This is a genomic window from Brevundimonas sp. DS20 (genome assembly GCF_001310255.1).
Classification (GTDB): Bacteria; Pseudomonadota; Alphaproteobacteria; order Caulobacterales; family Caulobacteraceae; genus Brevundimonas; species Brevundimonas aurantiaca.
Genome location: NZ_CP012897.1, coordinates 1,215,001 through 1,270,155 on the forward strand (window position 1 = coordinate 1,215,001; position 55,155 = coordinate 1,270,155).

Consider the following 55,155-nt stretch of genomic DNA (forward strand, 5'->3'; position numbering starts at 1 on the left):
ACCGGTGAATGTTGAAAAATTCTCGGATGACTTGTGGATAGGGGTGAAAGGCCAATCAAACTTGGACATAGCTGGTTCTCCGCGAAATCTATTTAGGTAGAGCGTCCGACGAATTCCTTAGGGGGTAGAGCACTGGATGGTTGCGGGCTGCGCGAGCGGTACCAATACTAACCAAACTCCGAATACCTAAGAGAACTATCGGGCAGACACACGGCGGGTGCTAACGTCCGTCGTGAAAAGGGAAACAACCCTAACCATCATCTAAGGCCCCCAAGTACTGGCTAAGTGGGAAACGATGTGGGATTGCTTTGACAATCAGGAGGTTGGCTTAGAAGCAGCCATCCTTTAAAGAAAGCGTAACAGCTCACTGATCAAGCGATCCTGCGCGGAAAATGTAACGGGGCTCAAGCCAGTCGCCGAAGATATGGGTTTGCACTTTGTGCAAGCGGTAGCGGAGCGTTCCGTAAGCCGGTGAAGGTCAGGCGTGAGCCTGGCTGGAGGTATCGGAAGTGAGAATGCTGACATGAGTAACGATAAGAGTGTGAGAGACACTCTCGCCGAAAGACCAAGGGTTCCTGCGTAAAGCTAATCTGCGCAGGGTTAGTCGGCCCCTAAGGCGAGGCTGAAAAGCGTAGTCGATGGGAAGCAGGTAAATATTCCTGCACCAGCTGGAAGTGACGGATGGCATAACTTGTACGGGCTTATTGGATTGTCCGTGCAGGGGCGTCGTCCCAGGAAATAACTCCAGCAGAGACCGTACCCGAAACCGACACAGGTGGTCAGGTAGAGCATACCAAGGCGTTTGAGAGAACTGTGCTGAAGGAACTCGGCAAATTGCACGCGTAACTTCGGAATAAGCGTGACTCACCCTGGGCAACCAGGACTGAGTGGCACAAGCCAGGGGGTAGCGACTGTTTAGCAAAAACACAGGGCTCTGCGAAGCAGCAATGCGACGTATAGGGTCTGACGCCTGCCCGGTGCCTGAAGGTTAAAGGGAGGAGTGAAAGCTCCGAACTGAAGCCCAGGTAAACGGCGGCCGTAACTATAACGGTCCTAAGGTAGCGAAATTCCTTGTCGGGTAAGTTCCGACCTGCACGAATGGCGTAACGACTTCCCCACTGTCTCCAGCACAGGCTCAGTGAAATTGAATTCCCCGTGAAGATGCGGGGTTCCCGCGGTCAGACGGAAAGACCCTATGAACCTTTACTATAGCTTCGCCTTGGCGTTAGCGACCGTATGTGTAGGATAGGTGGGAGACTATGAAACCGGGGCGCCAGCTCTGGTGGAGTCGTCCTTGAAATACCACCCTTACTGTCGTTGACGTCTAACCGAGGACCGTTATCCGGTCCCGGGACATGGCGTGGTGGGTAGTTTGACTGGGGCGGTCGCCTCCCAAAGTGTAACGGAGGCGCGCGATGGTGAGCTCAGAGCGGTCGGAAATCGCTCGTCGAGTGCAATGGCATAAGCTCGCCTGACTGCGAGACTGACAAGTCGAGCAGAGACGAAAGTCGGCCATAGTGATCCGGTGGTCCCGAGTGGAAGGGCCATCGCTCAACGGATAAAAGGTACTCTAGGGATAACAGGCTGATTTTGCCCAAGAGTCCATATCGACGGCAAAGTTTGGCACCTCGATGTCGGCTCATCACATCCTGGGGCTGGAGCAGGTCCCAAGGGTATGGCTGTTCGCCATTTAAAGTGGTACGTGAGCTGGGTTCAGAACGTCGTGAGACAGTTTGGTCCCTATCTGCCGTGGGTGTTCGAAGCTTGAGAGGATCTGTCCCTAGTACGAGAGGACCGGGATGGACATACCTCTGGTGTACCTGTCATGGCGCCAGCTGTGCAGCAGGGTAGCTAAGTATGGAATAGATAACCGCTGAAAGCATCTAAGCGGGAAACTAACCTCAAAACAAGGCTTCGCTGAGGATCGTGGAAGACTACCACGTTGATAGGCCAGGTGTGGAAGCGCGGCGACGCGTGAAGCTTACTGGTACTAATAATCCGATCGGTTTGATCGTTTCTCAGCAAAACTCATTCGATGATCATCAATGACCCGATGATCGTCACGACAATGTCTTCTCATCATCCGCTGTCCGCCTCGTTGACCTGGTGGCTATGTCGGAGGTTCCCCACCCGATCCCATTCCGAACTCGGTCGTTAAGCCCTCCAGAGCCAATGGTACTTCGTCTCAAGGCGCGGGAGAGTAGGTCGCCGCCGGGTCTACCAGGCGGACAGCCGATGATGAAAAATCCTTGTCGAACCCCTTCTTCCTCCACAAACCACCCCTGCCGCGGGATGGAGCAGCCCGGTAGCTCGTCAGGCTCATAACCTGAAGGTCGCAGGTTCAAATCCTGCTCCCGCACCCAAGTTTTAAACCGTTAGATCAACGATCTAGCGGCTTTTTGCTGTCTGAACCTACAGGCCCGCGCCGCCCCAGCCCGGACGCCCACGATCGGCGTCGGCGCTCAAGGGGTGAACTGGATCGTATGTTCGAACGGGCGGTCGATCGGGCGGCCGCCGTCGCGCGAGGGGGGCGTCGCGGTTCCGTTCATCAGGGCCACAGCCGCCTCGCCGAATCCATAGCCCGGCCGGCTCTCCGACAGCACCACGCAATCCGAAACCCGGCCGTCGGCACGCCCGATGCATCGCAGTCGAACCCTGACGTCGTCCAAGACGGGCGCTGAGGATTGGGCCGCCGTCTTGATCCCGCCAGACGTCTTGGGCTGCGCCTTCGCCAGATCGGGGGCGGGCGTCGGCGTCGAACTCAGGGCGGCAAGAGCGAACAGCAGGGCGAGGGGCATGGGCGAGTTCCTTCTCACCTATAAGGCCCTGAACGCGGCCGTGTTCCCTTCGTCGATACAAAGGTCGCCGAACAGGTCTTCGCGGCCCGCGCCGCAGCCCTGGATCAAGACTCGCCGCGCCACAGACGCCACCAGGGCCGCCAGGGGGTCAGATGGTGTTCGTGGTGGCGGCCGAAGTGGAAGCAGGTGAGCAGGGAAAGAACGGGGCCGTAGCCGCTGCTGCGGGCGTGGTGGGCGTCGGCGAACGGCTGGTCGGTGTGGCGGTGCGGCAGCCAGGTGCCGAAGGTGAAGAGCTGAAGCGCTGAAAGCAGGGCCGGCGCGGCCCAGAAGGTCAGGAGATTGGCCGGCCGCGCCCCCAGGCCGAAGAGGGCGATCAGGACCAGGGCGGTCAGGACCGCCATCTCGCGCCAGCCGAAATAGGTGCCAAAGAAGTTCAGGAACCAGGGAAGGAAGGCGGGGGGCGCTGGGGCGTGAAAGTCCGGGTCGTCGGCCGTGCCGGGCGCGGCGTGGTGGGCGTGGTGCGCCGTCTTCAGCCGATCGAAGCGGAAGCCCGCATAGAGCCCCAGGGTCAGCCGGCCGACTGCGGCGTTCAGCCGCGGCCGTCCCGGCGCCAGGGAGCCGTGCATGGCGTCATGGGCGACGATGAAAAGGCCGACCGACAACCAGGTCTGGACCGCCACGATCGCCGGGGCGATCACCAGGGTCAACGGCCCCCATCGGTGAAAATAGACGCCGTAGACATGCAGAACCGCCCATCCCGCCACGATCATTCCCGCCAGGGTCAGACCGATCCAGGTCTGGCGCGGGACGATGCGTGGCTCGGCGACGGCGGCGGTCATGGACTTCAATCTAGCCTATGCCGGCGTCGGAGGCATCCAGGCGGCTTGCCCGTCACGTCCGCCCGTGCCACCTGTCGCGGATGCAGGCCGCCGCCCCCGACAGTTCCGCGCCGGACCTTTTGCTGCTGGGGGGCGGTCTGGCCAACGGCCTTCTGGCCCTGCGCCTGTCCCAGGTCCGGCCCGAACTGGACGTGCGGATCGTGGAGGCGGCCGACCGGCTGGGCGGGGTTCACACCTGGTCCTTCTTCGAACCCGATCTGACGCCGAGGCAGCGGGCGTGGATCGCGCCGCTGATCGCCCATAGCTGGCCCGGCTATTCCGTGCGGTTTCCGGCGTTCGAACGGCGTCTGGCGACCGGATATTCCAGCGTGACGGCGGCGCGGTTCGCCCAAGCCGTGGACCGCGCCCTGCCGGGACGGATCCTGACGGGCGTCTCGGTGGCATCGGCCGGGCCGACCGAGGCGGTTCTGGCCGACGGTCGCCGGCTGACGGCGCGGGCGGTCATCGACGGCCGGGGGCCGACCGCTGCGCCGGACCTTGCCCTGGGGTTTCAGAAATTCGTCGGCCTGGAGGTGCGGCTGACCGCGCCCCACGGGCTGAAGGAACCGATCGTCATGGACGCCTGCGTCGATCAGGCCGGGGGCTATCGCTTCCTCTATGTCCTGCCCTTCGACGACCGGACCCTGCTGATCGAGGACACCCGCTATACCGACGGCGCGGACCTGGATCGCGACGTGTTTCGGCAAGGCGTCAGGGACTACGCCGCCCAGAAGGGGTGGGTCATAGAGGCGGTCCTGCGCGAGGAGGAGGGGGTGCTGCCCGTCGCCCTGGACGGCGACATCGCCGCCCATCTGCGGCGCATGGGGCCGACGGCGGTCAGCGGTCTTCGCGCCGGCCTGTTCCACCCCACCACGGGCTATTCCCTGCCGGATGCGGTGCGGCTGGCGGACCATCTGGTGGAACGGATCACGGCGGCGCGGGACGGTTCGGACCTGTCTCAGGTCATCCGCCGCCAGGCTTGCGACGTATGGTCCAATCGAGGCTTCTATCGGCTGCTGAACCGCATGCTGTTTCGGGCCGCGCGGCCGGATCAGAGGTACAGGGTGCTGGAGCGGTTTTACCGCCTGCCCCAGCCGCTGATCGAACGCTTCTATGCGGGGGAGACGACCTTGGGCGACAAGGCGCGGATCCTCAGCGGCAAACCCCCGGTGCCGATCGGCGCCGCCCTGACCTGTCTGGTCGAAAGAGGACGTGCGTAATGCGAGCAGCAGTGATCGGGTCGGGGTTCGGGGGGCTGTCGCTGGCCATCCGCCTGCAGACGGCGGGGATTCAGACCACGGTCTTCGAGGCGCGCGACCTGCCGGGCGGCCGGGCCTATGTCTATAAGGACAAGGGCTACACCTTCGACGCCGGGCCGACCGTCATTACCGATCCTTCGGCGCTGGAGGAGCTGTTCGAGGGCGCGGGGCGCAAGCTGTCGGACTATGTCGAACTGCTGCCGGTGGCGCCCTTCTATCGGCTGTGCTGGGAAGACGGCGACGTCTTCGACTACGTCAACGACCAGGACGAGCTGGACCGCCAGATCGTCGCCCGCAACCCGGCGGACAAGGAGGGGTATCGCAAATTCCTGGCCTATTCCCAGGACCTGCTGAAGGAAGGCTATCTGAAGCTGGGGGCCGTGCCCTTCCTGGACTTCGCCAGCATGGTCAAGGCGGCGCCGGAGTTGATGCGGCTCCAGGCCTGGCGGTCGGTCTATGACAAGGTCGCCGGCTATATCCAGGACGAGCACCTGCGTCAGGCCTTCAGCTTCCACTCCCTGCTGGTGGGCGGCAATCCGTTCGCCACCTCATCGATCTACGCCCTGATCCACGCGCTGGAGCGGCGCTGGGGCGTCTGGTTCCCACGCGGCGGCACCGGCGCCCTGATCCAGGCCATGGTACGTCTGTTTCAGGACCTGGGCGGCGAGATCCGGCTGAACAGTCCGGTCGAGCGGATCACCCTGGCGAACGGGCGCGCCGACGGGGTGGTGGTCGGCGGCCAGACCCTGGCCTTCGACATGGTGGCCTCCAACGCCGACGTGGTCCACACCTATCAACGCCTGCTGGGCCAGGAGCCGCGCGGCCGCAAGGAGGGGGCGCGTCTGGCCGCCAAGCGGCATTCCATGTCGCTGTTCGTCATCTATTTCGGCCTGAAGCGCGTCCACCCGGAGGTGCGCCACCACACGGTGCTGTTCGGGCCGCGCTACCGCGAGCTGATCGGCGAAATCTTCAAGGGGCCGGACCTGCCGGAGGACTTTTCCCTCTATCTGCACGCCCCGACCCGCACCGATCCGTCCCTGGCGCCCGAGGGATGCGACGCCTTCTATGTGCTGGCGCCGGTGCCGCACCTGGCCTCGGCCGACATCGACTGGGCGGTCGAGGGGCCGCGCTATCGCGACCGGGTCCTGGCCTATCTGGAGCAGCACTACATTCCCGGCCTGACCGCCGATCTGGACACCTGCCGCATCTTCACGCCCGTGGATTTCCGCGACCAGCTGAACGCCCACCAGGGCTCGGCCTTCTCGCTGGAGCCGATCCTGACCCAGAGCGCCTATTTCCGCGTCCATAATCGCGACGACCAGATCCCCAACCTCTATTTCGTCGGCGCCGGGACCCATCCGGGCGCGGGCGTGCCGGGGGTGGTGGGCTCGGCCAAGGCCACCGCCGGCCTGATGATCGAAGACGCGGGGCGGACCGCATGAGCGACGCCGTCCTCGACCACAGCCGCCAGTCGATGGAGCAGGGCTCCAAGAGCTTTGCCGCCGCCGCCCGGCTGTTTCCGGCGGCCATCCGGGACGACGCCTGGATGTTCTACGCCTGGTGCCGCCATTGCGACGACGAGATCGACGGCCAGGTCCTGGGCCATGGGGCGGTCGGCATCGACCCGGTCCTGGCGGGGCGCAAACTGGTCGAACTGCGTGAACGCACGGCCGCCGCCCTGGCCGGAGAGCCGCAGACGGACCCGGTCTTCACCGCCTTTCAGCGCGTCGCCGCCCGCCACGCCATTCCGGCAGAGGAGGCGATGGACCTGTTGCAGGGGTTCGAGATGGACGTGGAGGGCCGCCGCTACGACACCCTGGAGGACACGCTGGACTACGCCTATCACGTCGCCGGCGTGGTCGGGGTGATGATGGCCCGGATCATGGGGGTTCAGGACGCGCCGACCCTGCGCCGCGCCCAGGACCTGGGCCTGGCCTTTCAACTGACCAACATCGCCCGAGACGTGGTCGAGGACGCCCGGGGCGGACGGGTCTATCTGCCCGGTCAGTGGCTGGACGAGGCGGGCGTGCCGCGCGATCAGGTCGATCAGCCCCGGCACCGTCAGGCCGTCGCCCACACCGCCCAGCGGCTGGTGGCGGCGGCCGAACCCTATTACGCCTCGGCGCGGTGGGGTCTGCGCGATCTCAATCCACGGTCGGCCTGGGCCATCGCCACGGCGCGGGGCGTCTATCGCGCCATCGGCCGCCACGTCTCGCGGTCGGGGGCCAAGGCCTGGGACGGCCGGACCTCGGTCGACAAGGCGGGCAAGCTGGCCCTGGTGGGGCGCGGGGCCCTGATCACCCTGTGGTGCAAGACCCTGGACGTCTGGCGCGAACCGCCGCCGCGCCCGGCCCTCTGGACCCATATCTGACGACGCTCAGCGCGCGGCGCGTCTCTGCTCCATCATCACGGCCAGGGCGATCCCGGCCAGACCCACGCCGCCCAGGGCGGCCCAGCCGGCCAGGACCCCGGCGTTGAAGTCGCCGCGCCAGATCAGGGCCTGATAGGTTTCGACGGCCCAGGCATGGGGCGTGATCCAGCCCAGGGCGCGGAAGGCTTCGGGCATCAGGAAGCGCGGCGCCATCGACCCGCCCAGGGCCGCCAGCAGCAGGGCGACGAAGGTGGTCAAGGGCTGGGCCTGTTCGCGCGACCGGCAGGCCGCCGTCAGGGCCAAGGCCACCCCCGCCGCGCACAGGGCCACCAAGGCCGCCGTCAGGAGCGCCGCCGCCGCCTGCCACGGCGAAAGATCCGGCAGGCGGGGCCAGGCCGCGACGAAGACGGCGATCGACTGCATCAGGCCGACCGTCGTCAGCCAGATCGCCCGTCCCGCCAGTATGGGCGCCGTTCCGCCCCGCGCCAGGACCAGCCGCGCCTGCAGGCCCGAGCGCCGCTCGTCCAGCCCGCCCATGGCGCCGTGCATGGCGGCGAAGAAGACGAACATCACGCTGACCGCCCCGGCGTGATAGGCGCCCTGGACGTCGCCCTGCGGCCCCACCTGGCGGACGGGGACGTCGCGCGACGGGGGCGCGGGCCGGCCGGCCAGCATGGCCGCGATCGGGACCAGCCGCGCCTGAAGCGCCGCCGCCGCCACGTCTCGGCCCGCCGCCGACACCACCGTCACCTGGGGCGCGCCTGCCTCGTCGCGGGCGATCAGAACGCCGGCGTCGGCGCGGCCGTCGATCACGGCCCGCTCCACCGCCTGGACGTCGTCGAGACGGCGAAGGCGCGGCCCCAGGTCCCGCGACAGGGCCTCGCCGACGGCGGCCGTGGCCGGGGTGCGCGCCGCATCGTGCAGGGCCACGCTGGCGTCGATGTCGCCACGCGCCCCCGCACCGAAGACGGCGGCGAACAGCAGATAGACCAGGGGCGGCAAAACCAGGGTCAGGGCCATGCCAGACCGGTCCCGCCAGAAGCCGCGCGCCCAGGCGCCCGCCACCGCCATCATGACAAGGCGTCCGACAGATGGGCGACCAGGTCGTCCAGGCCGGGACGACGCACGGCCACCTCGCCCCCCTCGGCGTCCGCCTCGGGCGAAACCCTCTGGGCCGCCCCCAGGGCGTCCTCGCACAGCAGCCGCCATTCCAGCCCGTCCTTGGAGGGCGCCAGACCCGACTGGGCGAACCGGCTCGCGGCCGGGCGCGAGGCGGGCCGCGGCAGTTTGACGACCAGCAGCCGCGCCAAGCCGAAGGCCTGACGCAGCAGGGCCTTGGGCGGTCCTTCCGCCAGCAGCCGGCCCTGGGCCAGGACGCCGATCCGATCGGCCGTTTCGGAGACGAAGGCCTCGTCGTGGCTGATCAGCAGACAGCCGGCGCCCGCCTGGACCGTCTCGCGCAGGGCGGACGACAGGACGACGCGGGCGGCGGCGTCCACCCCTTCGGTCGGTTCGTCGGCGATCAGCAGGCGCGGGCGCCCGACCAGGGCGGCGCTGAGGTTGGCGCGCCGACGCCATCCGCCCGACAGTGAATGCACCGGCTCGTCCGCCCTGGGGGCGCATCCGGTCAGGGCCAGGGCCCGCTCCACCGCCGCAGGGCGGTTGGAACGGGGAAGGCCGCACAGGGCCGCGACCGCCGCGACGTTCTCGCGCGGCGTCAGGGCGGGAAAGAGGGCGCAGTCCTGGGGCGCAAGGCCGATGCGTCCGCGACGGGGCGCGCCTTCGCCGGCCGTCGCCCGCCCGCGCCGGACGGGGATCAGGCCGCAGGCCACCCGAGCCGCCGTGGACTTGCCCGCCCCGTTCGGACCCAGCAGGGCGTAAACCTCTCCGGCCGCGACGGTCAGGTTGAAATCGCGCAGCACCGGCCCTTCGCCGTAGCCCGCCTCGACGTCCTTCAGAACCAGCGCCGGCGCGACGCTAGCGTCCAAGTTCGGCCTGCCGGAAGAGATGAAGGACATAGGTCGTCAGGGGGCTGTCGTGCCCGACCGCCTCGGCCGCCCGGGCCAGGGACTGGCGCACCCCGGCGCGGACCCGGCCTTCGCCCCACAGGTCCACGAAGGTGGTCACGCCCTGATCCTGACCCACGTCCTTGCCCAAGGCCTCGCTCGTCGAACAGGCGTCCATCAGGTCGTCGCAAAGCTGGAAGGCGAAGCCGACCGCTTCGCCGAAGGCGGCGAGACGCGCCAGGTCGTCCGCATCGCCGCCGCCCATCCGGCCGCCGCCCCGCGCGGCCGCGACGAACAGGGCGCCGGTCTTCAGATCGTTGATCCGACGCAGGGCGACCACGTCGCGCTGAACGGGATCGTCGCGCAGATCGCGCATCTGGCCCTCGGCCAGGCCGTCGAAGCCGATCGCCTGCGTCAAATCGTCCAGGGCGCCCAGCCGCGCCTCCGACGGCGCCCGGCTTTGCAGAATCAGCCGGGTCGATTGGTTCAAAAGGGCCACGGCCGCCAGCACGGCCGCATCCTCGCCGTGGCGGCGGTGCAGGGTCGGCTGACCGCGCCGCAAGGCCGCATCATCCATACAGGGCAGGTCGTCCAGAACCAGGGAGGCGGCATGGGCCATTTCGACCGCGCAACCGAAATCCAGGGCGTCCTCGGCCCGCCCGCCGACGTGCGCGGCGGCCAACATGGCCACGACCGGCCTGACCCGCTTGCCCGGTCCCAGCAGGGCCTCGCGCGCGGCGAGGGCTAAAAGACCGTCCGATGAGGGCGCCGTCTCGGCCAGCCGGTCCTGCACCAGGCCACGCAGATTCTCGGGCGACTGAGGTTCGGGGTCCGACACGGGCTGGGGCCTTAAGCCGACGATCGCCATACGGGTCTCCTGATGTCCTTCGACAGTCGCGTTGCGACCCTGGGCTGACGCATTATGATCACATACGGCATCACGACTGCGTCGGATGCAACCCGCCAGAGCATGATCGTTTCGGAGGGAACCGCTAGGAGCGTTTGCGATGCCCACCCCCGACGACGCCCTGATCCGACGCAAGGACGAACACATCGACCACGTGCGGGCCGGACGGGGTCTCAGCGGCGCGTCCTCGGGACTGGAGGCGGTGCGTTTCGTCCATGACGCCTTGCCGGACCTGGCCCTCGACCAGATCGACCTGTCCGCCCGTTTCCTGGGGCGGCGGCTGAACCTGCCCTTCCTGATCAGTTCGATGACCGGCGGCCCGTCGCGGGCCGAGGCCATCAATGCGCGGCTGGCCGAGGCGGCCCAGGCCCTGGGCGTGGCCCTGGCGGTCGGCTCCCAGCGCGTCGCCCTGGAGACGGCCGGCGGGTCCGGCGGCTCGGGCTTGGGGCCGGATCTGCGCCGCCTGGCGCCCGACGCCCTGATCCTGGCCAATCTGGGCGCGGTGCAGTTCGCCCTGGGCTATGGGGTGGACGAGGCGCGCCGGGCCATGGAGATGATCGGCGCCGACGCCCTGATCCTGCATCTGAATCCGCTTCAGGAAGGCGTCCAGCCCGAGGGCGACCGCGACTGGCGCGGCGTCGCCCAGGGGATCGAGCGGATCGCCGCCGCCTTTCCGGGCCAAGTGGTGGTCAAGGAGACCGGCGCCGGCCTGTCGGCCGCCGTCGCCCGGCGCCTGGCCGACATGGGCGTCGCGGCCCTGGACGTGGCGGGGGCGGGCGGCACCAACTGGGGCCTGATCGAAGGGGCGCGGGCCACCGGCGGGCGGGCCGAGGCCTTGGCCGCCCCCTTCGCCGACTGGGGGGTGCCGACGGCCCGCAGCCTCCGCGACTGCGCCCAGGCCGCCCCGGACCTGGGGCTGATCGGCTCGGGCGGGATCAAGGACGGTCTGGATGCGGCCCGCGCCGTCCGTCTGGGGGCCGATCTGGTCGGCCAGGCCGCCGGGGTGCTGGAGGCGGCCCTGACCTCGACCCAGGCGGTGGTCGATCATTTCGAGCTGATGGCGGCCCAGCTGCGGCTCGCCTGTTTCTGCACGGGCTCCGCCGATCTGGCGGCCCTCGCTCAGGCGCCGCTGCTGGAAGAGCCCCGCTTCTGAGCCAGTTCGGCCTTCAGCGCCCGCGCCGACCGCACCCACAGAAAGCCGAAGGAGACGCAGCCTTCGCGCGTGCGCACGGCGTGATGCAGACGGTGCGCCTGGATGCGCCGCGTCCAGAAGCCGGACCGCCCGGAAAAGCCCGTCGGGAACCGCCGGTGCACCAGGCCGTCGTGGAAGAAGAAATAGACCATCCCATAGGCCGTGATCCCCAGGCCGACCGGCAGGGCCCAGGGCCACAGGTGCAGACCCACGGCCACCATGACGATGGCCGGGGCGGCGAAGACCACGGCGAACAGGTCGTTCTTCTCCAGGGGGTGATCGTGCGGCTCATGATGGCTGCGGTGCCAGGACCACAGGAAACCGTGCATCACATAGCGGTGCATGATCCAGGCGAACGCCTCCATGCCCAAAAAGGCGGTCAGGAACAGCGCGATCCACGTCAGCCAGGCCATGGCCCCAGCATAGGCGGTTTGATCCGCCTTAGCCACGACTTGACCGCCGCAGGGATTTGACCGTCTGTGCCCCCATGTTGAGGGATCTGCTCATCACCACCCTGGCGCTGAGCCTGATCATCGGCCTGCGCTATCTGCTGGTCGGCGCGGCGGCCCATGGGCTGCTGTGGGCCGGGGCTGGCCGGGGACGGGCGCTGAACCTGCGGCCGCCGGCGATCAAGCGCATCCGCGCCGAGATCGTCGCCTCCCTGATCGCCTGCCCCATCTACGCCCTGCCGGCGGCCCTGGTGCTGGAGCTGTGGAAGCGGGGCGGGACGGCGATCTACAGCGATCCCCACGCCTGGCCCCTGTGGTGGCTGCCGGTCAGTCTGATCGTCTATCTGCTGGCGCACGACGCCTTCTACTATTGGGTGCACCGGGCCCTGCATCACCCGCGCGTCTTCGGCTGGGCCCATGCCGAACACCACCGGTCGCGCGACCCCAGCGCCTTCGCCTCCTTCGCCTTCGACCCGGCCGAGGCTGCGGCCACCGCCTGGTTCCTGCCCGCCCTGGCCCTGATCGTGCCGATCCACTGGGGCGTGGCCCTGACCCTGCTGACGCTGATGTCGCTGACGGCCGCCCTGAACCATGCGGGGCGCGAGGTCTGGCCCGCCGCCTGGCTGGAGCGGGCGCCGCTTCGCTGGCTGATCACCGCCACCCACCACGACGCCCACCACAAGCGGTTCAACGGAAACTACGGCCTCTATTTCCAGTTCTGGGACCGCTGGGCCGGGACTGAGGTTTCGGCCGCCCCCTCGCGACCATCCCCGGTCATCCCTCCAGAGCGGCCCTCAGCGCCTCTTCGGTGATCGGCTTGGTCAGGGCGGCGTGGGCGCCCAGGCCGGTCGCCATCTGCAGTATGGACGAAGAGGCCAGACGTCCCCCGCCGCTCATGGCGATGACCCGCAGGGAGTCCCTCAAATGCCGGGTGTCCATGATGAAGTTCAGCCCGTCGCGGTCCGGCATCAGAATGTCCACCAGCACGGCGTCGGGCGACCAGTCCTCGACGATCCGCAACCCTTCGTTGACCGTTGCTGCGGTCAGGACTTGGCAACCCAGCCGTTTCAGCATCTCCTCCAGATGAAGCAGAACCAGCGAATCGTCCTCGATCACGCAGACTTTCACGCCCAACCTCCAGATGCGATCAGGGGGAACTAACGGATGAATCCCATGTTGCGTCAACTCGGAAGACGGCGTTTCCGACTGGCCATCGCCTTGGCGGGCGCGGTCGTGACCCTGCTTCTGGCGGCCACTGGGGTGACGCTGCAACGAGAATTCTCCAGCGCGGACGCTCTGCGCGATGCGGTCGAGCAATCCTATGACACCCGGCTACAGATTCAGTCCGTCTTCTCATTGATTCAGGACGCTGAGACCGGCCAACGCGGCTATATCATCACCGGGGACGAGACCTTCCTTGAGCCTTATGATCGCGCCCTCGACCGGCTGGACGCTCAGATGAACAAGCTTGCGGGTCTTTCGGCTAAGGACCCGCCACAGGCCGAGAACCAGCGTCTTCTGTCGGAACGGGTCCGGCAGAAGCGGCTGGAGATGCAGCGGACCATCGCGCTGCGCGAATCCGGCCAGGCGTCCGCCGCCATCAGCCTCGTGATCAGCGGGCGAGGCAAGCTGACAATGGATGATATCCGCCAGATCGTGGATCGGATGACGCAGCGTGAGGCCGACCTGCTGTCGGCGCTGTCGGCCGACGCGCGCGAACGGACCCGGCATACCGAATTCCTGGTGGCCCTGATGTTCAAGGTTCTGGTCTTGACCGCCTTGGGGACCGCCTTCCTGGTCTGGCGCTATCTGGCCACCCGCAGCGCCCTGCTGGAGCGGCTGGAGGCCGCCGCCGCCCGCCACAGCGCCACCCTGGACAGCGCCTTCGACGCCATCGTGACCCTGAACCCCAGCGGCAGCATCGAGACGCTGAATCCGGCGGCGGAACGGCTGTTCGGCTGGTCGGCGCCGGAGATCGAGCGCCGCGACGTCGGCCTTCTGGTCGATGATCTGGCCGAAAACGGAGAGGGCGCTTTTCTGGACCGGCTGGACGCCAGCCACGGCGATCTGGAGCAGGGGCTTCTGCTCGAACTGACCGGCAAGCGCCGGGACGGGGCGCGCTTCCCGGTCGACGTCGCTCTTGCGGCCATGGACCTGCCGACGGGCCGCCATGTGGTGGCGGTGATCCGCGACGCCACCGAACGCCGCCGCATCGCCGAGATGAAGGACGCCTTCGTCTCGACCGTCAGCCACGAACTGCGCACCCCCCTGACCTCCATCGCCGGCTCCCTGGGCCTGGTCGCGGCCGGGGCGGGCGGACGCTTGCCGGAAAAGGCGGCCCGACTGATCGACATCGCCCACGCCAACAGCCGCCGTCTGGTGCGGCTGATCAACGACATCCTGGATGTGGAGAAGCTGGAGGCCGGGCAGCTGAAGATGACCCTGGCCCCGCTGGACCTGCGCGACGTCGCCGCCCGAGCGGTCGAGGGGATCCAGGGCTACGCCGATCAGCTGGGCGTGGGCGTCAGCCTGAACGACGGCCCGCCGGCGCCGGTGCGGGGCGACGGCGATCGGCTGATCCAGGTGGCGACCAATCTTCTGTCAAACGCGGTCAAGTTCTCGCCGTCCGGCGGCGAGGTCCGGGTGACGGTCAATCCCGAGACCCGGATCGCCCGGCTCAGCGTATCCGACCGCGGCCCCGGCATAGCCGACGAGTTCCGCTCGCGCATCTTCGGCAAGTTCGCCCAGGCGGATTCGACCGATGCGCGTGAAAAGGGCGGCACGGGCCTGGGCCTGGCCATCGCCAAGGAGATCGCCGAACGCCACGGCGGGCGGCTGTGGTTCGAATCCGCCGAGGGCGAGGGGGCGACCTTCCATCTGGACCTGCCGCTGGACCAGGCCGATGCGGCGCATGACGAGGAGGCGGTGCGGCTGCTGATCTGTGAAGACGATCCGGACGCCGCGCGCATCCTGGTCGAGATGCTGTCCTATGAAGGGTTCAAGGCCGATGTGGCCGACACGGCGCGCGAGGCGCTGACCCTGGCCCGCCGCGCGCCCTACGCCGCCGCCCTCATCGACCTTCAACTGCCCGACGCCGACGGGGTCAGCCTGATCCGGCAGCTGAAGGCCGATGAGGCGACGCGCGCCATGCCGGTGGTGGTCGTCTCCGGCGACGTGGCCCGGGGCCGGGTGCGCGGCCGCTCGCTGGAGGTGGCCGACTGGGTCGAAAAGCCGGTCGATCAGGACCGGCTGCGCCAGGCCGTCCGCGCCCTGTTCAGCGCCGACGACAAGCCGGTGGTTCTGCACGTCGACGACGACCGCGACATTCTGGAGGTGACGCGCCAGGCCCTGGATACGGTCGAGGTCGTGCCGGTCGAGAGCCTGGCCGCGGCGCGCGAGGCCCTGGCGCGGCGGCGACCGGACCTGGTGATTCTGGACCTGGGCCTGCCCGACGGCAACGGCCTGGACCTCTTGCCGCTGTTGACCGAGGAGGACGGCCGCACCATTCCCGTCATCATCTATTCGGCTCAGGACATGGACCGAGAGGCCGCCCCGGCCGTTCAGGCGGTCCTGATCAAGTCCCGCATGTCCCTGACCCAGCTGGCGCGGACCGTGCGTCGCCTGGCCCCCCGCGCCCGAGGTGTTGCATGACCGCTCTCCACATCCTGCACGTCGAGGATGACAAGGACATTCGCGACGTGACCGCCTTCGCCCTGACGCTGGACCCCCAGGTTACGGTGACCTCGGTGGCCTCGGGCGAGGCGGCCCTGGCCGCGCTGGACGGCGGGCTTCGTCCCGACGTCGTCCTGATGGATGTGATGATGCCCGTTCTGGACGGTCCCGCCGCCCTGGCGCGCATCCGCGAACGGGCGGGACATGAGACGACGCCGGTCATCTTCATGACCGCCCGGGCTCAGTCGAGCGAGATCAGCCGTTATCGCGCCCTGGGCGCCCTGGACGTCATCGTCAAACCCTTCGACCCCATGACCCTGGTGGAGGAGATTCGGACGATTCTGGCCCAGGCCGGGTGAGGGGGCCGTGACGGCGGACATGGCCGATCTGCGGACCCGGTTCCTAGACCGGTGCGTCGGCGATCTGGCGCGGATCGACCGTCACGTCGCGCTGGGCGCCTGGGACGCCGATGAATTGCGCCGCCTGGTCCACAGCCTCGCCGGCGCCGGCGCCGTCTTCGGCTTCCCAGCGATCAGCGAAGCGGCCGGCGACTGCGACGACGCCTTCGCCCAGGACCGCACGCCCGACCCCGCCCTGATCGAAACCTTGGCCCAGGCCATCCGCGACGCCCTGGCGCGGCGGCCGGGCTGAGCCGCCGCCGCGGCTGGGGTTCACCCCGCTCCGTTCAGGGCCTCGAACACGGCCTGATAGCCGTCAGCCTCGGCGAAGCGCAGCGGCTTGACCCGTTCGACCAGGATTTCGCCGCGCGGCGTTTCGCCCCGTTCGATCAGGTCCATCACCTCGGCCGTATAGTCGGCCAGGGGCATGGAGGCGGGGTTCTGGGCATGGCCGGGCATCAGGTCGGTGGCCACGCCGGGCGGCGCCAGCTCCAGCACTTCCACCGCCGTGTCGCGCAGCTGATGGCGCAGGGACTGGGTCCAGGAGTGGAGGGCCGCCTTGGTGGCGTTATAGGTCGGGGTGGCCGTCAGGGGGATGAAGGCCAGGCCGGAGGTGACGGTCATGACCGTGACCCGGGGCTGGGCCGTCAGATGGGGCAGGAGGGCCGCCGTCAGCCGGATCGGTCCCAGGAGGTTGGTGGCGATGGTCGCCTCCACCGTCGCCAGGTCGAACGGTTCGGCCTTCAAATCCTCGGTCTTCATGATCCCGGCGTTCAATATGACCGCGTTCAGGGCGGGGTGGTCCTTGACCACCTGTTCGCCGAAGGCGGCGACGGCTGTGGGATCGGCGACGTCCAGCGTCGCCCAGGCCATGCCGGGATTGGCGGCGGCGGCGTCTTTCAGCACGTCCGCGCGGCGACCCGTGATGACGATCTGATTGCCGCGCGCATGCAGGGCCTCGGCCAGGGCGCGGCCGATGCCCGTGCCGCCGCCGGTGATCAGTATGGTGTTTCCGCTGATGTTCATGGGGCTCTCCTTCAGGGGATGCGTCAGTGCGGAAACTCAGTTATGACGGTCGCTCTCCACTGGAAAGTAGGCACCGAAACCCGCCATACTTACCCGCAGGAAAGAAATGGACATGACGGCCTATCCGCCCGCAAGAATTTCGCATCCTGAAACCGGCGAGGTCGCCGATCCGCGCGTCGAGGCCCTGGTCAATGAGGTGATCGGGCGTGTGGCGGACAAATGGACCATGCTGATCCTGGAGGTCCTGGCCGAACACGGCGAGACCCGGTTCACTCGCGTGGGCGAACTGGTGGGCGGCATCAGCCAGAAGATGCTGACCCAGACCCTGCGCCAGATGGAGCGCGACGGCCTGGTGGTGCGCACGGTCCATCCGGTCATCCCGCCCAAGGTCGAATACCGCCTGACCGACCTGGGCTTCACCCTGGCCGAGGCCTTCTGCGGCGTCTGGACCTGGGCCGAGGCCAATATCGACCGCATCGAAGCCGCGCGGGCGGCGTTCGACGCGAGGAAGTGAAGAGGGGCCGATCCGCCCGATGACGTCGCCGTCTGGGCCGGATCAGGCGGCGGCGTAATCGCGGAAGTCGGGCTGCACCGCTTTGACCCTGAGTTCGGCCAGCTCCTCCAGCCGCTTTTCATCGGCGGGCTCGACCTTCTGTCCGGCGACCTCCGCATAGGTCACCTTTGCGGACAGGATGCGATATTCCCGCTCGAGCGTTTCGTCGTCTTGCACTTTCGCCTCCTAGAGAGGGGCATGGGATCAGGTCTGACAATGGCCGATCCCAGCCCAATTTTCAATCGGCCGCTGCGGGTTTGCCGCGGGTGCGGCCGGGCGGCGCAGGGGCGTTCAGCCCGGCGAGCAGGGCCGCGATCCGAGCGATGTCGCGGACGACATCCACGTTCTGGAGCCCTGGACCGCTGCGATCAAACACGCCCGGCCGATTGCTTGTGGCCGTCACCACGCCCCAGACCTCGTTGTTGTGCCGGATCAGGATCGGGATGGACGCAACCGACCTGTAAAGTTCCTCACGCCGGGGATCGCGGTCCGGGACGGGATATTCGGAGAGGATGTAGTCTTGGGCCGTGTCGGGCAGGATGACCTCGCCGTCTGGATTGGCCTCGGCCTTGTGCCAGGCGGCGCCGGTGAAACCCTTGCCCTTTCGCCAACTGCGCCCCCCGGTCCGGGCAAGCTCGGGATCGGTCCACTCCGCCGCGATGCGCACCATCTGATCGCCTTCGCGTCGGAAGATGGAGACGGTGAAGACGTCGGCGGCCTTATAGTCGACGGCGCTGCGGATGGAGGTGATGGATCGCCTCAGCAGGGTCGCGGCGGTCGCCTTCTTCGCCGCCTCGTCCGAGGACAGAAGCCCGGCCTCGACGGCCTGCAGCATCTGTTCGATGGCTTGCAGCCGTTTCCGCCGTCGCTCGTCCAGGGCGGTGGCGCCGTCCTCGACCTTCCGACGGTCCGCCGCAATCTCCCGGCCCAGCTTGATCGCCTGCTCGGCCGCGTCCTCCGTCGATTTGAACTGGGCGCCGATCTCGATCTTCTTGAAATCCATGGCGCCTACCAGCGCCGCGCTGACGAAGGCCAGAATGACACCGGCGATCAGGGCGACCAGACCGGGCGTGCCGGTCGGATCCAGTCGCGACAGGGCCACGATCAAGGCGCCCAGGGCGCCGAGGCCGATCAGCCAAGGCCGATACCGCTCAAGATGCAGCACCCGGTCAGAATATTTGGTCAGGACGTCGCGGGCGTCGCCGCGAAGCTGCGTTTCAAACTTGTCGAAATCGTCCATCCGCATCCTCCCCGGCCGCGCCTGCACGCCATGGATCACCCTAGCCGGAAACAGGATGGGAGACGACTTTAAAGGGGGCTGGGAACAGGTCTCGGTTGCGCTTCCGCCCCCTACCCTTGCACCTTCTCCGTCAGGAAATGCCGGCCCTGGCGGTCTTCGATTTCGACGATCCACAGGTCGGGGTCGTATTGGCGCTGGCGGGCGATATAGGCGTCCAGTTCGGCCTCGCTGTCCGAGGTCACGGGCTGGATCCACAGCCGCTCGCCGTCGGGGCCGAAGGCTTCGGCATAGAGGCGGGCCGTGCGGGTCGAGGTGTCATAGGCCTTGACGATCACGGCGCCGGCGCGAGCGTCGCCCTTGTTCACCACGACGGCGTGGGCGCCTTCGATCTCGGCGCGGCGGATCAGGGCGCCGACCCACAGGTCGCTGGACAGAAGCAATTCGCTAACCCTGTAAGGAAACCAGACTCAAAGGCCCGGCCGCTAGGCTCGGCCCATGATCTTACGGCCTTATCCCCGGCGAACCCAAGTCCCTATCGGCGCGGCCCTGATCGGCGCGGCCGTGGTCGGGGCGGCGGTGATCGCGGGCGATCCGGTCGCGGCCCAGGCCGCGTCTGGGGCGGCTTCGGGGGCGGCCGACCGCTTCTATGAACGCAGCTTCGTCCTGGCCGCCAATGAGCGGTGCGGCCTGTTCCAGCCTCAGCTGACGGCGGCCCTGAACGCCTCGACCTGGCAGGCGCGGGGCGCGGCCCTGCGGGCCGGCGCCGATCCGCGTCAGCTGTCCGAGACCGCCGCCCGCGCCCGCGCCCGGGCGGCCGCCGCCGCCTGCGATTCCGCCGACATGAAGACGGTCAGCGGTCGGGTGAAGACCGCCTTCGCCGGCTGGTCGCGCACGGCGCGAATGAACTTTCCCGGCGACCGGGCGGGCTGGAGCGCCGACCGCGCCGCCTACAGCCGGCCGACCTGGCGGCTGATGCAGGGAACCGCCGTCGGCGCCTCGCCGGTGCGGTTCGGCCTGGTCGGGGCGATGGATCGGGCGGATCAATTGACGGCGGTGGTCTCCTGGCAGGGGCGGTCGCGACCGACCGGGGTGCGGCTGGTCATGCGCGACACGACGGTGGCGCCCCGACCCTGGCTGGCGCGCGAACTGCCGCCTGCGGCCCAGCGCCGGGTCTTCTGGGCCTCGGGCGTGACGACGGCCGATCCCGGCCTGCTGGTCCAGGGACGCACGGCGGGTCAGGCCTGGCGCTTCCCCCTGGCGGCGGCCGACGCCCTGTCCGGCCTGGATCCGCGAGAGGTCTTTACGGTGGAGTTCGTCTTCCGCGACGGCAGCGTGGCGCGCACGGTCTTCGAGGCGGGCGACTTCGCCGCCGGCCGCGCCTTTCTGGCGATGGGCCAGACTTAGGGCCTGGATCGTCTCACGCCTCGACGGCGGCGCCCGGCGTTTCGTCGGCTTCGATGGCGGGCGACAGGGTTGCGACCGGCAGGCGCACCATGGCCGCCACGCCCTCGCCCAGGGTGCTGTCGATCGTCAGCCGACCGCCGTGCAGTTCCGCCAGGGACCTTACCAGCGACAGGCCGAGCCCCGTCCCTTGCGCCTTCTGATCGGCGCCGCCGGCCTGTTCGAACGGGCGGCCCAGCCTTTGCAGATCCTCGGGCGCGATCCCCACGCCGGTGTCGGACACCACCAGCTCCAGATAGGGGCCGATCCCGTCCAGCGTCAGGGTCACGGACCCGCCCGCCGGGGTGAATTTCACCGCATTGGACAACAGGTTCAGCGCCATCTGCTTCAGGGCGCGGGCGTCGGCCTCGACCTCCAGCGGATGGGGCGGCAGGACGGGGGCCAGATGCACGCCTTTTTCGTCGGCCTGGGGCCGGATCAGGGCCACGGCGGCCGAAACGGGATCGCGGGCGTCGAACCGGTCCAGGGCCAGTTCGTACCGCTCGGCCTCGATCTTGGACAGGTCCAGAACGTCGTTGATCAGGTCCAGCAGATGGCCGCCCGCCTGATGGATGGACTCGGCGTAGTCGGCGTATCGGTCGGGCAGGGGGCCGAACAGGCGCTGGCGCATGATGTCGGCGAAGCCGATCACGGCGTTCAGCGGGGTGCGCAGCTCATGGCTCATATTGGCCAGGAAACGGGTCTTGCCCGCGCTCTGGGCCTCGGCCTCGACCCGGGCGCTTTCCAGCCCCAGCTCGCGGGCGAACTGGGCCGTGCCGTCGAAGGCCTGGGCGATCAGGCGCGGCGCCCCCGCCACCGCCCCCGTCTCGCCGTCGTACCGGCGCAGGATCAGCACCACCCGGCGGTCCAGGGCGATCCGGGGGCTGAACATCACCTCGGCCGGCTGGCCCTGGGCGGCGCGTTGCAGGGCGCCGGCGACGCCGGGGCGGTCGGGGGCGTGGACGGCGGCGATCAGCCCCTGGTCCATCAGGGCCGGGACCGAGACGGACGGCGGGGGCGTGCCCCAGGCGGCCAGGGCGCGGCCGGTCGGCTCCAGCAGCAGGGTCAGGCCCGGCTGGGCGTTCAGCACGGCCTGGACCAGGGCGCCGTCCTGTTCGGCGCGGGTCAGACGGGCCATGCGGCGGTGGCTCGACAGACGGGCCGCCCCGGCCAGGGCCAGAACCGCCAACAGGCCCGACGCCGCCGCCAGGACCGGCGGCTGGGCGGTCGATCCGATCAGCAGGGTCGAGATCAGGCCCGAGATCAGCGGCAGGGCCAGGCCCGCCGTGCCCAGCCGGATCAGCCGGTCTTCGCCGATCCTGGGATCGTCAAGCACCAGCCCGGCCGCCAGGGGCAGCAGCAGAAGCCCCGGCGTCGCCCCGGTGGCCCCGCCGGTCAGGCCCGCCGCCGCCACGGTCGCCAGAAGCCAGCCGCCCATCAGGCTGAACCTCAGACCCGCCGTGTCGCGCACCATCAGGGCCACGCCCGCCACGCCCGGCGCGGCCGTCAGCAGCAGGGCCGCCAGGACCGTGGGCTCCAGCCGGGCGAAGCTCTGGGCCGCCAGGGCCGTCAGGGCGACCGCCGCCGCCCAGCCCGCATGCCACAGGGCGGCCGGCGCCGCCGACGGCTGAGCCGCCGACGCCGCTGCGGTCGGGACCGCCAGCCCGGGTTGTGGAGGGTGATTATGCAAGCGCCGTCGCCATCATGGGTCGTCCCCAGACTAAACGCCGCGCCGAGTCGGCGCGAGGCCCCTCCCGTGTCAGGCGATCTGCAACCGCGCGTTCACCATGAATTTCGGGGGACAAACCGGCCGGTTGTCGTTAACGGCCGGGCGGCCTATCTGGCGGCCATGACCGATCGCACGCCGCCCGCCGACAGCCTGGACCAGACCTTGGCCGACCTCGCCGAGGATTTCGACCTCCTGGGCGACTGGGAGCAGCGGATCGAATACGTCATCGAACTGGGCAAGGGGCTGGCGCCCCTGGACGAGGCCGATCGGGTGGAGGCCAACAAGGTGCCGGGCTGCGCCGCCCAGGTCTGGCTGGCGGTCCATCCGGCCGAGGGGCGGCTGTGGTTCGACGCCGACAGCGACAGCGCCCTGTCCAAGGGCAATATCGCCCTTCTGCTGAAACTCTATTCGGGCCGGACCTCGGCCGAAATCCTGGCCTTCGACGCCAAGGCCGCCCTGGACCGCCTGGGCCTGCCCTCGGCCCTGACCCGCCAGCGCGCCAACGGCCTGAACAGCATGGTCGGCCGCATCCGCGAGGCGGCCCTGGGGACGGCCTGACGCTTGCTAAGGTCATAGTGCGCCACGCTTTTAGAGTAATGTCGCTTAGTTGACACAGGCGCGGCTTAACGGCGTCATGGCCCGGCTTGCAATCAAGTCCGGCCGGCTGGTCGGTCACCCTCTTCCCCATCGGCCGTCGCGCGTCGGGCCAGGATTTCAACTCCGAATGTTCGACATCTGGCGGTCCGGATATCTGAGGCGTCCCCTGACCGAGGTCATGGATCGGCCCCCTCGCCCCGACGAGATCGTCTGGCTGCCCGACCGCGGCCCCCACGCCTTTTACGCCGACCCCTTCGGCCTGGAACGCGACGGGGTTCTGACGGTCTTTGTCGAGGCTTTCGACTATCGGGTCCGGCGGGGCGACATCCACTACTGCCAATATGACGCCGACGACCGGCTGGTGGGGCAGGGGGTGGCCTTGGCCGAGCCCTGGCACCTGTCCTATCCGACCCTGATCGAGGACGGGGGCGAGCTCTATATGCTGCCCGAAGCCTATAAGAGCGGCGGCCTGATCCTTTATCGCTGCCGGCGCTTCCCGGACGACTGGGAGGCGTTGGCGCGGCTGGGCCAGGCGCCGGCCATTGATGCGACGGTGGTGCGCCACGACGGCCTGTGGTGGATGTTCCACGCCCTGCCGGGACCGGACGACCGGGCCATGCGCGAACTGCATCTGGCCTGGGCCGAGCGGCTGACCGGGCCCTGGACGCCTCACGCCGGTCGCCCGGTGATGAGCGGCTTTCAGACCTCGCGGCCGGGCGGCTCGGCCTTCGTCCATGACGGCGCCCTGCATCTGCCAGTCCAGGACTGCGCCCCCGCCTATGGGGCGGCGGTCAACCTCTTGCGGATCGACGTCCTGACGCCCCAGAACTTCGCCGCCACGGTGGTGCGGCGGTTCGAACCGGGCGATCTGGCGGCGGGCTTTTCCGACGGGCTGCACACCCTGTCGGGCGCGGGCGGCGTCAGTTTCCTCGACCTCAAGTCGGTGCGCCGCGACCGCGCCGAGCCCTGGCTGAAGACACAGTACAAGCTGCGCCGCGCTCTGGGGCTGAACGGTTCGCGCCGGACCGGCGTGGACGTCTATCCGGCCCTCTTTTCTCCGCCCTCCGCGTCTCAGAGTTGACCATGCGTGTCGCCGTCGTCCTGCCGCGCGGTTGCGGCTTCCGCCCCGACCGGGCCAATTCGATGGAGACGGTGGTGCGGACCCTGGCGGCCCACGCCCGGTCCCAGTCGGCCGTGACCCTGATCTGCGACGCGGACCAGGCGACCGCCCCCGATCCCCGGCTTCTGACGGTGCCTCCCGGCCTGGGCGGGCGGGCGCGAAACCGGCGGATCAAGGCCCTGTTGGAGACCCTCCAGCCGGATGTGGTCGAATATCACCAGCAGCTGAAGTCGGCCTCGGACCTGGCCGCCGAGGGGCCGCCAGCGACCTATGTCCTTTACCGCCACACCCGGATCAAGCCGCCCCGCCATCCGCTGGACGCCTGGCGCTACGGACGTCGGCTGGCGCGGTTCGACCGGCTGGTCTTCGTCAGCGAGGCGGCGGGGCAGGAGTTCGCGGCCGACTATCCGGCCCTGGCCGACCGGGTCAGCGTGGTCTGCAATCCGATCGACGTCGGGGCCTGGCGCGCCGACCCGGCCGACAAGGAGAAGCTGATCCTCTTCTGCGGCCGGGCCATGGCGGACAAGGGGCTGGACCTGTTCTGCATCGCCCTGGCCCGAGCCCTGGACGCCCATCCCGACTGGCGCGGGGCCCTGGTCCTGGGCGACTGGGAGCGGCACCAGGCCTGGGCCGACCCCTATCTGGGCCTGCTCGACCGCTTCGGCGACCGGGTCGAAATCCTGAAGTCGGCCCCGCTGGAAGCGGTTCAGGCGGTGACGCGGCGGGCGGCGATCGCGGCGACCCCGTCGCGGGTGCGCGAGGCCCTGGGCCTGACCGCTCTGGAGGCCCACGCCGCAGGCTGCGCCCTGGTCTCTTCCGGTCGCGGGGGTCTGCGCGAAGCCAGCGGCGACCACGCCCTCTATGTCGAGGTGGACGGACCCGACCCCCTCGCCGCCGCCCTGGAGCGGCTGATCACGGACCCGGAGACACGGCTGGCCCTGGCCCGGTCCGGCCAAACCTTCGTGGCCGAGGTCCACGCCCCCGAGGCGCGGGCGGCCCAGCTGGATCGGCTGCGCGAAGCCTGGACCGAACAGGCGCGCCGACGGCGGGCGGAGGCGCCGCCGCGCCCGCGCTTCAGCCTGCCGCGTCTGGGCCTGCCGCCGCTCGGCCGGGCTTGAGGGGAGGGGCCGCTCAGCCCTTTCGGATCAGACTGTCATAGACGTGGGTGACCGCCTCGAAGGTCACGCGGGGCGGCCGATCGCCCAGGGGCGCCGGTTCGAACGCCTGGTCGATCAGGCCCGCCCCCAGCGGATCCTCGACCTTGTCGGTGTTCCATCCCAGCAGCAGCCGCCCGCCGGGCCGCAGCACCGCCGCCAGGGCCGCCAGGGCCTGACGCTGCTGTTCGGGATGATCCACGCCGTAGCCCAGCACCCCGTTGCACACCACCGTATCGAAGGTCAGGTCGGCGAACAGGGCGTCGGCCTGACAGACGTCTCCGGTCCGGTGGCGGCCCGCCCGGCCCCAGCGAGCGGCGCCGGGGTCGATGTCGGTGGTCCAGACCTCGCCCCCGCCCGCCTCCAGGGCGGCGTAGTCGTCCAGCGTATATTCCCGGCACCCGACCCACAGGATGCGCCCGCCCAGGGCCGACAGGGCGGGCACGTAGCTTTCGGCCATCACCCGCCGGTCGGGCAGGGTCCGGATCCGCCGCGCCTTGGCTGAGCGCCTTGCGCCGCCCTGGACGTCGCCTTTGGCGCCCAGCCATGCTCTGATCCGCCGCCCAAGGCCCATCTCGGTCTCCCCATCCCTGTCCGGTGTTATCGGACCGCCGCTCGCGCGCCAACCGTTCGATGCGGCAAGGCGCAGGTCAAAGGGCGATCCGCAGCGAGGCCCGCACGCTGCGCGGCGCGCCGGGGAAGATCCACAGGGCGCTGTAGGAGCTGGCGGCGTAGCGTTCGTCGAGCAGATTATCGACCTCGACCCGCGCCGTGACCTGGGGCGTCAGGCCATAGTCCACCGCCGCCTTGGCCTTCCAATAGGCCGGCAGTTCGGGCGCGCCGAGCGCAAGGCCGCCGGCCCGGTCGCCGACATAGGCGGCGCCCGCCGTCATCGACCAGTCCGTGCCGTGCGGGGTGGGGAAACGGCCGACCACGAACAGGGAGCCCGAATGTTCGGGCACGTTCAGCACCCGGTCGGTGGGGAAGGCGTCGTCGTCGGCCTTGGCGTCGGTCCAGCCGTAGTTGGCCACCACCTGCCACGCCTCGCCCAGCCGGACCGACCCGTCCAGCTCGATTCCCCGCGAGGTCAGCTTGCCGACCGGCGCCAGATAGTTGGGGTCGACGGGATCGGTGGTCAGTATGTTCGCCTTTTCGATATCGAACAGGGTGGCCGCCAGGTCGATCCCCTGCCAGGCGCCGGACAGGCCGATCTCATAGCCCTTGCCCTCTTCCGGGGCGAAGCCGGACCCGGTCCGCCCCGTGCCCGAGTTCAGCACGAAGGACCGGCCATAGCTGGCGTGGGCGGTCAGGCCGTCGGTCAGGCGATAACGGGCGGCGAACCGGTAATCGAGCGGGCTGTCCTTGGTCTCGCCCACGGCGCCGGTGCGGTTGTTGCGGATGGTCTGGCTGTAGTCGTCCCAGCGAAGGCCCGCGACCAGGCTGAGGCGGTCGTTCACCTCCCACAGGTCCTGGGCGTACAGGGTGACGACGTCCCGCGTCTCCAGATTGTCGGTGAAGGGCAGGGGCGTCGGCGGGACGACCGCCCCATAGACGGGGTTGAAGACCGAGATCGGATAGGGATTGGCCGCCGTCGGATTGATGCGCAGCCATTTCTCGCCATAGGTCAGCCGATAGGCCTTCACGCCGAGGCCCAGGGTGTGGACGCCCAGGCCGGTCTGGACCTCCCCGTTCAGCTCCAGCCGCGCCGACAGGTCCTCGACCGAGAAGTCCCGGCCCCGGCGCTGGCGCCACAGCGCATCGCCGACCAGGCGGGACTGGTCGCTGGACAGGCCCTTCAGCGAGCCGCCCCGCCAGGCGACCCCTCCGTTCAGGCTCCAGCCGTCGTTGAGGCGGTATTCGCCGGTGATCTGGTGCCGCGCGTTGCGGAACCGGGTCCGGCCGTCGCCGGGCTCGCCGTAGTAGTTGGATTCCGGCAGGGCCAGGGCGTCGCCGTTGATCGCGGGCATGCCCCGGTCGAACAGGGTCGAAAAGACGGTGAGCTCGCCCACATAGGTCAGGCGCAGATCCTCATTGGGCCGCCAGGTCAGGGAGGGGGCGACCGCCGTCCGGTCCAGGCCGACATGGTCGCGCCAACCGTTGCTGGTCTCGCCGGCCAGGACCAGCCGCCCGGCCAGGGTCTCGGAGATCGGGCCGGTCACGTCCAACTCCCCCCGCCTCAGGCCGAAGGAGCCGACCGTGCCGGTGAAGACGGCGTCGGGTGTGAAACGCGGGGTCTTGGAGACGATGTTGATCCGGCCGGCCGGGTCGATGTCCCCGAACAGGGCGCCGGCCGGCCCCTTCAGCACCTCGATCCGTTCGGCCGTGGCCGGGTCGCGCGGCGGCGCCATGCCCCGGTTCGCCAGGAAGCCGTCCACATAATATTCCGCCCCGCCGTCGGGCGTGCCCAGGAAGCCGCGGATGGCGAAATTGTCCATCACCCCGCCGCGATTGTTCTGCTGGCTGATCCCGCTGACCAGCTCCAGGGCGTCGGACAGGCGGGTGGCGCCCACGGCGCGCAGCAGGTCGCTTTCGATGGAACGGCTGGACGGCGACATCCGCTCCGTGACCGCCCCGACGCCCAGCGTATGGTCGTGCGGCGAACCCCGGCGGCCCAGGACCACGATCTCGCCCAGGGCGTGGGGCTCGGCCTGAGCCGCATCAACGGGGACCAGGACTGGGGTCGGGGCGGTTGCGGCGGCAATAAGACACAGGCCGGCGCAGCTCGAAAGGAGGGGCAAGGACGAACTCCGTTGAAACGTTATACTATAGCGGCTATCCGTTCGCGCCTCATGCTGTCAACCGCCGCCCTTCCCGTTTCCGTCCCCGCCGCTCCGGCCGTCCGCCCGGCCGCACGCATTCGTTCGATCGACGCCCTGCGCGGTCTGGTCATCCTGCTGATGCTGGTCGATCACACGCGCGAGTTCTTCTATTTCCACGCTCAGGTCCCGGACCCGATGAATGTCGAGGCGACCGATCCGGCCCTGTTCTTCACCCGTCTGTCGGCCCATCTGTGCGCCCCGATCTTCGTCGCTTTGACGGGCCTGGGCGCCTGGCTCTACGGAAACAAGACAGCCGAGGTCAGCGGAGGGTCCGCCGCCGGGGCGGCCTCGGCCTTTCTGCTGAAGCGGGGCCTGTTCCTGGTGGTGCTGGAGCTGACCCTGGTCAACTTCGCCTGGGGCTTCTCCCTGACGCCGCCGATCCTCTATCTCCAGGTGATCTGGGTCATCGGGCTGTCGATGATCGCCCTGGCGGGCCTGGCTCATCTACCGCGCGCCTGGCTGATCGCCGTCGGCCTGGTCCTGGCCCTGGGCCACAATCTCTTGGACCCGATCGCCTTCGCCGAAGGTCCGGCCCATGTGCTGTGGGCCGTGCTGCACGACCGCAGCCTGATGGACCTGCCCTGGGGCGGACAGGTTCGCACCTCCTATCCCCTGCTGCCGTGGATCGGGGTGGCGGCCCTGGGCTATGCGATCGGGCCGTGGTTCGTCGGGCCCCAGGGGGCGCGGCTCCGGCGTCTGGTCGTCACCGGCCTGGGCGCCCTGGCCCTGTTCGCCCTGCTCAGGTCTATCAATCTGTACGGCGACCCGACGCCCTGGAGCGTGCAGGACACGCCGCTGCGGACGGCGATGAGCGTGCTGAACGTCACCAAATATCCGCCCTCGGCCGACTTTCTGCTGCTGACCCTGGGCCTGGGGGCCCTGATCCTGGCGGGACTGGAGCGGGCCTCGGACCGTCTGATCGGTCTGTTGGCGGTCTTCGGCGGGGCGCCGCTGTTCTTCTATCTGATCCACCTCTACGGCCTGCATCTGCTGAATCTGGCGGCCCTGGCCCTGTTCGGTCCCAATCAGGGTCAGGGCTTCAGCGTGCCGGGCGTCGCCGCCCTGTGGGCCCTGGCCGCCGTGGTCGCCGTCCCCTGCTGGTTCGCCTGCCGCTGGTTCGCCCGGATCAAGCGCGCCAGCGACCGGCCCTGGATGAAATACCTCTGACCTCAGCCGATGCCGTAGTGATCGGCCAGGGCGGCCAGCGCCTGTTTCAGCACCGTCTTGCCCTGGCGGCGGCGCAGGCCCAGGCCCGTCTCGGCCAGTTTCAGACTGTCGCCGTGGATGCAGATCCGCGTCAGCATCGGCCTCAGGCGCGGGCCGACGGCGGACAGGGCCGCCTCCACCCGTCGTCCGGCCGACAGGGCGCGGTCGCCGGGTTCGACCTGCATCGTTCCGCCCGACCCGGCGCGGGGCAGGGCGTCCCAGCCCATGGTCAGGGCCGGGCCGGCGCCGGCCTGTTCGACCTCCCGCCTCAGCCGTTCGCCGGCGGCGACCTCGGCGGGGCTCAGCCAGGGTCGGCCCGCCGCATCCTTGCGCCGCGCCAGCCAGGCGATCGGGCTTTCGCCCAGATTGGCGGCGTGGCGGACCATTCGCCCGTCCGCCCCGATCAACTCCCGCTCGCCCGCGATGAAGCCGGGGCGGCCGGGCGGCGGGGTTTCGGCCTTGCCGGGGGCCGCCTCGCTCCCGGCGCGCACGGTCCATCCGCCCTGCGGCCGCCGCCTCAGTCCCGGCCGTTCGATCAGGGCGCGGAACTCCGGCTCGCTCAGGGTCAGGCTGATCCGTCCCCGCCGGTCCGGCCCCAGACGCAGCGCATAGACCCCCTGTTCGGCGCCCAGCCAGGCGCCGGGCCGGGCTAGCAGACAGCGCGCCCGCTCCACCGTCCGGCTCATTGCACGGCCTCCCAGCGGGGCGCGCTGTAGACCGTGGTCAGACAGGCCTCCAACTGCGACAGCAGTTCGTCCACAGCCCGGCGGTCGCGCTCGTCCTCCACCCAGCGGCAGGCCGCCCCCACCGTGCTGCGGTTGACCCCGAAGACGTGGCCGACCCGCTCCAGCGTCCAGCCGAAGGCGATGTGGGCCAGATACATGGCCAGCCAGCGCGACCGGGCGTTGAGCGGATCGATCCGCCGACGGGCCGTCATCCGGTCCGGGCTGGCCCCGGTCCGCGCCGCCACCAGATGCAGGGCCAGCCCCGCCTTGCACCGGTCCGCCTCTCGCACCGGCGCCCTGTATGCCTCAACCATGCCTCACTCCCGTTCACGAACCTCGACGCCCATCCTAGGCGGGTACGGCGTCATGATAGGAATATCGTCCTACTCCGCGTCAGAATCGGACGTGGCGCCGGATTGGACTTGAGGTTGCGTCAGGGCGGATCCGCGTTCCGACCGGCTCTGCGCGGGGAGCCGCAGGCTGAGTCCGGTCCGCATCATGGTTAATTATTTTCGAATCATTGACTCGGGACTCTCGACGCCGATTCGCAAATCAGCTTAGGAACGACTCATAGCTCGCCGTTAACCCTTCTTAAGGTTTTCGGGTCTTAACCTGCGAACAAGGTTACCCGGTCGTGCGCCAGGGTGATTACCGCAAAGCTTTTGCCTGGAGGGGCACGAATGCGCGTCCTGTTGATTGAAGACGATCACGCCACCGCCCAGAGCATCGAGCTGATGCTGAAGTCGGAAGGCTTCAATGTCTATACGACCGACCTGGGCGAAGAAGGCATCGATCTGGGCAAGATCTATGACTACGACCTCATTCTGCTTGACCTGAACCTGCCGGACATGAGCGGCCTTGAGGTGCTGCGTCAGCTGCGCGTCGGCAAGATCAACACCCCGGTCATGATCCTGTCGGGCACCCATGAGATCGAAACCAAGGTCAAGACCTTCGGCGGCGGCGCCGACGACTATCTGACCAAGCCCTTCCACAAGGACGAGCTGATCGCGCGCACCCACGCCGTGGTCCGTCGTTCCAAGGGTCACGCCCAGGCCATCATCCACACCGGCGAGATCGCGGTGAACCTGGACGCCAAGACGGTGGAGGTGAACGGTCACCGCGTCCACCTGACCGGCAAGGAATATCAGATGCTGGAGCTGCTCTCGCTCCGCAAGGGCACGACCCTGACCAAGGAAATGTTCCTGAACCACCTGTACGGCGGCATGGACGAGCCCGAGCTGAAGATCATCGACGTCTTCATCTGCAAGCTGCGCAAGAAGCTGGCCACCGCCGCCGACGGCAAACACTATATCGAAACCGTCTGGGGCCGCGGCTACGTCCTGCGCGACCCGGCCGAGGCCGGAAACAGCGTCGCCGCCTGAAAGGCCGCTCCGTCCCGATCCTGAAAACGCCCGCCGGTCCCCCGGCGGGCGTTTTCTTTTTGCGCCTACTGCCGCTTCGCCGGCATGTCGCGGCCGCCCTGGTGCAGGACCAGGCCGTCGACCCGGCCCTCGGCGTCACGGGTGAAGGTGATCTGGGCGTCCACCTCGGTCAGGAAGAAGGCGTCGTCCCCTTGCGCCTTCAGCTCGAAGGCGGGCTGGCCGGTGGCCTGGACCTTCAGCCCGCCCTCTGCGGCGGTGATCGTCAGGGCGAAGGTCGGCGACAGGGAATAGACCCCGACATAGGCGGCCAGGGCCTCGGGCGGCAGGGTCACGACGCGGCGTTCCGAGGCGAGGGTCACGGTCCCGCCGCGCGCCAGGGTCATCAGGTCCGGCCCGAGCTTGTCGGGCGCCGGGCCGTTCAGATTGGCCAGGACGATGACGGCGATCCGGTCGTCCGGCGCATAGGCCATATAGGTGTTGAACCCCTCGATCGCCCCATTGTGCCAGACCAGCTTCCGGTCCGGCGTCGCGGCCAGTCCCAGGGCGTAGCCGTTCCTGACCGGGGTGGTCAGGGCGGTCAGGGACTGGGGCTTCAGCACCCGGCCCCCGAACAGGGCCTGTTCCCATTTCAAGAGGTCGTGGGTGGTCGAATACAGGGCGCCCGCGCCCAGGGGGATGCTCATGTCCACATAGTCGGCGTTGACCACGCCGGACGCCTCCTTCGTATAGCCCGAGGCGCGTCGAGGCAGGATGCGGTCGTGCCGGTCATAGCCGCTGTCGGCCATGCCGAGCGGGGTGAACAGCGCCTGTTGAATGAAGTCGGCGTAGGTCTGACCGCTGGCCGCCTCGATCACCGCGCTCAGCAGGATATAGCCCGAGTTGGAATAGGCGAAGCCTTCGCCCGGCGCGAAGTCCAGGGGCCGCCCGCTGAACCGGGCGATCAGCTGGGCCGTCGTGGCCGGCCGGGTCTTCAGCGCCTCATAGTCGGCAAAGGTGGTGAAGTTGGGCAGGCCGGCGGTGTGGCTCAAAAGCCGGCGCGGGGTGACGGCGTCCCAGGCGGCCGGGGCGTCGGGCAGCCAGGTCTTGATCGGGGCGTCCAGATCGACCTTGCCCTGTTCGCTCAACAGCAGGACGGCGACGGCCGTGAACTGTTTGCTCAGCGAGCCCAGGCGGAATTTGACGTCGCCGTCATTGGGGACGCCCCATTCCCGGTTCGCCAGACCATAGCCCCGGTCCAGCAGGATCTCCCCGTCGCGCGCGACCAGGACGGCGCCGGAAAAGGCGTCGGCCTCGCTGGAGGCCCGGACGATCTGGTCCATTCGGGCCACGTCCGGCGCCCGATCCTGGGCTGCGAGGGGGCCCGCCGCCAGGACGGGGGCCAGAGCCAGGGTCAGGACGGAGGCCGCGAGACGGCCGCGACGAAGGCGAAGGAAAAGGGGCACGGGCGTCTCCTGAAAAGGGCTTTAAGCCTTTAGAGGCTGCGAACCGGGCGTTCGGATGCAGCTGGGCGATCCGGTGGTGAGCAGGACCGATGTCGCTTCTAGTTGTGTTCCTGGCGTGGAGGACATGGGCGCCCTTGACCGTGTTAGGCGGCTAAGTCGCCGACAAGCGATCCGGCCGGAATCCGCCAAGCCCGGCTGATCTTTCGGATTTGATCGAGGTTGATCTCCCGCTTGCCGTTCAGCAGCTCGGAGGCGCGCGCCTTGGAGCCGAGGATCTCGGTCAGATCTGACTGCGTATAGTTGTTCGCCTGCATGACGAACTTCAGCACATCGACCGGCTCGGCCCGTGGGATTGGATAGTGCCGGCGCTCATAGTCCTCGATCAGCAGGACCAGGGCGTCGTAATGGGCGGCCGCCTCGGAGCCTTCAGCAGGTTCGTTCTCGAAATAGGGCCGCACCGCCTTCAGCGCCGCTTGGTATTCGGCCTCGTCAGCCAGGGTGCGGATCGTGCTCATGTCCATCGTCATCTTCGCTCTCTCCAATCCTATAGTTTCGCTACATCGATCTTGTCGTATTCAGCGTGAGTCCCGACGAAGAGGATGAAAATCCTCTTGGCCCGAAACCCCACCAGACCGACGATCCGGTATTTGTTGCCGCCCACGTCGAAGACGATCTTGCCGTCCACCACATAGTCGGCGCTGCTGAAGGTGGCCTTCAGCTCCGCGTAGTTGTTCCAGTCGGCGTCCGAGGCGGCAGTGTGCCACTCGATCATCGCCGCCTTCGCCGTATCCTGGGGCTTGCCCTTCGGCTGGGCCTCCCAGAACTTCACCAGGACTGATTTCGCGATCACGTTCATGGATTCGTATCGCATGTTTCCAATCTGGAAACAAGGAGAAGTTTCCAATATGGGAACTCAAGGGTTGGCCGACACCTGTCGATCAGCCCTGTTTTTCGTCCGGCGCGAAGGTCACCGTCGCCTCCATCCCCCCGTCCGCCGCATTGGCCAGGGTCAGGCGGCCGCCGGCGATCTCGGCCATGCGGCGGGCGATGGTCAGGCCCAGGCCCGAGCCGCCGCTGTCGCGCGACCGCGAGGGATCCAGCCGGTAGAAGGGCTCGAACAGGGCCTCCAGCCGGTCCTCGGGCACGCCCGGCCCGTGGTCGCGGACGATCAGACGCACCGTCTCGCCCTCGACCTCGGCCCGGACCGCCGCATCGCCGCCGTGGCGCACGGCGTTGTCGATCAGATTGGTCAGGCACCGCCTCAGAGCCAGGGGCCGGGTCGGCCGCACCGCCCCGCAGCCCTGAACGAAGACGACCGGCTGGCCCGCCTCGGCCGCATCCTCGCACAGGGCCGACAGCAGGGCGTCCAGATCGACCGGGACGATCGGCTCGATCCGGGTCTCCAGCCGCGCCAGGTCCAGCCCCTCGCGCACCAGATGCTGCATGGCCGCCAGATCCGCGATCAGCTGGGCGCGCAGGGTCTCGTCCGCCACCTTTTCGACCCGCAGCCTCAGCCGGGTCAGGGGCGTCTGAAGATCGTGGGCCACGGCGGCCAGGACGCGGGCCCGTTCGGCGATCAGGGCCTGAAGCCGGGTCTGCATGGCGTTCAGCGCCATGGCCGCCTGGCGCACCTCGCGCGTCCCCTCCACCGCCAGGGGCGGGCCGTCCAGGTCCCGGCCCAGGGCCTCGGCCCCGGCCGACAGCCGCGCCAGGGGCGCCGCCGCCCGGCGTGACGCCAGCCAGGCCGTCGCCGCCACCGTCGCCAGACCCACGGCCAGCAGCAGGGCGCTGTCCCGCCCCAGATTCCACGGGCGCGGGGCGGGCGGCAGGCTGACCGCCACCGGGGCCACGGCCGTCCCGTCCTGGGGGTCCAGGGTCAGGATGCGACAGCGCAGGGCCGCGTCCGCCGGGGCGCCGCAGGCGGCCTTGGCCGCCTCATAGGCCCGCACCTTGACCCCGGTCACGCCGCGCCGGGCCAGGGCCTGGGCCACCGCCTGGGTCAGGGCGGGGTCGGGCGGCCCGCGCCGCTGTCCGTCGGCCGGGGTCAGGGCCACGGCCACGGCGGCGGCCGGATCGTCGTCGGCCTGGGCCAGGTCGCCGATCCGCTCGGCCGTGGTGAAGTCATGGGCCTGTTTCAGCCAGTGATGACGGCCCAGCTGAAGCGCCAGAAAGGTCACCGCCGCCGCCGCCAAGGCCCCGAGCAGCACCAGGGCGAACAGCCGGACCGTGGATCCGTCGACGGCGCCGCCCAGCTCCCGCCTCACGCCCCGGCCTAGGCGCGCCACGTCACCGGCCCCGACAACATATAGCCCAGGCTGCGCACCGTGCGTATCAGGACCGGGTTCTTGGCGTCGTCGCCCAGCTTCTGACGCAGGCGGCTGACCCTCAGATCGACCGCCCGGTCGTCGGCGTCGGCGACGGTGGACAGGGCGCGGATGCGCTCGCGCGACAGGGGCCGCCCGCCGTTTCGGACCAGGGCGTGCAGCAGGTCGAAATCGGCCCCGGACAAGGGCGCCACCCGCCCGTCCGGCGCCGTCAGGCTGCGGGCGGCGACGTCCAGGGACCAGCCGGCGAACTGGGCGCAGCGCCCCTGGACCGGCTCGGCCTCCGGGCGGGCGCGGCGCAGGACGGTGCGGATGCGGGCCACCAACTCGCGCGGCTCGAACGGCTTGGCCATATAGTCGTCGGCCCCCATCTCCAGCCCCACGATCCGGTCGATCGGATCGCCCCGCGCCGTCAGCATGATGACCGGGGTCCGCGACGTCGCCCGGATGGCGCGGCACAGGCTTAGGCCGTCCTCGTCCGGCAGATTGAGGTCCAGCACCACCAGATCGACCGGCCCGGCCTCCAGCGCCGCCTTGGCCGCCCGGCCGTCGGCCGCCTTTAAGGTGCGAAAGCCGTGCTGCTCCAGATGATCGGCCAGAAGGGTGCGGATATCGCGGTCGTCGTCGACGACCAGAAGCACGGGCGGGGCGGCGGTCATGGGGCGGGTTCAGCGTGGCGGGTCGGTCGTCTCTGTCCGCCCGGCTGATGGCGAAAAGGCGGCCGACACAGTCGGACACAAATCTCCGCCCCGCCGACACGGGCCGACACCGAACCGCCCATCGCCCGCCGGAGCCGGCGTCGAGAAACGGGTCGTCCGAAACGAACGGACGTTCTCAACACAGAGAGACTTCAGATGAAATCCTTCCGCACCTCCGCCGTCCTGGGCGCCCTGGCCGTCGTCGCCCTGAGCAGCGGCGCCGCCTTCGCCGGAACCGTCCCCGCCTCGGCCCCCGCCTCTGCCTCTGGCCGCGCCCCGGCCGCGACCGCCTCGACCGCCCATTCGACGACCTCGGCCGCCCGTCCGCAGCGTCCGGCCCGCCACAGCCGTCATCAGCGCGCCGAGACCCCGGCTCAAACGGCCAAGAAGAAGTCCTGAGACCCTGATCCGACTTCGGGCGGTCTCCCGGCCGACCGCCCGAAGCCGGCCTTTTTTTGAGGCGATCCGACTTTAAGCGAACCCTTGGGCCAAGGCCGCCGCCATCGGCCCCGGTCGTGCCGCGCCGTCGAAGGGCAGGGGCCGGTCGCGCCCGTCGTCCTTGTCGCCCTGACGATACCAGCTGTCGGTGTCGCGCAGACCCCAGACGGTGAAGGCGAACCTCTGGGCCGCCGGCAGGGCTGTAAAGGCCTCCGCCAACTCCCGCACCCGCGCCGTCTGCAAGGTCGTGCGCTGACCCGCGCCGCGCAGGTCCAGCCGGTTCTCGGTCCGCAAGGTGCAGTCCAGCTCCGACACATGGATCGGCAGGCCGAACTGGGCCGCCTCGCGCATGAAGGCGCTGATCGCCCCCTCGGGGATGTCGATCCAAAGATGCGACTGCAGCCCCAGCCCCTGAAGCGGACACCCCGCCTTCAACAGCCGCTCGACCAGTTTCAGGAACTGGACGCCCTTGGCCGGCACGCTTTCCTGATTGTATTCGTTGAGGAACAGCACCGCGTCCGGATCGGCCGCCCGCGCCTGTTCGAAGGCGCGCAGAATATAGCCGTCGTGGCCGTATCGGGCGCTCCAGTGGCAGTCGCGCGGGCCCGAGCCGTCGTCCAGAATCGGCTCATTGACCACGTCCCAGCTGCGGACCTTGCCGCGATACCGGCCGGCCACGGCGGCGACATAGCCGTCGAAGGCCCGGTCGAAGGCCGCGCCGGACAGGCCCGCAAAGGCCTCGGCCCCTTGCGAATACCAGATCAGGGTGTGGCCGTGCAGGGCCATGCCGTGCCGGGCAGCGAAGGCGGCGATCCGGTCCGACCGGTCGAACCGGGGCCGGTTCAGCCCGTCGGCCAGGACATATTCCATCTTCATCTCCCACTCGGGCGTGAGTTGAGAGACCTGGGCGCGGGCCAGGGCGACCCAGTCGGGGTCGTCGATCTGCATCGCCCTGATCGCCGTGCCGAACGGGGCGGGGGCGACGGACTTCAGCGCGGGAAGGTTCGGCGGCGTCGGTTCGGCCGAGGTGCGGTCGCAGGCGGCCAGGGCCAGCGACGAGGCGATCACGGCGCGGCGAGAGAGACCAAACCCTCTCCCGCTTGCGGGAGAGGTGGCCCGGCGTTCGCGAAGCGAACCAGGGTCGGAGAGGGAAGTGCTGCTCAACAGAAGACTTCCCCCATCGTCAGCCGTCTCGCTCCGCTCGACGAGCTGACACTTCCCCCGCAAGCGGGGGAAGGTCTGAGAGTCCTCAGACCGCACGCTTCCGCAGGCCCAGCTCGTCGAAGGCGGCGGTTTCGCGCTTGGCGATGGCGATCAGCTTGTTCAGCCGGGTGGTTTCGGCGACGTGTTCGAACTTCTTCAGCTCTTCGAAGGCGCCCGTCAGGGCGTCGCGGGCCCCGGCCTCTTCGGCGTCGATGACGCTCAGATCGCTTTCGGCGGCGGCGCGGCGGGCCTTCCAGCCGTTCAGATAGGCGGCCAGCATCATATTGGCGTCGGCGTCCAGGCGTGCGCGCTCGCGCTCCACCTCGACCTCGGCGTCCAGAACCGCCAGCCGCATCTCGGCCGTGGCCCGGCGCGCGCTGACCTCGGCCAGGCGCTTTTGCAGGGTTTCGACCTCATAGTTGGAGATGCGGATCAGGGATTGGGCCCAAGCGGTCATTTCGTCACTCTCTGATCATGCCTTGGTTCAGAATAGTCTCCAGCCGGGTAAAGGAATCGGAAAGACGGGTGACGTCGTCCTTGTCCTGGCTCAGAAACTCCTCCAGCGCGGGGTTCAGGGCGATGGCCCGGTCCACGATCGGGTCGGCGCCGGTGCGGTAGGCGCCGATCTTGATCAGCTCCTCCATATTGCCGTAGGCCGACAGACACTGGCGCGCCCGCTTGTTCAGCTCGCGCTCGGGCGGGGTCTGGCAGGCGGGCATGGTCCGGCTGACCGACTTAAGCACGTCGATGGCGGGGAAACGTCCACGCTCGGCGATCTTGCGGTCCATCACGATATGGCCGTCCAGAATGCCTCGAACCGCGTCGGCTATGGGCTCGTCATGGTCGCCCCCGTCCACCAGGACGGTGAACAGGGCGGTGATGGGGGCTGCGGTCGTGCCGTCGGGCCGCACCGGTCCCGGTCCGGCGCGTTCCAGCAGCTTGGGCAGTTCGGTGAAGACGGTGGGGGTGTATCCCTTGGTCGTCGGCGGCTCGCCCGCCGCCAGGCCGATCTCGCGCTGGGCCATGGCGAAACGGGTGACGCTGTCCATCAGGCACAGGACCTCCAGATCCTGGTCGCGCAGATATTCGGCGATGGCCATGGTCATATAGGCCGACTGGCGGCGTTTCAGGGCCGGCTCGTCACTGGTGGCGACCACGACGACGGCGCGTCTCAGCCCCTCTTCGCCCAGGGTCTCTTCAACGAACTCGCGCACTTCGCGGCCCCGTTCGCCGATCAGGCCGACCACGACCGCGTCGCAGCTGGCCTGTTTGGCCAGCATGGACAAAAGCACCGACTTGCCCACGCCGGAACCCGCGAAGATGCCCAGCCGCTGGCCCCGGCAGGTGGTGGTGAAGACGTCCATGGCCCGCACCCCCAGGTCCAGCCGCTCGCCCACCCGGCCGCGCGAATGGGCCGGGGGCGGGGGCGTGCGCAGGGGATAGGGCGCCGGTCCCTGGGGCAGGGGGCCCAGGCCGTCGATCGGATTGCCGAAGGCGTCGATGATCCGCCCCAGCCAGGCGGTGGTCGGGCGCACGCTGGCCGCCTGATCGACGATGCGGATCTCGGCGCCGGGCGCCACCCCCTCGACCGGGCCGAACGGCATCAACAGGGCCTTGGCGTCGCGGAACCCCACCACCTCGGCCGGCAAGGGCTCCAGCCCGCGCCGCCCGATCTCGGCCCGCGCCCCGACCGCCAGCCGCGACAGACCCCCTCGCGACTCGATCAGCAGGCCCGAGACGCCCGCGACCTTGCCGGTGACGACCAGCGGGTCGATCGCTTCGACGGCGGCGACGAGATTATGCAAGACGAACCCCAGAAACAGGCGTTAACCGTTTGCGCCATCATGGTTAACGGGGGGTGAAGGGGGCGTTTCGGGCGGTGGTCGAGGCGCAACCTCTCCGCTAGAACAAGGGTATGACCGCTGCCATACCGCCTCAAAATCGCTCAAAGCCCGTTTACCATCTCTACATCGACGATAGCGGTTCTCGGTTTCTCGACCGGCTCGCTGTAGATGCGGACAGCAATCCCCGCTGGTTTAGCTTAGCGGGCGTTCTGGTGAGGGAGGAAGACGAGGCCCAATGCAAGGAAATGCGTGCGAGTTTTGTCGCACGCTGGCCAAAGTTGACACAACCGCTTCATCTCACAGACATGCACAGTCGTCGAAAGGGATTTGCTTGGCTGGAGGAGTTGTCCCTAGCCGACAGAAGCGCCTTCTGGAGCGAATTCCACCAGATGTTAGGCGCCCTGCCTGTGATCGGCCAGGGCTGCGTAGTGCACCGTCCAGGCTATCGGGATCGTGGTTATGGATCGCGAGAAGGAGACGCAAAATGGAACCTCTGCAGAACCGCGTTCAACATCGTTGTCGAACGATCCGCCAAGATCGCCTACGGTGAGGGGAGGCGTCTCAGAGTGAAATATGAGGGGAGCGATCCCAAGGCCGATGCTGCGCTTCGCAGTTACTGGGCGCTTCTGAAGAGGGGGGACGGTTTGGGCTTCAACGCGATTAATTCGGCGAAGTACGATCCTTTTCCACCTGATGAATTGGCTGCAACTCTGATTGATCTTGAGAGAAAGGATAAGCGGTCAGGCTTGATGCAAATTGCAGACACCTTTGCGCTTGCATTGTCCAGGGGGCGGTACCAAAGCGACTTTTCCACCTATGCTGCGATCAGTAAATCCGAGCGTCGGGCAGATGATTATGTCGGCGCAGAGCGGGCAAAGGTCGAAGGAATTAAATATTACTGCTTCGACGGACTGTGATCTAGATACGACAAAGGCCGGGATTAATCCCGGCCTCCGCGCGGCCCCCATACGGTGAACCTCTAGGCATTGCCTGTGTATAGAAATGCATAGTGTCGGCCTGGGTTCAAGATCGGGCGGCGTCAAACGCGGACGCAGGGCTAGAATAACATCAACTCGTGACGTGGAAGGCTCACGCGACTTTTGTAGCACGCCGTCAAACCGGATCTCCTGCGACCGGCGTCTCCCGCGTCGTCGCAATGGCCCCGACCGAGGCGATGACGATGGCGGCGATGGCGATCCATTGCTGGCCGGTCAGATGTTCGTGCAGGACGATCAGGCCGGCCAGGGCGCCGATGGCGGGTTCGGCGCTGAGCACCACGCCGAAGGTGCGTTTGGGAATGCCGCGCAGGGCCACCATCTCCAGCGAATAGGGCAGGGCGCTGGAGAAGATCGCCACGGCCAGGCCGGCGACGACGATGGCCGGGTTGAACAGGGCCGCCCCGGCGTGGGCGAGGCCGAAGGGGACGACCACCATCGCCGCCACGCTCATGCCCAGGGCCACCGACTGGCCCGGATGCAGATGGGTCAGCCGCTTGCCGAAGATGATGTACAGCGCCCAGCACAGGCCCGCGAAGGCGGCCAGGGCCACGCCGACCGGGTCCAGCGATCCTGTCCCGCCCTTCAGCGGCAGCAGCAGGCCCAGGCCCAGCACCGCAAAGCCGACGCAGACGAAATGGATCGGCCGGCGCGAATGGATCAGGGCCAGGCTGAGCGGCCCGATGAATTCGATGGCGATGGCCACGCCCAGCGGAATGGTGCGCAGCGCCATGTAGAAGCTCAGATTCATGGCCCCCAGGACGGCGCCGTACAGGACGACGGCCTTCAGATCGGCCCGGGTCAGGGCGAACCGCCAGGGCCGGAACACCAGAACCAGCAGCAGGGCCGAGATCCCGACGCGATAGGCGGTGGCCCCTTGCGCCCCGATCACCGAAAACAGGCTCTTGGCGAAGGATGTGCCCCCCGCCAGGATCATCATCCCCGCGAACAGGGCGGCGTAGGGGATCAGCCGCGCGATCAGCGGGGACTGCAGGCTCGGGCTCAGGCTGGGCGCGGTCATGGGACGAGAGATAGCCCAAAGCCGCTTGCGTATCTCGCCGATTTCCGGCCTCCTTGCGCCGAAAAACGGCGTCAAAGAGCATGATATGACGGATTTCGTCACCCTGGATGAGTTCGACCGTCGGCTGCTGGCGCGGGCGCGGCGCGACAATCAGGAGCCGGCGCGGGTCACGGCCCAGGCGGTGGGCCTGTCGGAATCGGCGGTGTTGCGACGGATGCGCCGCCTCCGGGCCGAAGGGGTCATCGTCGCCGACGTCGCCCTGGTCGATCCGGCCCGGATCAAGCCGCGCATCGTCCTGCATGTCCTGGTCGAGATGAACACCCAGGATCGCAAGGTCATCACCGCCTTCCAGCAGGCGATGAAGGCCAGTCCCGAGGTCCAGGGCGCCTGGGACGTGACGGGCGAGACCGACTATCTGCTGACCGTCGCCGTCCCGACCATGGCCGATTACGAAGCCTTCGGCATCCGCGAACTGGTCCCGGAAAAGGGGGTCCGCAGCTATCGCAGCATGATCGTGATCCGCGAGGTGGTCGGCTTCGACCCCGCCCGCGCCGTGGTGGATTAATAGAGGGCGGTCGTGATCCGCAGCGCGACCACCACCACCGTGTCGGCGTCGCGCAGACCCCCGGCGTAGCGGATCAGCTGGACGTCCGGCTGGAACGGCCGATCCGGTCGGCGTAGGTCAGTTCCAGCCCCTCTTCGTAATGGGCGGGGTCGTCGCCGGCGTCGGCGATGTTGGCGCGGCCCTTGTCGGACAGCCAGCCCTGATGGACGCCCAAGGAGACCTGGCTGTCGGGGCGGCCCGCCCAGACCTGGCTGACCAGGACGCCGGCCTGCCAGCCGCCTTCGAAATCGGTGGTGTCCCCGTCCGAGGCGCCGATCCGGCCGAACAGATCGACCTGGGGCCCGTCCGGGTTCGCCGTCCCATAGACCCGCCCCTCGGCCAGGGCGTAGGCGCCGCGCGCCAGGCTCTGGGCCGGTTCGCCCTCGGGCGTCAGGTCGCGGATGTCGTCCTGATGCTGGTCATAGCGCCAGACGCCGACGGCGTAGCGGCCCGCCCCGTTGACGCGGCCCCCGACCTCGACGATCCCCAGGACGCCGTGATCCAGGGTGGTGGCCACCCCGCCCCGGTCGCCGATGGTGCGGGCGTCCGCGTTGATCACGGCGGCTTGGGCGTAAAAGGTCTCGACGTTCCCGATCCGCAGCCGCGCGGCCAGGGAGGTGGAGGGGAAGATGGCCGGGCCGTTCGGACCGGTGGAGGCCAGTTCCGAGCCGATGCCGAACGGCGGCGCCAGCAGCAGGTCCGAGGCCTCGGTGGCGTAGAATTCGCTGTTCAGGTCATACAGGCCGCCCAGCAGGCTTCCCCAGCCCAGGTCCTGTTCGATCCAGGCTTCGTACAGTCGTGCGCCCTGGGCGGAGACCTCGATATTGTCGACCCCTTGCAGGGTTCCGGCCAGGGCGTTGGGTTCGCCCCCGCCGTTGTAAAGGCCCGACAGATGCAGCCGCGCGCCGCGCCAGCCCCAGGCCCGTTCCAGATCCCCGTCCAGGCTGACGCTCAGATTGTCCAGATAGCGGCCCGCCCGCGCGGCCCCGCCCGAGACGACGCCCGTGACGTCGGCGGCGTACTCGGCCGCGAAGGCCCAGGTCGGTTCGATCTCCGTCTCGGCCTGGGCCAGGGCGAAGGTCGGCGCCGCGACGGCGGCCAGACCGGCCAGGGCCGCCAGACGGCGGAGAAGGGAGCGGGGCTTAGCATTCTGCATGGCCGGAAGTCCGTGATGTTGAACCTCCAGCCTAGCTTCGGAAGGTGAACACGGACCTTCGCATTGCATTGGGGGCAAGCCGTATCGGACCGGCAACGGCGCGTTAACCCAAACTCCCGTAACCCCGTTCGGAATTGTGTGGGAGCGCGCGCGATGAACTGGACGATCGGCAAGAAGGTGACGGCGACCGGGATCGCGGTCCTGGTCCTCTCCGTCGGCACCGCCGGCCTGGGGTTGAAGATGAACGCCGACCTGGGCGACGCCCTGGACCGGGCGACGGTCTCGGCCTCGATCCTGCGCAACCATATGCAGGCCGACATGATGCACGACGCCCTGCGCTCCGACGTCTTCGGGGCGCTGCTGTCGTCGGACCCGGCCAACGGCGTCGATCCCGCCGAGATGAAGGCCGGGTTGAAGGAGCACCGCGAGACGTTCGAGGCCGCCGTCGCCGAAAACACGCAGCTGGCCACCGATCCCGAGCTGAAGGCTGCGCTTCAGGAGGTGGAGGCGCCGCTTCGCACCTATGTCCAGGCTGCGGGCCAGATGGTCGATCTGGCTGAAGCCGATCCCGCCGCCGCCCAGCGGCGCATGGGCGAGTTCCAGGAACAGTTCGGCGTGCTGGAAACCGCCATGGGCGCCGCCGCCGAGAAGATCGAGGCCGAGGCCCAGTCCGACGCCGCCGCCGCCGAGGCGACGGCCGCCGTCAGCCGCATCGTCATGATCGCGGCCGTCATCGCCGCCCTCCTGATCAGCGCGGGCCTGATCCTGGCGGGGGTGCGCGGCATGGTGGCGCCGATCCGCCGCCTGACCGACGATCTGCGCGCCCTGGCCCAGGGCCGGACCGAGGTCAAGCTGGGCGAGGCCGCCCGCAAGGACGAGATCGGCGACATCGCCCGCGCCGTGGTCGACATCCAGGCCCTGATCGCCGCCCGCGTCCGGGCCGAGGCCGATCAGGCCGAACAACTGCGGCTGAAGGACGAAGAGGGCCGCCGCGCGGACGAGGCGATGCGCGAGGCGACCGCCCGCGAACAGGCCGCCATCGTCGCCGGCCTGGGGCACGGGCTGGAGGCCCTGGCGCGCGCCGACCTGACCTATCGCATCGTCGATCCCTTCCCGGCCGCCTATGAACGGCTGCGCACCGACTTCAACGGGGCGGTGGACGGGCTGCAACAGGCCATCGCCACCATCGCCGCCAATACGGGCGCCATCAATGCGGGCGCCGCCGAAATCGCCAAGGCCGCCGACGACCTGTCGCGCCGCACCGAACAGCAGGCCGCCAGCCTGGAGGAGACCGCCGCCGCCCTGGATCAGGTCACGGCCACGGTGCGCGCCACCGCCTCAGGCGCGGTCCAGGCCGCCGGCGCCGTTCAGGCCGCCCGCGACGACGCCGACAAGAGCGGTTCGGTGGTGCGCGACGCCGTCGCCGCCATGGGCGAGATCGAACGCTCGTCCAGCCAGATCAGCCAGATCATCGGCGTCATCGACGAGATCGCCTTCCAGACCAATCTCCTGGCCCTGAACGCCGGGGTCGAGGCGGCGCGGGCCGGCGAAAGCGGCCGCGGCTTCGCCGTGGTGGCCTCCGAGGTGCGCGCCCTGGCCGAACGCTCGGCCGACGCCGCCAAGGAGATCAAGGGGCTGATCACCCAATCGACCGCCCAGGTCGGATCGGGCGTCAAACTGGTGACCGAGACCGGCGCAGCCCTGGACCGGATCGTGGCCCATGTCGCCCAGATCGAAAGCCTGGTGACCGACATCTCCGCCTCGGCCGCCGAACAGGCCACCGGCCTGGCCGAGGTCAATACGGCCGTCAATCAGATGGACCAGATGACCCAGCAGAACGCCGCCATGGTCGAACAGTCCACCGCCGCCAGCCACGCCCTGTCCCAGGAGGCCGACGGCCTGCACGCCGCCGTCGCCCGCTTCAAGGTCGGCGCCGCCGCCCCCGCCGCCGCCCGCAGTTCCACCCCGACGCCCGTCGCGGTCACGCCCCCGCCGTCCCCCTCGGCCGCCGTCACGGCCTTGAAGAGCGTCGGCCGCGGCGGCGCCGCCCCCGCCCCCTCCGCCGCAGCGGACGAGGACGGCTGGGAAGCGTTCTGAGGCGGCTCAGCGGCCGCCGCCCGGCGCCGTCAGGGTGCGGCGGAAGAAGGCGATCAGGTCGCGGTTGAAGGTCTGCTGGAAGGCGGCGCGGTCGAAGCCGGGGGTGGGGGCGCAGATGGCCGGCGCCAGTTCGGCCAGGCGCGCCGAACAGGGCGGCATGAAGTCGAAATGGCCGGCGCCGGGGATGGAGCGGTATTCCGGCGGACGGGGCAGGGCGTCGCGCACCGGTTCGGCGTAGAAGGGGCTGGGCAGGACCCGGTCGTTTTCGCCCCGCCACAGCTGGACCGGCTGGGCGACCCCCGACAGGCCCTGGCGGGTGAAGGCGAAGCCCAGGGCGGGGGCGGCGGCGGCCACGGCCTTGATCCGCCGGTCGTGCACCCAGGTCTGATCCGTCTTCGGCGCGCCACGGGCGGCGATCAGGCCGCAGTCGTAGAAGCCGGGGTGGGCGATGCAGTGGTCGCCGATCCGGCCCAGGTCGGGCTCGCCGCCCGCCGCGGTCAGGACGGTGAAGCCGCCTGCGGAAAAGCCGAAGGCGCCGATGCGGTCGGCGTCGATCGCCGTCCGGCCGGTCCAGTCGCTCAGCAGATAGTCGATCAGGACGCGAAGCTGGCGCGGGCGCTGGGCCACGTCGGTCGCCCGGCTCTGGTCGCGCCAGTTGTCGCCCGTATGGGTCAGGGCGGCGACGACGAAGCCCGCCTGGGCCAGGGCGCGCGCCGTCGCCTCATGGCTGCGGAAATCGCCGCCGTTGCCGTGGGAAATGACGATCAGGGGGCGTCGGGCGCCGCCGTCTGCGCCGGGCGTCCAGACCCCCGCCTCGATCGCCGGACCGGCGCCGTCCGGGATCTCCAAACGGGCGAAGGCGACGGCGGCCTCGGACGGGGGTGCGGCGGGCGTTGGGGGCTGTGGGACCGGGGGCGTCGGCTGGACCTGAAGGGTCAGGGCGGCGGTCAGGAGGGCGGCGGTCAGGAGCATGTCGGAGCCTCGTTTGCGGCGGTTGCGGTCCGCCTTCTGACCGGGGGCGAGGGCGGTCCGCATCCGGCTTTGCGCCAATGGGCGAACGGGTTCGCCGCCGGGCGAACGGGCGCAGGGGGTCGGCCGATTCCGCCAAGGCCGTTCCGGCGCTAGAACAGACGGATGAAGATCGGGGATTCGCGAACGGACGTCAGGCGGGCGGCGCGGCTGGGGCTGGGCGTCGCCACGGCCCTGGGCGTGCTGCTGGGCCTGATCGGCCCGTTCGGCTCCTATATGAACGGACCGGCGACGGTGCGGATCGTCTATTGGACCGCCAGCCTGTGGGCGGGCTGGCTTCTGTTCGGCCTGGCCCTGCCCCTGATCGCGCGCTGGGCGCTCAGGCGACGTCTGTCGCCCTGGCTGTGGGCGCCGCTGGCGGTCGCCGGCCTGGCGGCGCCGATGACCCTGATCAGCCGAGAGTTGGCGCGCCTCGTCTGGGGCCGCACCTTCGAGGTCGGGCTGTTGGAATGGTATGGGCAAAGCCTGATCGTCGGGGCCGTGGCGACGGGCGCGATCCTGTGGCTGCTGGTCCGGCGGCCGATCCGAGACCAGGAGGTCCGGCGGGAGTCCGGCCCGGCGCCCGCCTCGACCGATCCCCGCGACCGCCTGCCCGCCCGCCTGGGGCGCGAGGTTCTGTGCCTGCAGATGGAGGACCACTATGTCCGCCTCCACACCCCTCTGGGTTCGGAACTGGTGCTGATGTCCCTGTCCCAGGCCATGGCCGGCCTGGCGGATCTGGACGGGCGTCAGACCCACCGCTCCTGGTGGGTGGCGACGGCCGCCGTGGTCGGGGTGGTGGAGGACGGCCGCAATCTGGTCCTGAAGCTGAAGGGCGGCCTGACCGCCCCGGTCTCACGCGCCCGCGTCGCCCCCTTGCGGGCCGAGGGCTGGCTGGCGGCGCCGGAACTGAGCGCGGGCAAGAGAAATCATCGCCTCTGACCCCTTGCGGATCGGACGCGCCGTCTATCTGTTACGCATCCTGAACGACCCGTCCCCTACCCCGGAGCCCGCCCCATGTCCGACTTCCACTATGATGCGTCCCGTCACGTGAAGAAGGGCCGGGGCAAGGTCTATGACACCATCGTCGACACCATCGGCGACACCCCCCTGGTGCGGCTGCCGCGCCTGTCGGCCGAGCTGGCGCCGGTCGAAGGGGCGACGGTCCTGGCCAAGCTGGAGTTCTTCAACCCGATCGCGTCTGTGAAGGACCGGATCGGCGTGGCCATGGTCGAGGCGCTGGAGGCGGCGGGCAAGATCACGCCCGAGACCGTCCTGATCGAACCGACCAGCGGCAACACCGGCATCGCCCTGGCCTTCGTCGCCGCCGCCAAGGGGCTGAAGCTGATCCTGTGCATGCCCGAGAGCATGTCGATCGAACGGCGCAAGATGCTGGCCCTGCTGGGCGCCCAGCTGGAGCTGACCCCGGCTGAAAAAGGGATGAAGGGCGCCATCGCCCGGGCCGAGGAGCTGCTGGCCTCCACGCCCGGCGCCGTCAGCCCGTCCCAGTTCGAAAACCTGGCCAATCCGGCCATCCACCGCGCCACAACGGCCGAGGAGATCTGGAACGACACCGACGGGGCGGTGGATGTGGTGGTCGCCGGCGTCGGCACCGGCGGCACCATTTCGGGCGTGGGCCAGGCCCTGAAGGCCAAGAAGCCCTCGATCCGCATGATCGCGGTCGAGCCCGAGGCCTCGCCCGTCCTGTCCGGCGGCGCGCCGGGCCCGCACAAGATCCAGGGCATCGGCGCCGGCTTCGTCCCGGCCATCTATGATCCGTCGGTGGTGGACGGGGTGGAGCAGGTGTCGAACGACGAGGCCTTCGACATGGCCCGCAAGGCGGCCCGGCTGGAGGGAATTCCGGTCGGCATCAGCTCGGGCGCGGCCCTGGTCGCCGCCTTCCGTCTGGCGGCCCGGCCCGAGAGCGCGGGCCAGACCATCGTGGTGGTCATCCCCTCCTTCGCCGAACGCTATCTGTCGACCGCCCTGTTCGAAGGCCTGTGAGGATCGGCGATACTTCGGCTTAACCCGCCAGGTTTTAGGGTGGCGCCATGAGCCAGCCGCCAACCTTGATCGAGGAAGAGGAGGCCGGGCCGCCGCCGTTGAGGGCGCGCCGGGCCCTGCTGAAACGGCTGGCCGACGTGGTCTCCCTGCCCGCCAGCCGGATCAACGCCTTCGAACGGTCGGTGGTCGGGGACCTGCTGGTCGACATGCTGCGCCTCGCCTGGCCGGAGGAGCGTCGCCGGGTGGCGGGGCGGCTGGCCGCCCTGGCCGAACTGCCCGACGCCCTGGCCCGGCTGCTGCTGCGCGACGAGATCGAGATCGCTCAGGTGCTGATCGAACAGTGCGCCGCCCTCAGCGACGCCGACCTCGTCGCCTGCGCCCGCGACGCGGGTTCCGAGCACCGGCGCGTCATGGCCGCGCGGCGCGGCCTGTCGGAGATCGTCTGCGAGACCCTGGTCGGTTTCGGCGAGCCGGAGGTGATCGAGACCTTGCTGCGCAACTCGACCGCCCGCCTGTCCCAGGCCGGGATCGAGACGGTGGTGGCCCTCAGCCGGACCCACCCGGGCCTGTGCGGCGGCCTGCTGAAACGGCCGGAGCTGCGGCCGTCGGGGGCCTATGTGATGTTCTGGTGGTGCGGCGCCGATGATCGGCGCACCATCCTCCAGCGCTTCGGCGTCTCGCGCGACGTCATGCAGGAGGTCGCTGAGGACGTCTTTCCCATGGCGGCGAGCGAGGGCTGGGCCGATCCGGTCGCGCGCAAGGCCCTGCAGTTCATCGAACGGCGCCAGCGCAACCGCGCCGCTATCGAAAAGAGCCCCTTCGACAGTCTGGAACAGGCGGTCGCCACGGCCGCCCGCGACGGCCTGTCGCGCGAGATCGCCAGTGAAATAGCGTATCTGTCCGGGATCAAACCCCTGACGGGGGCCAAGATCCTGGGCGACGCGGGGGGCGAACCCCTGGCCATATTGTGTAAGGCGACCGGTCTGTCCAAGACCGACGTCCACAACTTGTGGAGATCCATGCGTCGCCCCGAGGTTCAGCCTGACGGCTCGGTTCATCCCGACTGGGAGAGGGTTCAGATCACCTATGACCTGCTGGCGGTTGATCGGGCCCAGACGGTATTGCGTTACTGGAACTGGTCGCTGTCATCGGCCCTGACACCGGCGCTGTTGCAGGCTATTCGCGCCGGGGATGATGAACAGGTGGATGAATATTCAGCCCCGGAACGAGCGGCGATGCTGGCCTTGGCCGAAGACTTCGGCCGCTGATCCCTGTCAGCTTTCCGCGAAGCTTTTCCGCCGAAAATCGGCGTTTCCTTCTGCGATTGCTTTTGCCGACCAATAACTCTATGAGACTGGTGTGAAAACGCGGCTGGCGTTTCAGTCGAGTTGAATAGAATCAGAAAGCGACGCAAGGCATGGAAGAAAAGCCCGAACTGCTCGAGATGACCGCCGACATCGTATCGGCCTATGTCGGCAACAACACCGTCACGGCTGAGGCCCTTCCGGCGTTGATCGCTAATATTCACGCCGCCTTGTCGGGTGTTTCGAGCGGTCCGGTCGAGGCCGAGCCGGAACCCAAGGAACCGGCGGTGCCGATTCGCAAGTCGATCAACCCCGATTTCCTGATCTGCCTGGAAGACGGCCGCAAGTTCAAGTCGCTGAAGCGCCATCTGCGCACCAAATACGACATGAGCCCGGAAGAATACCGCGCCAAGTGGAACCTGCCGAAGGATTATCCCATGGTCGCGCCGAACTACGCCAAGGCGCGTTCCGAACTGGCCAAGCAGATGGGCCTGGGCCAGGGCGGCCGTAAGCCGGCCCGCGCGCCGCGCGCCAAGAAGTAAGCCCGGACTGATCGGTATAGAACGCCCGCCTCCTTCCAGAGGCGGGCGTTTTTGTTTGGACGAGGCGCATCTCTCCCTCCCGGCAGGGAAAGGGAGAGCGACCTGTCGGAATCAGGCCGCCTGGGCGACGCGGCGCATGCGCCAGAAGCGCAGGGTGCGCCCGGCGGCCTCCGTGGTCAGTTCGCCGTACATCCGGCCATAGGCGGCGGCCTTGCCCATCGGGTTGGAATCCGCGCCCAGCAGCGACACCGCATAGGTCAGGAAGATGGCCCGGTCGATGTCGGCCGCCTTGCAGACCACGGCCAGGGCGTCCAGGTCGCGGCGATCGACGATGCCGCGCGCGGTGTGGAAGTCGATGTCGGCCAGCCGCGACAGGGCGACCAGGAAAGGAGTCCGGCCCTTGGACCGCAGGAAACGGATCAGCACCTGGGGCGTCAGCTGGCCGGCTGCATGCAGTTCTTCGACATAGGCCTGGCTCTCGGCGTAGTCGGGCGGCAGGGCGCCGTCGCTGGTGGCGACGCGGGTGCGCCCGGCCGCCAGGGCCGCCTCCAGCAGGGCCGGGTCCAGGCTGGCGTTCTGCTCCAGGATCTGGTGGCGCAGCCGGGCCTCCACGACGAAATACATGTCGTTCAGCAGGTCGATCGGCAGGCCCTTGCGCTCGACTGCGGGGGCGTGAAGCGCCGGATTGACCTTGGCCCGCTCGACCGCCGTCTCGGAGGCGGCGCGCGACAGCCGGGCGCCGTCGTTGCGCAACAGGGCGCCCAGGGTGTGGTCGTCGCCGCGCGCCACGATGATTTCGGACACCGCCTCGGGCACCTCGACCCGGCCGGATACGGCCCGCAGATGGTCCTGGCCGTGTTTGGAGACCACGCCGATCAGATCGGCGTCGGTCAGGACGGTGGAGCCGCGCAGCACCGGCTCGGCCACCTCGATCGCATCATGGGCCAGCCGTTTGATCAGGCTGTGGGGCGCATCGGGCGCGACGGCGAACCGCGCGGCCAGCTCGGCCCGAACCGCGACCTCCATGTCTTCGCACAGGGTTTCCAGCACGGCGCCGTAGAGGTCGGTCTCGGCCGCGCTATGCTCGACGTCGCCGAAGAACTGGTCGGTCAGTTCGCGCAGCAGCAGGCGGCGCTTCTCGCTGGACGCCTCTTCCGCAAGGGCGATCAGCTGGGGCAGGCGCGAGGCCTTGATCGCCTCGGCGTCTTCGGGGGGCAGGGCTTCGCTCATGAGCGTTCGTCCACGGCGTCGGACCCGCCCGCCGACGGCGGGGCGGCTCGCACCGAGCCGTCGCGATTGCGGATCAGGGCCGGCGGGCCGTCGGGCTGAGCCAGGTCCGCCGAGGACGGCGTCTGGCTCATCTCGACCGGCAGGGCGTCCAGATAGACCGGTTGCGCCTGGGGGATGGGGTCAGGACGATGACCCGCCTGGCGATGGACGGAATAGAAGCGGGCCCCCTGGGGAACGGCCGAGGGGACAGAGGCGAGCGGCGACGCCTCGGCCTGAACGGCGGCCGTCTGAACCGGCGGCGTCGCGGCCGGGGCGGCGGCGGCCATGCTCGCCTGCGTCAGGCGGAAGATCGGGGCGTCGCGGCGAGGCGCCATGGGATCGCCCGGGGCGTCGGCCTGGGGCGTTGGTTGGGGCGCCGGTTGGGGCGCGTTCTGGGGGGCCGGCGCGGTCCGGTCCGCAGCGGCCTGGACGACTGGGGCCTGGACGACTGGGGCCCGGACGATTGGGGCTTGAACAGGTTCCGGCTGCGCAGAAGCGACTTGAACGGGAGCGGGCTGGGGCGTCGTCGCCTCATAGGGGCGGGGCTGCGACACCGGCTGGGACGCGACGGCGGGCGAGAGCCAGTCGCTGGCGGGGGTCAGGCCCCGCCGGGCAGCGACGGCCGTGGAGGCTGGGGCGTCCAGCCGGGCCAGGGGAAGCGCGGCAAGAGTCGCGCGCGGAGCGGTCGTCTGAGCGGACGAGGCGCGGGCGTCGGGGCCGCGGGCGACCGGCGGCTTGCCGGGCCAGGACAGATAGCGCAGCCCCTCGGACGTCGTGGCGACCTGGGCCGCAGCCGCGCCCGCGCCCATAAGGGCCGCGAACAGGACGCTGGACAGGAGCAGGACAGGGCGCAAGAGACGGCCTCGGGCGAATGACATCGGGCAAGCCTAGGCGGCCATCGCTTAATCCGCCGCTAACGGCGGACCCGGATTCGCACCGTCACGATTCGCTCGACCAATCCCACGGCCGCGTTCAGCGCCAGGCCCAGCAGGGTCAGGCACAGAACCCCGGCCAGCATTTCGGCGGTTCTCAGCCGGTTTCCCGCCTCCAGTAGCCGCCAAGCCAAGCCTTGCGTCGCGCCCGAGCCCGAGACGAACTCGGCCACCACGGCGCCGATGACAGCGAGGCCCGCCGCGACCCGCAAACCTTCCAGCGCAAAGGGCAGGGCCGAGGGCAGGCGCAGCCGCCACAGCCGCTGCAGGGGCGTGGCGCCATAGAGGTCGAACAGCCGCTCCAGATCCGGATCGGCCGACTTCAGCCCCGTCAGGACGCCCGAGAACAGGGGAAAGAAGGCGACCAGGGCGGCCAGGGCGACCACCGCCCGGTCGGCGTGGTCCAGCCCGGCCCAGATCAGGACCAGGGGGGCGACGGCCACCACCGGCGTGACCTGAAGCGCCACCGCCAGGGGCCGCACCGCCCGCTCGGCCGAGGCGTGCAGCGACACCATAAGCGCCAGGCCGCCCCCGACCAAGCCCGCGACGATCAGGGCCTGGACCGCCATGACGAAGGTGATCCAGGCGGAGGCGGCCAGACGCGGCCCCGCCTCGATCAGGGCGGCGGCCACGGCGCTGGGCGGCGGCAGGAAATAGGGCGGCAGGTCCAGAAGACGGCAGGCCCCTTCCCAGGCCGCCAGCAGGACGACGCCCAGCAGCAGGGGCGGGATCAGCTCGGCCGACCGCCTCACGCCGCAGTCTCCGCCGTCTGAGACGTCATCGCCGCCTCCAGGGCCTCGGCCGTCGTCTCCACGGCCTGACGATAGGCGGGATCGGCGCGCCAGCGGACGGGGCGCGGCGGGGCGCCCGGCGTGGGCAGATCGGCGACGGGCCGGCCGGTCGCCGCCTCCAGCACCACGATCCGCTGCGCCAGATAGACGGCCTCCTCGACGTCATGGGTGACGAAGACGACGGCGGGACGGGGATCGGCCGCGGCCCACAGGGCGTGCAGATCCTCGATCAGACGGCGGCGGGTGACGCTGTCCAGGGCGGCGAAGGGCTCGTCCAGCAGCAGAAGCTCGGGCCCCGTCACCAGGGCGCGGGCCAGGGCGACGCGCATGGCCATGCCGCCCGACAGTTCCGACGGCCGGGCGTCCAGCCGGTCGCCCAGACCCACGGCGCTCAGGGCGGCGGCCGCCCGCTCGCGCGCCTCGGCGCGGGGTCGTCCCGCCAGCTCCAGCGGCAGGGCGACATTGGCCCGGGCGTCGGACCAGGGCGTCAGGGTCGGGCTCTGCAAGACGAAGGCGGTGCGGCCCGGTCCGACGGCGCGCGTGACGGTTCCGGCGCTGGGCGACTGGAGCCCGGCCAGCAGGCGCAAGGTCGTGGACTTGCCCGCGCCCGAGGCGCCGACCAGGGCCACGATCTCGCCCCGCGCCACGGTCAGGTCCAGCGGCCCGAGCGGCGCGCGCCCGGCCAGATCGACCGTCGCCCCGCGCAGGGCGGCGATGGGCTCAGCCACGGCCCGGCAGATAGTTGTCGGTGAAGGCCTCGCGCCAGTTCAGGCCCGGATCGAAGACGCCCGCCTGACTGGTCACGTCGAAGAAGGCCTGCCAGCGGTCGGGGGTCATGGCCCCCAGGCCGTAGAGGGCGGCGTCGCCCCCGTCGACGATGGCGTTGTCGCGCAGCTTCTGCCGGGCCTGGTCCAGGATGGCCTGGGTCATCTCCGGATTGTCCTTGCGGATCAGGGCGTCGCCCGGCGCCGGGTCGCCCCGCAGATAGTCGCGCCACCCCTCCGCCGAGGCGGCGATGAAGCTGCGCAGGGCCGTGGCGTTGTCTCGCGCAAAGGCGTTGGGGGCCAGGACCATGGCGGCGTAGGAGGGATAGCCCTCGTCGGCCAGCAGGAAGACCTTGGGCTCGAAACCCGCCTCCTGTTCGATGGTGTAGGGTTCGCTGGTCAGATAGCCCTGCTGCACCGCCCGCTCGTCGGCCAGGAAAGGCGCCAGGTTGAAGGTGTATTTGCGGACCTGATCGTCGGTGAAGCCGTATTTGGCCTTCAGCCAGACCCAGAAGGCGTTGATCGAGGCGTCGGCCAGGAGGAAGGGCCGGCCCTTCAGATCGGCAATGGTCTCAAGCGCCGGATCGGGGTGGGCGATCAGGACCTGGGGGTCCTTCTGGAAGAAGGCGGCGACGGCCTTAACGGGCGCCCCGGCCGCGACCAGATTCATCGGGATGAAGCTGTTGGACCCCATGCCCAGTTCGACGGCGCCGGAGGCCAGCAGCTGGGGCACGTTCACGCCCGGTCCGCCCTGGACGATCTGGACGTTCAGCCCGCGCTTCTCATAGGCGCCGGTCGCCAGGGCCTGATAGAAGCCGCCCTGTTCGGCCTGGGCGCGCCAGTCGGTGGCGAAGCGCAGCCGCACCCGGCCCTGTTCGTCCACCGGCGCCTCGGACCGGCCGCAGCCCCTCAAGCCCAGGGCCGCCCCCGCGACCACGGCCGCCCCGCCCGCGAGCAGGGCGCGGCGACGGCTCAGCAGGCGATTCCCACGCTGGATCATGGCCCTGCTTTACGAGGGGAAGGCGGCCTTGGGAAGGCGGGGGAGCGATGAAGCCGTATCCGACGGCGGCGACCGCGCAGCGCTCCAATTGAGCGAGGGGACGAAGCGTGCGGGGGAGCCCGTGTGCTTCGTCCCCTCGCCAAGTCCGGGTTGGACTTGGCCGGGCGGGTTCGGACCTCGGCCTGGGCGTCGTCGGGGCGGGAGCCCGCGAAGACGGTCGGCTGTATCCTGTCGCGCTCCTGGTCTCAGGCGTCCCGCGGATTGCGTCCGCGTCGTCCGTCGATCCCGATCCGGTTCTCCCTGCGTCCGCCGGTCTTGAAAGACCGTCGAAGGCCGGAAGCCTGGATCCCGCCTGACGCCCGTTACGATCCTGAAGATCGCCCGTTACGCCGGGTCGGAGAGCCGGGCCGGTCCGCTTGAAGCCGGGGTCTCCCCCGTTTTCCGCGCCGCCGTGTCCCTCGGCCTGTTGACGTTCTCGCGAAAGCCGGTATGAGGCAAGCGCCCGAACTCGCCCCCATGTGCATGACCGGCCCGGCGGCGGTGGACAAGCCTGTGAATATCGGTGGACGGATCAAATTCGCTTTTGCGGATCAGGGCTTTGGGCTGTCCACAGAAACGGCGGCCGGTCGATCAGTGATCGGCGGGACGCGGATAGGTCAGGCGGCACAGGGCGCCGGGCGCGCCGTCGACCAGACTGAACCGACCGCGCAGCTGTTCGGCCAGGCCCAGAACGATCCGCAGGCCCAGGCTGCGGCTCTGGCCGGGGTCGAAGGCGGGCGGCGGGCCGGCGCCGTCGTC

56 protein-coding genes, 1 tRNA gene and 2 rRNA genes (2 of these 59 cut by a window edge) are annotated in these 55,155 nt (G+C 69.3%); 26 read left to right on the forward strand and 33 right to left on the reverse strand.

All coding sequences use genetic code 11. From position 1 onward, the window contains the following. The 3 genes from JL11_RS05865 to JL11_RS05875 form a co-directional block, all read left to right on the forward strand. Positions 1-2,015 (forward strand): 23S ribosomal RNA (locus tag JL11_RS05865); it begins 771 nt to the left of the window's first position. An 87-nt stretch (positions 2,016-2,102) separates the two neighbouring features. Further along, positions 2,103-2,217 (forward strand): 5S ribosomal RNA (gene rrf / locus JL11_RS05870). A 69-nt stretch (positions 2,218-2,286) separates the two neighbouring features. Continuing rightward, a tRNA-Met gene (locus JL11_RS05875) sits at positions 2,287-2,363 on the forward strand. Between the two features lie 99 nt (positions 2,364-2,462). Here JL11_RS05875 and JL11_RS05880 read toward each other — a convergent pair. Together JL11_RS05880 and JL11_RS05885 are read right to left on the reverse strand one after the other, a co-directional pair. Then, positions 2,463-2,798: a hypothetical protein gene (locus JL11_RS05880; protein ID WP_054764835.1), complete on the reverse strand. Its 336-nt coding sequence runs from the start codon at positions 2,796-2,798 to the stop codon at positions 2,463-2,465. Between the two features lie 104 nt (positions 2,799-2,902). Continuing rightward, a complete protein-coding gene (locus JL11_RS05885; RefSeq protein WP_054764836.1) occupies positions 2,903-3,637 on the reverse strand; it encodes a fatty acid desaturase in 735 nt (244 codons plus the stop codon). Positions 3,638-3,717: 80 nt separating this feature from the next. Here JL11_RS05885 and crtY point away from each other — a divergent pair, with 80 nt between their 5' ends. From crtY to JL11_RS05900, 3 genes are read left to right on the forward strand one after another with little or no spacing between them, the layout of a single operon-like run. After that, positions 3,718-4,896: a lycopene beta-cyclase CrtY gene (gene crtY, locus JL11_RS05890; protein ID WP_054764837.1), complete on the forward strand. Its 1,179-nt coding sequence runs from the start codon at positions 3,718-3,720 to the stop codon at positions 4,894-4,896. Next, positions 4,896-6,377, forward strand: a complete 1,482-nt coding sequence (locus tag JL11_RS05895) for a phytoene desaturase (protein ID WP_054764838.1) — start codon at positions 4,896-4,898, stop codon at positions 6,375-6,377. Before crtY ends, JL11_RS05895 begins: the two co-directional genes overlap by 1 nt. Further along, the gene (locus JL11_RS05900) at positions 6,374-7,306 is read left to right on the forward strand and encodes a phytoene/squalene synthase family protein (protein ID WP_054764839.1); all 933 of its coding nucleotides are present in this window, start codon (positions 6,374-6,376) and stop codon (positions 7,304-7,306) included. The genes JL11_RS05895 and JL11_RS05900 overlap by 4 nt, the downstream gene beginning before the upstream one ends. 6 nt (positions 7,307-7,312) lie before the next feature. Here JL11_RS05900 and JL11_RS05905 read toward each other — a convergent pair whose 3' ends face one another. From JL11_RS05905 to JL11_RS05915, 3 genes are read right to left on the reverse strand one after another with little or no spacing between them, the layout of a single operon-like run. Beyond that, complete coding sequence (locus JL11_RS05905) at positions 7,313-8,380, reverse strand: ABC transporter permease (RefSeq protein WP_054764840.1); 1,068 nt, start codon at positions 8,378-8,380, stop codon at positions 7,313-7,315. After that, complete coding sequence (locus JL11_RS05910) at positions 8,377-9,294, reverse strand: ABC transporter ATP-binding protein (protein WP_054764841.1); 918 nt, start codon at positions 9,292-9,294, stop codon at positions 8,377-8,379. Before JL11_RS05910 ends, JL11_RS05905 begins: the two co-directional genes overlap by 4 nt. Continuing rightward, positions 9,284-10,180, reverse strand: a complete 897-nt coding sequence (locus JL11_RS05915) for a polyprenyl synthetase family protein (protein WP_054764842.1) — start codon at positions 10,178-10,180, stop codon at positions 9,284-9,286. Before JL11_RS05915 ends, JL11_RS05910 begins: the two co-directional genes overlap by 11 nt. A gap of 139 nt (positions 10,181-10,319) precedes the next feature. Here JL11_RS05915 and fni point away from each other — a divergent pair, with 139 nt between their 5' ends. Next, positions 10,320-11,372 carry a type 2 isopentenyl-diphosphate Delta-isomerase gene (gene fni / locus JL11_RS05920; protein ID WP_054764843.1) on the forward strand — a complete coding sequence of 351 codons (1,053 nt, stop codon included), beginning with the start codon at positions 10,320-10,322 and terminating at the stop codon, positions 11,370-11,372. On the opposite strand, the gene JL11_RS05925 is transcribed toward fni, so the two are convergent. Further along, positions 11,339-11,860 (reverse strand): sterol desaturase family protein, encoded by a 522-nt coding sequence (locus JL11_RS05925; RefSeq protein WP_227976050.1) that lies wholly within the window; start codon positions 11,858-11,860, stop codon positions 11,339-11,341. The two genes, fni and JL11_RS05925, sit on opposite strands and share 34 nt — an antisense overlap. Positions 11,861-11,898: 38 nt before the next feature. Here JL11_RS05925 and JL11_RS05930 point away from each other — a divergent pair, with 38 nt between their 5' ends. Further along, complete coding sequence (locus JL11_RS05930) at positions 11,899-12,672, forward strand: sterol desaturase family protein (RefSeq protein ID WP_054764845.1); 774 nt, start codon at positions 11,899-11,901, stop codon at positions 12,670-12,672. Here the strand turns inward: JL11_RS05930 and JL11_RS17645 are convergent. After that, complete coding sequence (locus JL11_RS17645) at positions 12,635-12,988, reverse strand: response regulator (RefSeq protein ID WP_054764846.1); 354 nt, start codon at positions 12,986-12,988, stop codon at positions 12,635-12,637. The two genes, JL11_RS05930 and JL11_RS17645, sit on opposite strands and share 38 nt — an antisense overlap. A 45-nt stretch (positions 12,989-13,033) precedes the next feature. Between JL11_RS17645 and JL11_RS05940 the strand changes: the two genes are divergently transcribed. From JL11_RS05940 to JL11_RS05950, 3 genes are read left to right on the forward strand one after another with little or no spacing between them, the layout of a single operon-like run. Then, the gene (locus tag JL11_RS05940) at positions 13,034-15,511 is read left to right on the forward strand and encodes a CHASE3 domain-containing protein (protein WP_054764847.1); all 2,478 of its coding nucleotides are present in this window, start codon (positions 13,034-13,036) and stop codon (positions 15,509-15,511) included. Next, positions 15,508-15,891 carry a response regulator gene (locus tag JL11_RS05945; protein ID WP_054764848.1) on the forward strand — a complete coding sequence of 128 codons (384 nt, stop codon included), beginning with the start codon at positions 15,508-15,510 and terminating at the stop codon, positions 15,889-15,891. The genes JL11_RS05940 and JL11_RS05945 overlap by 4 nt, the downstream gene beginning before the upstream one ends. 7 nt (positions 15,892-15,898) lie before the next feature. Further along, positions 15,899-16,183 carry an Hpt domain-containing protein gene (locus JL11_RS05950; RefSeq protein WP_054764849.1) on the forward strand — a complete coding sequence of 95 codons (285 nt, stop codon included), beginning with the start codon at positions 15,899-15,901 and terminating at the stop codon, positions 16,181-16,183. Between the two features lie 20 nt (positions 16,184-16,203). On the opposite strand, the gene JL11_RS05955 is transcribed toward JL11_RS05950, so the two are convergent. Beyond that, the gene (locus JL11_RS05955) at positions 16,204-16,956 is read right to left on the reverse strand and encodes an SDR family oxidoreductase (protein ID WP_054764850.1); all 753 of its coding nucleotides are present in this window, start codon (positions 16,954-16,956) and stop codon (positions 16,204-16,206) included. A gap of 112 nt (positions 16,957-17,068) precedes the next feature. Here JL11_RS05955 and JL11_RS05960 point away from each other — a divergent pair, with 112 nt between their 5' ends. Next, complete coding sequence (locus JL11_RS05960; protein ID WP_224761268.1) at positions 17,069-17,470, forward strand: winged helix-turn-helix transcriptional regulator; 402 nt, start codon at positions 17,069-17,071, stop codon at positions 17,468-17,470. A gap of 42 nt (positions 17,471-17,512) precedes the next feature. Here the strand turns inward: JL11_RS05960 and JL11_RS17400 are convergent, their stop codons facing one another. The 3 genes from JL11_RS17400 to JL11_RS05970 form a co-directional block, all read right to left on the reverse strand. Further along, a complete protein-coding gene (locus JL11_RS17400) occupies positions 17,513-17,686 on the reverse strand; it encodes a hypothetical protein (protein ID WP_152949596.1) in 174 nt (57 codons plus the stop codon). 61 nt (positions 17,687-17,747) lie between these two features. Beyond that, positions 17,748-18,749 carry a GAF domain-containing protein gene (locus JL11_RS05965; RefSeq protein ID WP_054764852.1) on the reverse strand — a complete coding sequence of 334 codons (1,002 nt, stop codon included), beginning with the start codon at positions 18,747-18,749 and terminating at the stop codon, positions 17,748-17,750. A 110-nt stretch (positions 18,750-18,859) separates the two neighbouring features. Continuing rightward, entirely contained in the window at positions 18,860-19,189 is a 330-nt protein-coding gene (locus JL11_RS05970) for a DUF1491 family protein (RefSeq protein WP_054764853.1), read from the reverse strand. A gap of 55 nt (positions 19,190-19,244) precedes the next feature. On the opposite strand from JL11_RS05970, the gene JL11_RS05975 reads away from it, so the two are divergent. Further along, a complete protein-coding gene (locus JL11_RS05975; RefSeq protein WP_082382612.1) occupies positions 19,245-20,153 on the forward strand; it encodes a hypothetical protein in 909 nt (302 codons plus the stop codon). Positions 20,154-20,166: 13 nt separating this feature from the next. On the opposite strand, the gene JL11_RS18135 is transcribed toward JL11_RS05975, so the two are convergent. Further along, the gene (locus JL11_RS18135) at positions 20,167-21,879 is read right to left on the reverse strand and encodes a sensor histidine kinase (RefSeq protein ID WP_261339101.1); all 1,713 of its coding nucleotides are present in this window, start codon (positions 21,877-21,879) and stop codon (positions 20,167-20,169) included. Positions 21,880-22,038: 159 nt separating this feature from the next. On the opposite strand from JL11_RS18135, the gene JL11_RS05985 reads away from it, so the two are divergent. The 3 genes from JL11_RS05985 to JL11_RS05995 all read left to right on the forward strand — a co-directional run bounded on the left by JL11_RS05985 (position 22,039) and on the right by JL11_RS05995 (position 24,753). Next, a complete protein-coding gene (locus JL11_RS05985; RefSeq protein WP_054766842.1) occupies positions 22,039-22,476 on the forward strand; it encodes a SufE family protein in 438 nt (145 codons plus the stop codon). 166 nt (positions 22,477-22,642) lie between these two features. Continuing rightward, positions 22,643-23,596 (forward strand): glucosamine inositolphosphorylceramide transferase family protein, encoded by a 954-nt coding sequence (locus JL11_RS05990; protein WP_054764854.1) that lies wholly within the window; start codon positions 22,643-22,645, stop codon positions 23,594-23,596. A gap of 2 nt (positions 23,597-23,598) precedes the next feature. Beyond that, a complete protein-coding gene (locus tag JL11_RS05995; protein WP_054764855.1) occupies positions 23,599-24,753 on the forward strand; it encodes a glycosyltransferase family 4 protein in 1,155 nt (384 codons plus the stop codon). A 13-nt stretch (positions 24,754-24,766) separates the two neighbouring features. On the opposite strand, the gene JL11_RS06000 is transcribed toward JL11_RS05995, so the two are convergent. After that, positions 24,767-25,363 (reverse strand): methyltransferase domain-containing protein, encoded by a 597-nt coding sequence (locus tag JL11_RS06000; RefSeq protein ID WP_082382613.1) that lies wholly within the window; start codon positions 25,361-25,363, stop codon positions 24,767-24,769. Between the two features lie 76 nt (positions 25,364-25,439). Next, positions 25,440-27,527 carry a TonB-dependent siderophore receptor gene (locus JL11_RS06005; protein ID WP_054764856.1) on the reverse strand — a complete coding sequence of 696 codons (2,088 nt, stop codon included), beginning with the start codon at positions 27,525-27,527 and terminating at the stop codon, positions 25,440-25,442. A 51-nt stretch (positions 27,528-27,578) separates the two neighbouring features. On the opposite strand from JL11_RS06005, the gene JL11_RS06010 reads away from it, so the two are divergent. After that, the gene (locus JL11_RS06010; protein ID WP_054764857.1) at positions 27,579-28,775 is read left to right on the forward strand and encodes a DUF1624 domain-containing protein; all 1,197 of its coding nucleotides are present in this window, start codon (positions 27,579-27,581) and stop codon (positions 28,773-28,775) included. 2 nt (positions 28,776-28,777) lie between these two features. On the opposite strand, the gene JL11_RS06015 is transcribed toward JL11_RS06010, so the two are convergent. Further along, the gene (locus JL11_RS06015; RefSeq protein WP_054764858.1) at positions 28,778-29,500 is read right to left on the reverse strand and encodes a DUF6456 domain-containing protein; all 723 of its coding nucleotides are present in this window, start codon (positions 29,498-29,500) and stop codon (positions 28,778-28,780) included. After that, positions 29,497-29,853: a chromosomal replication initiator DnaA gene (locus JL11_RS06020; RefSeq protein ID WP_054764859.1), complete on the reverse strand. Its 357-nt coding sequence runs from the start codon at positions 29,851-29,853 to the stop codon at positions 29,497-29,499. Before JL11_RS06020 ends, JL11_RS06015 begins: the two co-directional genes overlap by 4 nt. Before the next feature lie 366 nt (positions 29,854-30,219). On the opposite strand from JL11_RS06020, the gene ctrA reads away from it, so the two are divergent. Continuing rightward, positions 30,220-30,921 carry a response regulator transcription factor CtrA gene (gene ctrA, locus JL11_RS06025; RefSeq protein WP_054764860.1) on the forward strand — a complete coding sequence of 234 codons (702 nt, stop codon included), beginning with the start codon at positions 30,220-30,222 and terminating at the stop codon, positions 30,919-30,921. 65 nt (positions 30,922-30,986) lie between these two features. Here the strand turns inward: ctrA and JL11_RS06030 are convergent, their stop codons facing one another. The 5 genes from JL11_RS06030 to JL11_RS06050 form a co-directional block, all read right to left on the reverse strand. Beyond that, entirely contained in the window at positions 30,987-32,363 is a 1,377-nt protein-coding gene (locus tag JL11_RS06030) for a serine hydrolase (protein WP_054764861.1), read from the reverse strand. Positions 32,364-32,506: 143 nt separating this feature from the next. Then, entirely contained in the window at positions 32,507-32,890 is a 384-nt protein-coding gene (locus JL11_RS06035) for a helix-turn-helix domain-containing protein (RefSeq protein WP_007390098.1), read from the reverse strand. 17 nt (positions 32,891-32,907) lie between these two features. Continuing rightward, positions 32,908-33,219, reverse strand: coding sequence for a type II toxin-antitoxin system HigB family toxin (locus JL11_RS06040; RefSeq protein ID WP_054766844.1), 312 nt, complete (start codon positions 33,217-33,219; stop codon positions 32,908-32,910). A gap of 82 nt (positions 33,220-33,301) precedes the next feature. After that, complete coding sequence (locus JL11_RS06045; protein ID WP_231681412.1) at positions 33,302-34,627, reverse strand: ATP-binding protein; 1,326 nt, start codon at positions 34,625-34,627, stop codon at positions 33,302-33,304. Between the two features lie 8 nt (positions 34,628-34,635). Then, the gene (locus tag JL11_RS06050) at positions 34,636-35,346 is read right to left on the reverse strand and encodes a response regulator (RefSeq protein ID WP_054764863.1); all 711 of its coding nucleotides are present in this window, start codon (positions 35,344-35,346) and stop codon (positions 34,636-34,638) included. Between the two features lie 195 nt (positions 35,347-35,541). Between JL11_RS06050 and JL11_RS17405 the strand changes: the two genes are divergently transcribed. Continuing rightward, complete coding sequence (locus JL11_RS17405; protein WP_054764864.1) at positions 35,542-35,784, forward strand: hypothetical protein; 243 nt, start codon at positions 35,542-35,544, stop codon at positions 35,782-35,784. A 72-nt stretch (positions 35,785-35,856) separates the two neighbouring features. Here the strand turns inward: JL11_RS17405 and JL11_RS06060 are convergent, their stop codons facing one another. From JL11_RS06060 to fliI, 3 genes are all read right to left on the reverse strand, one after another. Continuing rightward, on the reverse strand, positions 35,857-36,891 hold the full coding sequence (locus tag JL11_RS06060; RefSeq protein ID WP_054764865.1) for an endo-1,4-beta-xylanase: 1,035 nt from the start codon (positions 36,889-36,891) through the stop codon (positions 35,857-35,859). A 181-nt stretch (positions 36,892-37,072) separates the two neighbouring features. Further along, entirely contained in the window at positions 37,073-37,483 is a 411-nt protein-coding gene (locus JL11_RS06065) for a hypothetical protein (protein WP_054764866.1), read from the reverse strand. Between the two features lie 4 nt (positions 37,484-37,487). Further along, positions 37,488-38,831: a flagellar protein export ATPase FliI gene (gene fliI / locus JL11_RS06070; RefSeq protein WP_054764867.1), complete on the reverse strand. Its 1,344-nt coding sequence runs from the start codon at positions 38,829-38,831 to the stop codon at positions 37,488-37,490. A 110-nt stretch (positions 38,832-38,941) separates the two neighbouring features. Here fliI and JL11_RS17135 point away from each other — a divergent pair, with 110 nt between their 5' ends. Then, entirely contained in the window at positions 38,942-39,787 is an 846-nt protein-coding gene (locus JL11_RS17135) for a DUF3800 domain-containing protein (protein WP_082382616.1), read from the forward strand. Between the two features lie 196 nt (positions 39,788-39,983). Here the strand turns inward: JL11_RS17135 and JL11_RS06075 are convergent, their stop codons facing one another. After that, positions 39,984-40,886, reverse strand: coding sequence for an EamA family transporter (locus JL11_RS06075; protein ID WP_054764868.1), 903 nt, complete (start codon positions 40,884-40,886; stop codon positions 39,984-39,986). Positions 40,887-40,971: 85 nt separating this feature from the next. On the opposite strand from JL11_RS06075, the gene JL11_RS06080 reads away from it, so the two are divergent. Continuing rightward, positions 40,972-41,451: an Lrp/AsnC family transcriptional regulator gene (locus JL11_RS06080; RefSeq protein ID WP_054764869.1), complete on the forward strand. Its 480-nt coding sequence runs from the start codon at positions 40,972-40,974 to the stop codon at positions 41,449-41,451. 73 nt (positions 41,452-41,524) lie between these two features. On the opposite strand, the gene JL11_RS06085 is transcribed toward JL11_RS06080, so the two are convergent. Next, complete coding sequence (locus JL11_RS06085; RefSeq protein ID WP_231681414.1) at positions 41,525-42,646, reverse strand: carbohydrate porin; 1,122 nt, start codon at positions 42,644-42,646, stop codon at positions 41,525-41,527. 153 nt (positions 42,647-42,799) lie between these two features. On the opposite strand from JL11_RS06085, the gene JL11_RS06090 reads away from it, so the two are divergent. Beyond that, complete coding sequence (locus tag JL11_RS06090) at positions 42,800-44,743, forward strand: methyl-accepting chemotaxis protein (RefSeq protein WP_054764870.1); 1,944 nt, start codon at positions 42,800-42,802, stop codon at positions 44,741-44,743. Between the two features lie 6 nt (positions 44,744-44,749). Here the strand turns inward: JL11_RS06090 and JL11_RS06095 are convergent, their stop codons facing one another. Further along, a complete protein-coding gene (locus tag JL11_RS06095; protein ID WP_197273347.1) occupies positions 44,750-45,778 on the reverse strand; it encodes an alpha/beta hydrolase family protein in 1,029 nt (342 codons plus the stop codon). Positions 45,779-45,877: 99 nt separating this feature from the next. Between JL11_RS06095 and JL11_RS06100 the strand changes: the two genes are divergently transcribed. The 4 genes from JL11_RS06100 to JL11_RS06115 all read left to right on the forward strand — a co-directional run bounded on the left by JL11_RS06100 (position 45,878) and on the right by JL11_RS06115 (position 49,601). Then, positions 45,878-46,693: a LytTR family DNA-binding domain-containing protein gene (locus JL11_RS06100; RefSeq protein WP_054764871.1), complete on the forward strand. Its 816-nt coding sequence runs from the start codon at positions 45,878-45,880 to the stop codon at positions 46,691-46,693. A gap of 75 nt (positions 46,694-46,768) precedes the next feature. Then, positions 46,769-47,755, forward strand: a complete 987-nt coding sequence (cysK, locus tag JL11_RS06105; RefSeq protein ID WP_054764872.1) for a cysteine synthase A — start codon at positions 46,769-46,771, stop codon at positions 47,753-47,755. Positions 47,756-47,802: 47 nt separating this feature from the next. Then, a complete protein-coding gene (locus JL11_RS06110) occupies positions 47,803-49,023 on the forward strand; it encodes a DUF2336 domain-containing protein (RefSeq protein WP_054764873.1) in 1,221 nt (406 codons plus the stop codon). Positions 49,024-49,172: 149 nt separating this feature from the next. Continuing rightward, positions 49,173-49,601: a MucR family transcriptional regulator gene (locus JL11_RS06115; protein WP_054764874.1), complete on the forward strand. Its 429-nt coding sequence runs from the start codon at positions 49,173-49,175 to the stop codon at positions 49,599-49,601. A 111-nt stretch (positions 49,602-49,712) separates the two neighbouring features. Here JL11_RS06115 and JL11_RS06120 read toward each other — a convergent pair whose 3' ends face one another. The 6 genes from JL11_RS06120 to JL11_RS06145 all read right to left on the reverse strand — a co-directional run. After that, positions 49,713-50,831 carry a DUF2336 domain-containing protein gene (locus JL11_RS06120; RefSeq protein WP_054764875.1) on the reverse strand — a complete coding sequence of 373 codons (1,119 nt, stop codon included), beginning with the start codon at positions 50,829-50,831 and terminating at the stop codon, positions 49,713-49,715. Continuing rightward, positions 50,828-51,748, reverse strand: coding sequence for a hypothetical protein (locus JL11_RS06125; RefSeq protein WP_054764876.1), 921 nt, complete (start codon positions 51,746-51,748; stop codon positions 50,828-50,830). The genes JL11_RS06120 and JL11_RS06125 overlap by 4 nt, the downstream gene beginning before the upstream one ends. A gap of 35 nt (positions 51,749-51,783) precedes the next feature. Beyond that, entirely contained in the window at positions 51,784-52,554 is a 771-nt protein-coding gene (locus JL11_RS06130; protein WP_054764877.1) for an ABC transporter permease, read from the reverse strand. Beyond that, positions 52,551-53,321, reverse strand: coding sequence for an ABC transporter ATP-binding protein (locus JL11_RS06135; RefSeq protein ID WP_054764878.1), 771 nt, complete (start codon positions 53,319-53,321; stop codon positions 52,551-52,553). Before JL11_RS06135 ends, JL11_RS06130 begins: the two co-directional genes overlap by 4 nt. After that, positions 53,314-54,357, reverse strand: a complete 1,044-nt coding sequence (locus tag JL11_RS06140) for an ABC transporter substrate-binding protein (protein ID WP_054764879.1) — start codon at positions 54,355-54,357, stop codon at positions 53,314-53,316. Before JL11_RS06140 ends, JL11_RS06135 begins: the two co-directional genes overlap by 8 nt. 630 nt (positions 54,358-54,987) lie before the next feature. Continuing rightward, on the reverse strand, positions 54,988-55,155 hold the final stretch of the coding sequence (locus JL11_RS06145) for a sensor histidine kinase (protein WP_054764880.1). It continues 813 nt past the right edge of the window; only the last 168 of its 981 coding nucleotides appear in the window; the start codon falls outside the window, past its right edge — the gene reads right to left on this strand; its stop codon occupies positions 54,988-54,990.

Coding starts and splice junctions, on each gene's coding strand:
- JL11_RS05880 (WP_054764835.1), bottom strand. CDS start 2,798: ATGCCCCTCGCCCTGCTGTTCGCTCTTGCCGCCCTGAGTTCGACGCCG.
- JL11_RS05885 (WP_054764836.1), bottom strand. CDS start 3,637: ATGACCGCCGCCGTCGCCGAGCCACGCATCGTCCCGCGCCAGACCTGG.
- crtY (WP_054764837.1), top strand. CDS start 3,718: ATGCAGGCCGCCGCCCCCGACAGTTCCGCGCCGGACCTTTTGCTGCTG.
- JL11_RS05895 (WP_054764838.1), top strand. CDS start 4,896: ATGCGAGCAGCAGTGATCGGGTCGGGGTTCGGGGGGCTGTCGCTGGCC.
- JL11_RS05900 (WP_054764839.1), top strand. CDS start 6,374: ATGAGCGACGCCGTCCTCGACCACAGCCGCCAGTCGATGGAGCAGGGC.
- JL11_RS05905 (WP_054764840.1), bottom strand. CDS start 8,380: ATGATGGCGGTGGCGGGCGCCTGGGCGCGCGGCTTCTGGCGGGACCGG.
- JL11_RS05915 (WP_054764842.1), bottom strand. CDS start 10,180: ATGGCGATCGTCGGCTTAAGGCCCCAGCCCGTGTCGGACCCCGAACCT.
- fni (WP_054764843.1), top strand. CDS start 10,320: ATGCCCACCCCCGACGACGCCCTGATCCGACGCAAGGACGAACACATC.
- JL11_RS05930 (WP_054764845.1), top strand. CDS start 11,899: ATGTTGAGGGATCTGCTCATCACCACCCTGGCGCTGAGCCTGATCATC.
- JL11_RS05940 (WP_054764847.1), top strand. CDS start 13,034: ATGTTGCGTCAACTCGGAAGACGGCGTTTCCGACTGGCCATCGCCTTG.
- JL11_RS05945 (WP_054764848.1), top strand. CDS start 15,508: ATGACCGCTCTCCACATCCTGCACGTCGAGGATGACAAGGACATTCGC.
- JL11_RS05955 (WP_054764850.1), bottom strand. CDS start 16,956: ATGAACATCAGCGGAAACACCATACTGATCACCGGCGGCGGCACGGGC.
- JL11_RS05960 (WP_224761268.1), top strand. CDS start 17,069: ATGACGGCCTATCCGCCCGCAAGAATTTCGCATCCTGAAACCGGCGAG.
- JL11_RS05965 (WP_054764852.1), bottom strand. CDS start 18,749: ATGGACGATTTCGACAAGTTTGAAACGCAGCTTCGCGGCGACGCCCGC.
- JL11_RS05975 (WP_082382612.1), top strand. CDS start 19,245: ATGATCTTACGGCCTTATCCCCGGCGAACCCAAGTCCCTATCGGCGCG.
- JL11_RS05985 (WP_054766842.1), top strand. CDS start 22,039: ATGACCGATCGCACGCCGCCCGCCGACAGCCTGGACCAGACCTTGGCC.
- JL11_RS05990 (WP_054764854.1), top strand. CDS start 22,643: ATGTTCGACATCTGGCGGTCCGGATATCTGAGGCGTCCCCTGACCGAG.
- JL11_RS05995 (WP_054764855.1), top strand. CDS start 23,599: ATGCGTGTCGCCGTCGTCCTGCCGCGCGGTTGCGGCTTCCGCCCCGAC.
- JL11_RS06000 (WP_082382613.1), bottom strand. CDS start 25,363: ATGGGCCTTGGGCGGCGGATCAGAGCATGGCTGGGCGCCAAAGGCGAC.
- JL11_RS06010 (WP_054764857.1), top strand. CDS start 27,579: ATGCTGTCAACCGCCGCCCTTCCCGTTTCCGTCCCCGCCGCTCCGGCC.
- JL11_RS06015 (WP_054764858.1), bottom strand. CDS start 29,500: ATGAGCCGGACGGTGGAGCGGGCGCGCTGTCTGCTAGCCCGGCCCGGC.
- JL11_RS06020 (WP_054764859.1), bottom strand. CDS start 29,853: ATGGTTGAGGCATACAGGGCGCCGGTGCGAGAGGCGGACCGGTGCAAG.
- ctrA (WP_054764860.1), top strand. CDS start 30,220: ATGCGCGTCCTGTTGATTGAAGACGATCACGCCACCGCCCAGAGCATC.
- JL11_RS06035 (WP_007390098.1), bottom strand. CDS start 32,890: ATGACGATGGACATGAGCACGATCCGCACCCTGGCTGACGAGGCCGAA.
- JL11_RS06040 (WP_054766844.1), bottom strand. CDS start 33,219: ATGAACGTGATCGCGAAATCAGTCCTGGTGAAGTTCTGGGAGGCCCAG.
- JL11_RS06050 (WP_054764863.1), bottom strand. CDS start 35,346: ATGACCGCCGCCCCGCCCGTGCTTCTGGTCGTCGACGACGACCGCGAT.
- JL11_RS17405 (WP_054764864.1), top strand. CDS start 35,542: ATGAAATCCTTCCGCACCTCCGCCGTCCTGGGCGCCCTGGCCGTCGTC.
- JL11_RS06065 (WP_054764866.1), bottom strand. CDS start 37,483: ATGACCGCTTGGGCCCAATCCCTGATCCGCATCTCCAACTATGAGGTC.
- JL11_RS17135 (WP_082382616.1), top strand. CDS start 38,942: ATGACCGCTGCCATACCGCCTCAAAATCGCTCAAAGCCCGTTTACCAT.
- JL11_RS06075 (WP_054764868.1), bottom strand. CDS start 40,886: ATGACCGCGCCCAGCCTGAGCCCGAGCCTGCAGTCCCCGCTGATCGCG.
- JL11_RS06080 (WP_054764869.1), top strand. CDS start 40,972: ATGACGGATTTCGTCACCCTGGATGAGTTCGACCGTCGGCTGCTGGCG.
- JL11_RS06085 (WP_231681414.1), bottom strand. CDS start 42,646: ATGCAGAATGCTAAGCCCCGCTCCCTTCTCCGCCGTCTGGCGGCCCTG.
- JL11_RS06090 (WP_054764870.1), top strand. CDS start 42,800: ATGAACTGGACGATCGGCAAGAAGGTGACGGCGACCGGGATCGCGGTC.
- JL11_RS06095 (WP_197273347.1), bottom strand. CDS start 45,778: ATGCGGACCGCCCTCGCCCCCGGTCAGAAGGCGGACCGCAACCGCCGC.
- JL11_RS06100 (WP_054764871.1), top strand. CDS start 45,878: ATGAAGATCGGGGATTCGCGAACGGACGTCAGGCGGGCGGCGCGGCTG.
- cysK (WP_054764872.1), top strand. CDS start 46,769: ATGTCCGACTTCCACTATGATGCGTCCCGTCACGTGAAGAAGGGCCGG.
- JL11_RS06110 (WP_054764873.1), top strand. CDS start 47,803: ATGAGCCAGCCGCCAACCTTGATCGAGGAAGAGGAGGCCGGGCCGCCG.
- JL11_RS06115 (WP_054764874.1), top strand. CDS start 49,173: ATGGAAGAAAAGCCCGAACTGCTCGAGATGACCGCCGACATCGTATCG.
- JL11_RS06120 (WP_054764875.1), bottom strand. CDS start 50,831: ATGAGCGAAGCCCTGCCCCCCGAAGACGCCGAGGCGATCAAGGCCTCG.
- JL11_RS06125 (WP_054764876.1), bottom strand. CDS start 51,748: ATGTCATTCGCCCGAGGCCGTCTCTTGCGCCCTGTCCTGCTCCTGTCC.
- JL11_RS06140 (WP_054764879.1), bottom strand. CDS start 54,357: ATGATCCAGCGTGGGAATCGCCTGCTGAGCCGTCGCCGCGCCCTGCTC.